Here is a 57,671-nt window from a genome sequence, read left to right on the forward strand (position 1 = left end):
CAGATTGTCTGATAATTTGTTAAAGAGCAGTGCAACATTCGCTGCCGTTTCCGGTCTTCTGCGTTGTTGCGAGGAGGCGTATATTACGTTATTCCTCTGAAGAGTCAAGAGTTTTTTCAAACTTTTTTCTTTTCTCTTCACCGTCCTGCGTGGCTAGTTGTTTGCTCATCGCCGGTCAGTGGATGCGCATTATAGGGAGATCTCGGATTAGCGCAAGTGTTTTTTTAAAATAATTTTCCGTTCGTTCAAAACACCAACAAGACGTATAAAAACCCAACAATAAAGGTGGAATATCACTCAATTTTGGCAAAATAAGAGGCAAATTCGCTTACTTTATTCCAATCCGTATATTCAATTTCTTTTGTAGGATCTGTTTCACCTTTAGTCATCTTCATAATTAGCTGGATCATGACTCTATCAATCCATTTATAACGAGGATAAAAAAGGGCACCAGCAAATACACCCGTTAATGTTGGCTTCCATGGGGTCTTATCTAGAAACTTACGCATATAAGCATTCGTTTCAGGTGTATTCTTTTCTTCTTTTCTTGCCGTAAGATTAACGCCAAAGAATGCGGACGGCATACTATTCAATTGTGCAAGATGGCGAGTGATAAATTTATCGAGAGCTTTATTAAAGTAACCATAACGAATAGAAGCACCCACTAAGACTTTATTATAAGCAGATAAATTTAAACTCTGCTGGACAGAGGTTAAATCTCTCACATCACATTCATAACCGTGTTGTCTTAATTCATTCGCGATTTGTATCATTATCTTTTTAGTTTGACCATCAGTACTACAATACAACAATAGCGCGCTCATACATCACTCCTTGTATTAGATTAATCACGCCAAAACGTTGGGGTAAATAAAACTAATAATGTGAAAACTTCTAGTCGTCCAAATAACATTGTTACGACGAGTATCCATTTTGCAGCCGGATTCATTGTCGTAAAGTTATCAGCGACAATACCTAGTCCAGGCCCAAGATTATTTAATGTTGTTGCAATAGCAGAAAATGCAGAGAACTCATCAACCCCCGTTGCGATCAACAACATTAAGCTAATAATAAATACCAAAGCATAAGCGGAGAAAAATCCCCATACGGCTTCAATAATGCGTTCAGGTAATGCTCGATGACCAAGTTTGATGGTATAAACTGCATTCGGGTGAACAAGACGTTTTAATTCACGATTCCCTTGTAAGAATAAAAGTAAAATACGGATCACTTTTAATCCACCACCTGTTGATCCCGCACACCCACCAATAAAAGCTGAGCATAATAATAGAAGAGGTAGAAATGCCGGCCATTGTGCAAAACTGTCTGTTGCAAAACCAGCAGTTGTCGCCATAGAGACAACTTGGAAAAAGGCCTGATTTATGGTTATCCATCCTGAATCATATACAGAATAAAGCCAAAGAATACCGCTACAGATAATGACTAATCCCAATTGAATTGAGATAAACATACGAAATTCAGGATCACGCCAATAAATATTAAGACTTCTTCCTGTTAATACAGCAAAGTGTAAGCCAAAGTTACACCCAGAAATTAAGAGGAATACACCAATAATGATATTAATAGTTGGGCTATTAAAATAACCAATACTAGCATCGTGAGTAGAAAACCCGCCAATTGCAATAGTTGAAAAGCTATGAGAAATAGCATCAAATACATCCATGCCTGCAATCCATAATGCTAAAGCACAAATGATGGTAAGCAAGACATAAATAAGCCACAGTGCTTTTGCTGTTTCTGCAATTCGAGGTCGCATTTTATTATCTTTCAATGGCCCCGGCATTTCTGCACGATAAAGCTGCATTCCCCCAACACCTAAAAGAGGAAGAATAGCGACTGCTAATACAATGATCCCCATCCCCCCTAACCATTGAAGCATTTGGCGATAAAACAAAATAGCTTTAGGTAAGGAATCTAGCCCTACTAAGGTTGTAGCTCCTGTCGTAGTAAGCCCAGAAAAAGATTCAAAAAATGCATCTGTTATAGAAAGGTGTGGTTGCTCAGAAAAAATAAACGGTAATGCCCCCACACTGCCCAATACAGTCCAAAATAAAACCACAATAAGAAAGCCCTCTTTAGGCTTCAGCTCACTTTTCTTATGTCGGTTGGGGATCCACAGCATTAACCCAATGATCAATGCGACAATAAATGTTTGGCTAAATGCTCGTCCGGCACCATCTCGGTATATTAACGCGACAATACCAGGAATGATCATCGTGACAGAAAATAAGATAACGAGTAGTCCGACAATACGGGTTATTGAACGAAAATGCATTTAGCGATTTCCTTGGTAGCAAAGATTATTCATTTTTATCTAATGGGATTAATTGCATACTGCCACGACTCATATCGCGTAGTTTAATTTCCACTTCACCACTATGTACAGCTGGCAATGAAAGGATAAATGTGACTTTATCAGTATATTCACTTGAGAGCACTTGCCCTTGATATTGTTCAACGACTTGTTCAAGTAATGAAACAAGTGAATATTCACACTCCACATTAAAGCGTAATTGTGGCACTTTTGTCTTTGTAGATAATATTTTTAATGCCTGCTGAACACCACTACCATAAGCACGAACCAACCCGCCTGTTCCTAATTTGATCCCGCCAAAATACCGAACAACCACTGCGGTTACTTCTCCCATTCCACTTCCTAAGAGGGGAGCTAGAATAGGTTTTCCCGCAGTACCTGTTGGTTCACCATCATCAGAAAATCCTAATTGTTGCGAATCATCTGGCCTACCAGCAACAAAAGCCCAACAATGATGTCGGGCATCAGGAAATTGCTCTTTGATAGACTGAATATAGGCTTTAGCTGCATCAATGCCCTCAGTGTGAGCAATAAATGTAATAAAACGGCTTTTCTTTATTTCTTCACTGAACTCTACAGTTTCAGCGGGGATCAAATACGCTTTCATCAGGCTAAATGTAAGTCTCTGGTCATATTTTCAATTTTGTTATCGTGGATAATAATATTATCTTCAATACGAATGCCACCAAAGGGTTTGAAGTGTTCAATTTGCTTCCAATTAAAATGAGTGCTGTATTTCCCATCTTTCCAAGGCTCTAATAAAGAATCGATGAAGTAAAATCCAGGTTCAATCGTTAATACCATGCCAGGTTCAATAATACGTGTACAACGTAAGAATGGATACATAGCAGGAGCAGCTAAATGAGTTCCTTTATCATCTTGCATAAACCCAGCAGCATCATGAACTTGCAGACCTAAAGCATGTCCTAAACCATGAGGCAAAAATGGTGTCGTTAAGCCAGCACTCACCATCTCTTCTTCACTAACACCTTTCACAATACCGTATTTATTGAGCAATCCAGCAATACGCTGATGCATTTGAACATGGTATTCTGTGTAACGCACACCCGCTTTCATCGTTGCGATCAGCGCTTGTTGAGCATCATTCATATCTTTAACTAAAGACGTAAATTCATGATTTTCTTTTGCGCTATAAGTACGAGTTATATCAGCAGCATAACCATTATATTCTGCGCCAGCATCAATAAGGAAACTACGATATTCATCTGGTGATTCATGATCTAATTTTGTGTAATGCAACACAGCCGCATGCTCATTTAATGCAACAATATTCCCATAAGGTACATCGGTATCACGATGACCTGTTGCCATTAAATACGCCATATTAATATCAAATTCACTTAATCCCGCTTGGAAAGCTTCGCGTGCAGCAATATGCCCATTCACTGCCATTTTCTGAGCTTCACGCATACAGGCTAATTCATAACCTGTCTTATAGGCACGATAGTAATGATAATAATTAAGAAGAGATTGATTATTAATATTATCAATACTCACACCTAATGATTCAGCACGTTGCGTATTTGGGCCAATATAAGCAGTATTCTTATTAATATAAGGAGCAAGTTCTTTTTGAATATCATCAACATTTTTGAGATGAATTAATTCAATTTCATGTGTCCAATAGCTACTTGGTAGTGCTTCAACACTATGCCAATAATCAACTGGAGAATAAAACCATAATTTTGGTTTATTAACACCATCAACTAATAACCAGCAATGAGGTACATCAGTCACAGGTACCCATGCTTTAAAATGTGCGTTAACTTTAAAAGGATAATCACTGTCATCAAGAAAAATACGAATAGGCTCACCAGAATGAATTAATACGGAATCAAGATGGTGTCTGGATAAAGCATCACGCGTACGATTTTGTAGAGTTTTGATATGTTCTTGGTACAGAGAGAGCAATTTTTCCATTATTAATTACCTTATCTTATTCATTGTTAATGATTCAGCTTAACACGCCAACTCTTTTAGTAGCTAATACCATAACAAAAATAGATTATTAGCGATTTATATCACTTACTTTTATCAAATAGAGCAACAATATAAAATTCAATAAGTTAAATAATTTCACTGTGATCCTCCTTGCAGTTTTTTAATCAATTATTTGCATTTATTTAACATTGTATTCACACTCTTATTATCTGGTCATACCAGTCTATACTTTTAGGGAGAATACAAATGCTCTATCAAAGCGAAAATATTCAAGTCGATTGGGTGAAACAAGGTATTGTTGAACTCGTTTTTAACGCCAAAGGCTCTATTAATAAATTAGATACCAAAACAGTTGCGATGCTAAGCGAAGCTTTAACTGTATTAGAGGCAACACAAGATCTAAAAGGTGTTATTTTACGTTCTGAAAAGCCTGCCTTTATTGTCGGAGCTGACATCACTGAGTTTTTATCCCTATTTGATGCCCCTGAAGAAGAATTGACTCAGTGGCTACACTTTTCTAATAAAATCTTTAGCCGACTCGAAGATCTCCCCGTTCCCACCATCTCTGCTATCAATGGCTATGCACTTGGTGGAGGCTGCGAATGTGTACTTGCTACCGATTTCCGAATTGCATCCCCTGATTTACGCATTGGTCTTCCAGAAACCAAACTTGGGATCATGCCCGGTTTTGGTGGGTCAGTACGTCTTCCCCGTTTAATTGGTGTCGATAATGCATTAGAAATTATTACTGCGGGTAAAGATATTGATGCTCAAACGGCTCTTCAAAATGGGTTGATCCAAGCTATTGTTCCACTGGAAAACTTAAAAGAGAGTGCAATTTCGCTAATAGAACAATCCATTGACGGTAAGATTGATTGGAAGGCCGCTCGTTATCCGAAAACAGCGCCATTAAGATTGACAGAACTTGAACATAAGATGTCTTTTGGTGTAGCTAAAGGCATGGTGATGAAAGTAGCTGGCTCTCATTATCCAGCGCCTATCACCGCAGTTAAAACCATAGAAAAAGCAGCATTTTTAAATAGAGATGAAGCACTTGCTCTTGAAACCGAAAGTTTTGTCAAACTCACGCGCACTGATGTTGCTAAAGCCTTAGTCGGTATTTTTCTCAATGATCAGTATGTCAAAAATATTACGAAAAAACGGCATGCAGAATTACCTAAACAAGCAGCTGTATTAGGTGCAGGTATTATGGGCGGTGGAATTTCCTACCAGTCAGCCTTAAAAGGTATTCCGGTTATTATGAAAGATATTAACCAAAAATCCCTTGAACTGGGTATGAATGAAGCACTAAGCCTATTACAAAAACGCCAAGAAAAAGGTCGTATGACCGCTGTTGATATGGCGAAAACACTCTCCTCTATTCAACCAACACTAAATTATGCCTCTGTCAGCGATGCAGATATTGTGGTTGAAGCTGTTGTTGAAAATCCAAAAGTAAAAGCAACTGTACTTGCAGAAACAGAAGCATTATTAGCAGATAACGCGATCCTTGCTTCCAATACCTCAACGATACCTATCTCATTGCTCGCAAAATCCTTAAAACGCCCAGAAAATTTCTGTGGTATGCATTTCTTTAATCCTGTCCATCGCATGCCTTTAGTGGAAATTATTAAAGGTGAAAAAACCAGTGAAGAGACCATTAATCGTATTGTTAGTTATGCAAGCAAAATGGGCAAAACACCGATTATTGTTAATGATTGCCCTGGCTTCTTTGTAAATCGAGTCCTCTTTCCTTATTTTGCAGGATTCTCTCTATTGCTAAGAGACGGTGCTGATTTTATTGCTGTTGATAAGGTGATGGAAAAAGTATTTGGTTGGCCAATGGGTCCAGCTTATTTACTTGATGTTGTGGGTATTGATACCGCTAATCATGCTCAAGCTGTTATGGCTCAAGGCTTCCCTGACAGAATGGGAACTATTGAACGCGATACTATTGCACTGTTATATGAACAACAGCGATACGGGCAAAAGAATAATCATGGTTTCTATAATTACACAGTTGATAAACGAGGTAAAAAACAGAAATCAGTTGATGGGCAAATTCAAACACTCATTCAACAAAATGTGGGTAAAGTACAAGAGTTTAGCCAAGACGAGATTATTGCTCGCATGATGATCCCAATGATCAATGAAGTTATTCGTTGTCTAGATGAAGGTATTATTGCTTCACCAGCCGAAGCTGATATCGCACTAGTATATGGCTTAGGCTTCCCTCCTTTCCGTGGTGGTGTATTCCGTTACCTCGATACTATTGGAACTGCAAAATTCGTTGCAGATGCACAGCAATATGCGTCATTAGGGGCACTTTATCAAATCCCTGAAAGCTTAAAACAGAAAGCACAACACAACGAAACCTATTATCCAAAACCCACAAAAGTAGATGTTAACATCAGAGAACTCGCTTAAGGAGAGATGAAATGGAAAAGGTTGTCATAATTGATGGTATTCGTACTCCTATGGGACGCTCTAAAGGTGGTGCTTTTCGCCATGTTAGAGCAGAAAATCTCTCTGCTCACCTGATGCAAGCACTACTAAAACGTAATCCTAATATTAATCCTAATGATATTGGCGATGTGATTTGGGGTTGTGTACAGCAAACCTTAGAACAAGGTTTCAACATTGCACGTAACGCTGCATTATTAGCCGAACTTCCTCATAAAGTGCCAGCTGCCACGGTTAATCGCTTATGCGGTTCATCAATGCAAGCATTACATGACGGCGCTCGCCAAATTATGCTTGGTGATAGCCAAGTGGCATTAATTGGTGGTGTTGAACATATGGGTCATGTGCCAATGACTTATAATGCGGATTTTAATCCATCTCTCAATCTTTCTGTTGCTAAGGCCTCATTTTCCATGGGTTTAACCGCAGAAATGTTAGCTAAATCATTTCAAATTTCACGTGAAGACCAAGATAAATTTGCTTATCGTTCTCACCATTTAGCAGCTCTTGCAACACAACAAGGCTATTTTGATAATGAGATAGTGGCTATCAATGGTCATGATGCAACGGGTAATTTCATCAATGTTAAAAATGACGAAGTTATTCGTTATAACCCAAGTCTTGATGATTTAGCGCAACTAAAACCTGTATTTGATCCCGTAACTGGCTCTGTAACAGCAGGAAATTCATCCGCAGTTTCGGATGGTGCATCAGCGATGTTTATCACCAGTGAACGTTATGCTAAAGAGCATAACTTAAAGCCTCGGGCTGTTATTCGTGCTATGGCTGTTACAGGGTGCGATCCCGCAATTATGGGTTATGGCCCTGTTCCTGCGACAGAAATTGCATTGAAGAAAGCAGGATTAACACTCAGTGATATTGATATTTTTGAACTCAATGAAGCTTTTGCAGCACAATCATTAGCCTGTATGAAGAAAATGAATTTGCTAGAAAGTCTAGATGACAAGATTAATTTAAACGGCGGTGCAATTGCCTTAGGACACCCTTTAGGTTGCTCCGGTTCACGTATAACAACCTCGTTACTCAATATTATGGAACGTAAAGATGCACAATTTGGCTTAGCCACAATGTGCATTGGATTAGGGCAAGGTATTGCAACGATTATAGAACGTGTTTAATGCGATATTCTGTATATCCACGTTCTTATCATTATGAAAGTCTTCTTTTCGATTGCATGGTTAGAAACCATTTTCCCGCCGTCAGGGGCGGGTTTTTTTATGGTTTTAAAAACAAAATCGATAATAACGTGGAAAAACGTTATCAAATAAATTCAAACGCATCGCTAAATAAGCGTGTTTTATCTGCATTACGTTCATTACAAAAGCGCTCTCTGGCTATTTTGGCCATTTCAAAACGCCCTGCAATGTAAATATCATATTCTGATAAATCACCAAAATCTTCGCTTATTGCAGTTAATACCGTACCTTTTCTGCCTCGCCAAGTTTCATCGGGTTGTTCAACTACGGGGACAACGGTTAAAGAAGGATGCAACTCTGATAATTCTTGTAATTCATTGAGATCATAGAGATGAATGCTTTCTCTTCCCCCCCAATAAATTGTAATAGGTCTCTGTGGGTTTTCAGCTAATGCTGCCAGTAAAATTGAATGGGTATAAGAAAAACCTGTGCCGCCAGCAATTAATAGTAGAGGACGCTGACTCTCTTTTTTAAACCATGCATTTCCATGAGGAATATCAATGGTGAGTTGCTGTTTTTCTAAAATCACATCAAGCACAGCCATCGCATAAAGATTGAGTTCAGACGCACCAATATGAAGTTCAATAAAGTCTTTATTTTCAGGTATAGATGCAATAGAAAAAGGACGTTTATCACGTTCATCCATAACAGCTAAAAGATATTGCCCAGCCTGAAAATCAAATTCGCCATCGGGTAATAGCCTTACCCGATAAACCGTATCTGTCATCGGCTCAACAAGTGAGACTTTACAATTCAGTATTGCCATGTTGTTCCTCTGTTATTATTTAAGAATATCGAGCTGTTCCCAAATAGTATCGACTCGTTGCTTAACTTCATCAGACATCACAATAGGTCTACCCCATTCTCTATCTGTCTCACCAGGCCATTTGTTGGTCGCATCAAGACCCATTTTTGATCCTAATCCTGAAACAGGTGAAGCGAAGTCAAGATAATCAATAGGCGTATTTTCCATCATAATGGTATCTCTCGCAGGATCCATTCTGGTTGTAATTGCCCAAATCACATCTTTCCAATCTCTTGCATTGACATCATCATCGCAAACAATCACAAATTTGGTGTACATAAATTGCCGTAAATAAGACCAAACTCCCATCATTACGCGTTTAGCATGACCCGCATACTGTTTTTTCATAGTCACAACGGCTAAACGATAAGAACATCCTTCAGGAGGTAGATAAAAGTCTACAATTTCAGGAAATTGTTTTTGTAATATAGGAACAAGCACTTCATTAAGTGCAACACCTAATACTGCGGGTTCATCAGGTGGTCGCCCTGTATAGGTGGAGTGATAAATTGCATCTTTACGGCGCGTTAAATGCGTAATGGTAAACACAGGGAAAGAATCAATTTCATTATAATATCCTGTGTGATCGCCATATGGTCCTTCTGGCGCAAGCTCTCCCGGTTCAATGTAACCTTCAAGGATAATTTCAGCACTTGCAGGCACTTCAAGATCATTCGAAAGACATTTTACAACTTCTGACTTATTTCCACGCAATAAGCCTGCGAAAGCGTATTCAGATAATGTATCAGGTACCGGTGTTACAGCACCTAAAATAGTAGCGGGATCTGCCCCTAATGCTACGGAAACAGGGAATCGTTCACCCGGATGTTTTTGACACCATTCTTGAAAATCTAAAGCACCACCACGATGCGATAACCAACGCATAATCACTTTGTTTTTACCCAGCACTTGCTGGCGATAAATACCCAGATTTTGGCGTTCTTTAAGTGGGCCACGAGTCACCGTTAATCCCCAAGTAATTAAAGGTGCTGCATCTTCAGGCCAACAATGCATAACAGGGATCTTTGTTAAATCAACATCATCACCCGTTAAAACAACTTCCTGGCAAGGTGCTTTGCTCAAGCGTTTTGTTGGCATATTTAAAACTTGCTTAAACTTGGGCAACTTATCAAAAAGATCACGAAAGCCTTTCGGTGGATCGGGTTCTTTTAGAAATGCTAATAGTTTGCCGACTTCATGCAAAGCTTTAACATCATCTTGCCCCATTCCCATAGCCACACGCTTTGGTGTGCCAAATAAGTTACAAAGCACTGGCATATCAAACCCCTTGGGATTTTCAAATAACAGCGCTGGCCCACCGGCACGTAAAGTTCTGTCCGCTATTTCGGTCATTTCAAGGTAGGGATCTATTTCGAAGGTGATACGTTTTAATTCACCTTTTTCTTCTAATAATGAAAGGAAATCTCTTAAATCGCGGTATTTCATCATAATCTTACGAGCCAGTGAGTGAAAGAAAAGAGGGCAATGCCCTCTTTGAGACGCTATAAGCTAAACGCATAACTCACTAAAATGCAATGCTTTTTATTTGATAGCGTTTACTATACTTATAAACAACGGAATGGAACCCACTCTGAAAGTAATTTAGTATCAAACTGTTCAGGAAATGTTTTTCCATGTTGGAAGATTTTAAAACCTTCATTTTTAGCGCTGTAATAATGTAATTCTTCACCATGAATATATAAGTAACTTCCTTCACGGATAGCCACAACAATCTCTTCAGGGTTAATAGCACAAAACTCAGCAATACGCTCATCACGTGTTTCACCCATATGACCACTAATAGAAGCATCAATGTAATGTGGGTTAATTTGAACAGGGAACAAGCCAAGTGATGGCATGATAACAGAGGAACGTACTGGCATGTCATTGGTTGTACGAATTGTTGGGGTTGCAACGTTACAACCTGCGCTCCAACCAATATAAGGAATATTACGTTCACGGACAGCACGTTGGATAGGAACAACTAATCCTTTTTCATGTAGCATTTGGTTTAATAACCAAGTATTACCACCGCTAACTAAAATACATTCCGCATTATTGATTGCGTCAACTTCTGAATCGAAATGCTCAATACAAGTCACTTCAATACCTAACACTTCTGATAAATCACGAGCACGTTGGTCATGATCAGAACGAATAACAGCATAGGCAATTAATACAGCAGAACGAATACCACGTTTTTTGATCATGTTATCGATATTATCTTTCGCATAACTTAACCATCGTGGATCCCCGGCAATTTTTCCGTTACTTAATAAAAAAACTTCCATTACAGAACCTCTTTATAATTATGAATAGAACTCTAAGATAATTATCTTGAAAGCTTTTTCTTGTTTTTACCATCACTTTTTTGTCAACTTGTTACCTCTATCTGAGATCCAATTGAAAGTAACAAAAACGACCTCTTTTATTGCGTATGAACACAGCTTTTCTATTTTTTTTCCAGTATAAAACCACGTTAGGCTATTTTTACTTAAACCCAATAGATGACTGTTACCATAATTATAAATTTGCTATTATCACTTAAATTAAAATTAACTAACTTATTGTCTCTATTATGAAAAAATGGCACTTGCTGTATTGTAAACGAGGACAAGTTCCTCGCGCTATCGAACACTTAGAACGTCAGCAAGTGGGCTGTTTCACACCAATGGTTACCATAGAAAAAATAGTAAGAGGAAAACGCACAGCAGTAACCGAGCCTCTTTTTCCTAATTACCTTTTTATCGAGTTTGATCCTGAAGTGATCCATACCACAACCATTAACTCAACACGTGGAGTGAGCTCGTTTGTCCGCTTTGGGCAATATCCTGTCACTGTTCCTCAAGATGTGATTGATACATTACAAATACCCCAACTTTCATCACTCACTTATAGTGAAGAAAATGTACCTCATAGTGGAGATAGTGTATTGATTACAGAGGGTATTTTTCAAGGAATTCAAGCTATATATCAAGAACCTGATGGTGAGGCTCGCTCAATTTTGCTTTTAAACATATTAAATAGCGAAGTGAAAAAATCAGTGAGTAATAAAGAATTTAAAAAAGAGTCCCCCTAGAAAAAGTTAACCCAGCTATTGCTGGGCTAATATCATATGATTCCAGGAACCTTGTTCCTAAAACTATTTTTGCTGTTCTGTTTCAGCTTCTTCCTCTGCTTCCTCAGCTTCTTCTTCAGGTGTTTTTCTTCGGCCGTTACCCACATAGAAACGCGATACCATGACACCGATTTCAAACAGTAAGTACATCGGTATTGCTAATAAGGTTTGAGAGAAAACATCTGGTGGCGTCAATACCATACCAACGACAAAGGCACCCACAAGAATATAAGGACGTTTTTTCTTTAATGCTTCTGGTGTTGTTACACCACTCCAGCACAGTAAGATAATCGCAATAGGTACTTCAAACGCCGCACCAAACGCCATAAAGAGCGTCATCACGAAGCTGAGATATTTACTGATATCTGGAATAAAGTTAACCCCTTCAGGGGTTGTATTAACAAAGAAACCAAATGCAAGAGGGAACACAACAAAATAAGCAAACGCCATGCCGAGATAGAATAATACCGTACTTGAAACAAGTAACGGCAACATCAGGCGACGTTCGTGTTTATACAATGCTGGTGCGATAAAAGCCCATACCTGATAAAGGATAACAGGTACAGAAGCAAAAACAGATACCATGATTGTCAATTTAATCGGAGTCAAAAAAGTAGAGGCAACATCTGTCGCACTCATATTTGACCCTTGTGGCAACTTATCGAGTAATGGAGCCGAGACTAATTGATAGATATCGTTAGAAAAATAAACCAGCCCTAAAAAAACCACTAAAACAGAAACCAAGCTATACATCAAACGCTTGCGTAGTTCTATTAAATGGCTGATCAGCGGTTGGGTATCATTTACTGCCATGTTTTAATGCTCACCATTGACCTGATCAGTTATTTTTTTCTCTATTGTTACTGTTTTAGTAACAGGAACTTCTGTCTTTGTAACACTTTCTGCCACAACAGGTTTATGGCTGTTAGCATCATCATTAACTTCATCAGCTTCAGCAAGCGCAGCAAGATCAGAAGGTGAAGGTTCCGTAGAGTCGGTTTTTACAGACTGCTCTGTTGTTGAGTCTGGCGTTGAAGGTGCTTGATAAGTCTGCTTTAAAGACTGTGCAGCCTCTTTTAACTCATCCATAGACGCTTTTAACTCTGGCGATAACGTTTGTAAATTTGCTTTCTCTTCAACTTTCTTCAAACTCTCTTGGAGTTCTTGAAGTTTGAGTTCTTGAGTTAGCTCATTTTGTACATTCGCAGCCAAAGAGCGTAGCGCCCTTACCCAGCCAGCAATTGTTTTTACTGCTACGGGCAAACGTTCTGGCCCCAGAAAAACAAGACCAATCACCATGACCAATAGCAGCTGACTAAAACCAATGTCAAACACGGTTTATACCTGCTCTTTGTTTTTGCTCTCAGTTGTAGACTTCTCTTCTGTTGAAGTCTTCTGCGCTAAATTTTTAGTATCAAAATCTGCGTCGTTATTTGTTTTTTCAGCGTTGTTGGTGTCTTTATCTGCAGCTTCGTCACCAATCGCTTTTTTAAAGCCTTTTACTGATGCACCTAAATCTGAGCCCAATGTGCGCAGTTTATTTGTACCAAATAATAAGACAACGATGACAGCGATGATAAGTAATTGCCAAATGCTAATACCGCCCATTTTATGTTCCTCAACTATTTTCGGGGTTATACTTAATAACAGTGCCCATTATATACAACGAATTCAATTTTCGGGAATCTCGAATTCATCTTTTAACTTGCTCAAAGACAAACTTTGATGTGTTTTTATTGTGCATTACCAGATCTAAACCAACCCAAAATCCATGCAAGAAGACCTAAACTGATAAAAACACTGAATAATGTTTTAAAACCAGAAACAAAAAACAGGCTACCGCATAAAAACAGTGTCGTACCTATACCCAATAAAAATAGAGACTGTCTCTGTTTGACTCTTTGCGAACTTATTTGTTCCGTCAATTTATCTAGTGTTAACTTCATATTTTTATGTTGTTTCAGACTATCATAAACCAGCTCTGGTATCTCTGGCATTTTTTCTATCCAGTAAGGCGCCTTACTCTTTATGCCATTCATTAATGCTGTAATACCAATTTGGCTATGCAACCAATCTTCTAAGAAAGGTTTTGCCGTTTTCCATAAATCTAATTGTGGATACAGTTGTCGCCCAAGACCTTCAACATAAAGCAGTGTTTTTTGAAGCAACACTAATTGAGGCTGTACTTCCATATTAAAACGCCGTGCGGTATTGAACAGATTAAGCAACACATGACCAAATGAGATCTCAGACAGAGGCTTTTCAAAAATTGGTTCGCACACAGTACGGATTGCAAATTCAAAATCTTCCACATTGGTATCTGCTGGCACCCAACCTGAATCAACATGTAACTCTGCAACTTTTCGATAATCACGATTAAAGAAAGCTAAGAAGTTCTCAGCTAAATAGCGTTTATCTTCTTTATTTAATGAACCAACGATACCGCAATCAATGCCGATATAATATGGATTTTCAGGGTGATCATAACTAATAAACACATTACCAGGATGCATATCCGCATGGAAGAAACTGTCTCTAAACACTTGAGTGAAAAAGACTTTTACACCGCGCTCTGCAAGAAGCTTCATATTCGTCTTTTGTGCATTCAACGCTTCGATATCAGAAACGGGAATACCGTAAATACGTTCCATCACCATCACATTTTCATGGCAATAATCTGAATACACTTCTGGGATATAAAGCATCGAGCTATTTTCAAAATTACGGCGAAGTTGAATAGCATTAGCGGCTTCACGCAGTAAATTTAGCTCATCGAGTAATGTTTTTTCGTATTCGCGGATCACTTCTTTAGGTCGTAAACGACGACCATCAGGTAAAAACGGTAATAAATTTGCCAAGCGATACATTAAACGGATATCTGCTTTGATCACAGGCTGGATATCAGGGCGAATAACTTTTAGCACAACTTCTTTGCCGTTTTCTTTTAATTTCGCTGTATGAACCTGAGCAATAGAAGCCGAAGCCAGAGGTGTTTCATCAAAATCATCAAACCATTGGTCGATAGGACCACCAAATGAATTTTCGATATATTGTCGTGCTTTTTTGCCATCAAAAGGGGCAACTTTATCTTGCAATAGCGCAAGTTGGTCAGCAATTTGAGGAGGAAAGAGATCACGTCGAGTTGATAACATTTGACCTAATTTAATCCAAACAGGCCCTAATGTTTGCAATGCGAGTCGTAAGCGTTCACCTAATGGTTTTTCTGGATGCTTATTTTTGATCCAAAAGAGTGCTCGGCATCCCAATCTTGCAGGTAAAGTAATTCGATGTTTAGGAATTAATTCATCAAGCCCATAAGATAAGAATACCTGAATAATATGATAGAGGCGCTTTAACTCACTAAGGAGCATTATTTTTTCTCCAATGTGCCTAACCGTTTTTCTAGTTCGGCTGTTTGCTGTGCAAGTTGTTCTATTTCATCATAAAAATGGACTGTTTCTAATGCACTAGGTGCGGTTTTCCACTCCTCAATTAACGCATCACGCAAATAACCTTTTTGGTGACTCAAGAGTGAAGAAAATAACTGAACGCCCTTTCCTGCAACAACAGTCAAACTTTGCGCTGCTATGTCGCCAATATACGGTGCTAAATATTGCGCGGGGTCCCACTGCGCCATATCTAGCAATGCAGACCAATTTTGAACAACCTGCATATCACCATCAATAGTGATATCGCCACGATTGATCAATTCTGACATTTTTTGGCGATCGCGAAGCTTAATCAGAGTAAGTAATTTTGTTTTTATCAAACAATCAGTTTCATCATCCCACTGGCTTAATACATCAACTTGTTGTTCGCTAAAGACTAAGTAGATGGAACGAGGAAACTCATTGATAGAAAGCGCCAACACTTTGCCCGCAAGGCGATTGCGGGCAGGTTTAAGCACATTTTCCTGATATAAAACGTGATTAAGAGCTGTCTCCATTGATGCTGTTAACAGCGGATACAGCACTTGAGTAGCAATATCATGAGAAAAAGTGGCTTTTTCCATCTCAGAATTTAAATCCTTTGTGTAGAGCAACTATACCGCCAGTCATGTTGGTATAGGTCACTTGGCCAAATCCCGCTTCTTCCATCATACCTTTTAAAGTTTCTTGGTCTGGATGCATACGAATTGACTCCGTTAAATAACGGTAACTTTCAGCATCATTTACAATCACTTGGCCAATTTTTGGTAGGATATGGAAAGAGTAAGCATCATAAATTTTGCTTAAAGGATCAAGAACCGGTTTAGAGAACTCCAGCACCAGCAATCGTCCACCTGGTTTCAATACACGAAACATAGAACGCAATGCTTTCGCTTTATCGGTCACATTACGTAAGCCAAAGGAGATAGTGATGCAATCAAAATGGTTATCAGGGAAAGGTAACTCTTCAGCATTCGCTTGTACGTAGTTAACATTACCCACAATACCGTGATCGCGTAGCTTTTCACGTCCCATTTTCAGCATTGAATCATTAATATCAGCTAAAACAACTTCCCCATTTTCACCTACTAAACGAGAGAATTTAGCTGTTAAATCACCAGTACCGCCCGCAAGATCAAGAACTCGTTGATTACGTCTTACACCACTTGCTTCAATAGTATAACGTTTCCAAATGCGGTGGACACCGAAAGACATCAAGTCATTCATTAAATCATATTTAGACGCGACAGAGTGAAAAACCCTTGCAACCATGGTTTGTTTATCATCTTTGTCAACGGTTTGGAAACCAAAATCTGTTGTTTCCTTAGTTTGTTGAGTCATATTATTTGCCCGCTAATTAATCAAAATTTAGTAAATTCAGTACTGGTCTTATTTCAGAAATCTTTATCTCTTTATTTTTCAAATCAATCAGACGTCGATTTTTCAATGAGATCATTATCAATCGTTTTTTTTATCTCAACCCCTAGGGATTTGAAGCCTTCCGCTTGACTGATAAGATTTCCACGACCTTCAGAGAGTTTTTTCATCGCCAATAAATAGCCAGACTGCGCTTTTTGAATACTGTTTCCTAGCCCTTGCATATCATCAACGAAAAGTCTTAATTTGTCATACATTTTAGCCGCTCTGTCCGCAATTTCTTGCGCATTTTGGCTTTGATATTCATATCGCCACAATGCCGCTATTGTACGCAAAGCAACAAGTAAAGTAGATGGCCCAACTAACATTATATTGTTTTTCAATGCTTCTTCTAACAAATCAGGAGAATGACCAATCGCAACAAGATAAGCTGGCTCTATGGGTATAAACATCAAAACATAGTCTAAAGACGTAACACCCGGTAGTTTATGATAATCTTTTACACTCAATCCTTTAATATGCGTTCTAATTGAGTTCACATGTGCATAAAGCGCCTGTTTACGTTCATTATCATCATGGCTACTAAAATACTTTTCATATGCCACCAGCGACATTTTAGCGTCGATAATGACATCCCTACCATGAGGTAAATGCACAATAACGTCAGGTTGATAGCGACCGCCATTTTCATGGCGAATACTCACCTGTGTTTCAAACTCATGGCCTTCGCGTAATCCTGAAGACTCTAATATACGCGCTAAAACCGTTTCCCCCCAATTACCTTGGACTTTATTGTCCCCTTTTAAGGCATTTGTTAGGTTAACCGCTTCTTGTGCCATCTTGACATTTAATTGTTGAAGCTGGCGAATTTCATGAACTAAGGTATGCCGCTCTCTGGCTTCTTGCCCAAAACCATCTTGAACTTGGCGTCGAAAACTTTCCAGTTGTTCACGAAAAGGTGACAGTAAATGCGTTAGTCCTTGTCGATTTAACTCTTCGGCTTTACGCCCACTTTGTTCAAAAATACGATTAGCCAGATTTTCAAACTGCGTCGCAAGCCGTTGCTCACTATTGACTAATAGCCGCTGTTTTTCTTCAGCAGATATTCGACTCTCTTCCCACCGCGTTGTCACTTCTCTTAATTCTGCTTCTTGAGAGGTAATAATTTCTCGTTGAGCACGCAATTCTTGCTCTAGTTGCTCTATATGCTGTTGTAAAGAGGGGATAATTGCTGATTTTTCTTGGGCAACGGCAAGCTGTGTGTAGTTTTCACGTAACATGGCTTCTTTATCAGCTAGACGTTGCTGGATAGACCACCAAACAAGCGCGCCACCGACCAGTACACCGCCTAATAAACCAATGATCCCATATAACAACTGAATATCCACTAAAGTGACCTTTTTACTTTCCAGCGGGCTACGTTAAAACGCATAGATAATATTGTCTAGCAACAATTTACATCATGACTTGATTTGCGATAAAGGACGCAATTATCCCACCCATTTCGCAAGCCATTGCAAACCAAAAGCACCGGGTGCCAAAATACCAAATGCCCAGATCATGGCTGATGTTAAATTAGCAATTTGAAAATAACGCTGTGGCATTGCACAAATGCCCGCAACTAAAGGCACGATGGCACGAAAAGGCCCAAAAAAACGCCCAATAAATACGCCCCAGATCCCCCAACGATTAAAAAATTGATGACCTCTAACAAGCGTTTGTGGTGATCGCGAAATTGGCCATAAGTTTCTCACGCCATCTTTATAGTGGAAACCTACCCAGTACGAGACCCAATCTCCAAAAAAAGCACCTAATGCAGCAGCAAGCCAAATCGGCCAGAAAAATAAGCCACTTTCACCAATTAAGGCCCCTAATCCCAATAAAATAACAGTTGCGGGGATCAACAAAGAAATAAAAGCGAGTGACTCGCCAAAAGCAAGAAAGAACACGATAGGAATAGCCCAGATTTCGTGCTCTTTTACAAAGAGAGTGATGGTATGAATGATATCTTGTACTGTCAAAATAGAGGCCTTAAATTCGGTTAACCTAAGTGAAATAAAACAGACTGATTAACCGAATATAAATCACTTCATTATTCGAGAAAATAACTTTGTAAGATATCTCGGCTTGCAATATCTAAACCAATATCTTTCTCTAACCACGTATCGACGTTGCCATAATGCTGATTAATACTGGCTAGTGCCGTTTGTAAAAACTCTTCTTGTACAGAATAAACATAGGCAAATTTATCGACGATATGTTCACTCATTGTTTTAGCATGCTCTTCTAAGAGGTAAGCACGATAAGGGGCTAATGTTTCATTCGTGAGTAGGTAGTCTTCCATCACCACATCTAAAGAAGCACCGAGTGCAAACAAGACTAATGCAGAACCCACGCCTGTTCTATCTTTACCTACTGCACAATGTTGCACTACCCCCCCTTTTTCAGGTTGCTTTAATAGTGTAGCCAGTTGCTTATATGCAGGATTATTAATAGGTAATAACTTATATAACTGAAACATAAATGCTTTAGCATCAAATTGCTCTAATATTTCAGGTGTCAATTTTTCAAGATTAGCGGAGACTTCTTTTGATAATGGATTTGCAGGTGCATGATAATATTGAGCCCCTTCCCAAACCCGGTCTGGTTTATCAATAATTTCACCGGCATCACGATAATCAATGATTTGAAAAAGATTTCTATCAACGAGAAGAGATTGATCTGTATAGGTTAATCTATCCAGTGATCCTGAACGAAAGAGCATTCCAGGTTTAATAACACCACCGTTACTTAATTTTTTTCCACCTAAATCACGAAAGTTGATCCCACCAACTAAAGGCAACACCGAAGGATGTGTTTGTAAGATATCAGTCATAACGCCTCTTCTCATTATTATGTTGTTAAGTTCTTAAAGACCTTAACAGAAATCATCTTCTGTTGTCATGTCATATTAACGTGATGAATTACCATACAAAAAAAGCCCTTAATACTTTTGTATTAAGGGCTTTAGAACTCAATTGAAAATGCTTATTTCATTAAAATACGAGCTGCTTCAATAACGATACCAAGTGCATTGTTTTCTGTTTTCTTCAGTAATTCTGCATCTGGAATTTCTTGCTGAGTACGGTTTACGATAACACCTGCAACCATACCAGCACGTAAACCTTGGCTTGCACACATTGTCAATAATGTTGCAGATTCCATCTCATAGTTCATTACGCCCATTTCTTGCCACTCTTTCATTGAGCCTTTGAAACGGCGAACAACACGGCCTGTATAAGTATCGTAACGTTCTTGTCCTGGATAGAATGTATCAGAAGACGCAGTTACACCTACGTGTACAGTTGAGCCATTGTCTTTAGCGGCTTTGTACAATGCATTCATACATTCAAAGTCAGAAACTGCTGGGAATTCCATTGGTGCAAAGTGTAAGCTCGCGCCATCTAAACGGACTGCGGCCGTAGTCACAAGAATATCACCTACGTTGATATGTTCTTGAATTGCACCTGTTGTACCAATGCGTAAGAAAGTACGAATACCTAATTGCGCTAATTCTTCAACTGCGATAGAAGTAGATGGACCACCGATACCCGTTGAGCAAACAATGACAGCTTTGCCATCAATTTCACCACGCCATGACGTGTATTCACGTAAAGAAGCCAGATGGACAGGGTTATCCATTAATTTTGCAATTTTTTCAACACGCTTAGGATCACCTGGAACAATTGCTAAAGTGGCACCCTGTAGGTCATTTTTGGTTAAACCTAAGTGAAATACATCAGACATATCGGACTCCTCAATGGGACAAAACCAATGTTCATTAAATTAAGACTTACTTTATCAGCTTTACAGACCTTTTTAGTGACCAATATCACCTACAAGGCGCCAAACAAAGTAACAATTTCATAAAATTGTGATTATCATCACGAAATATGGCGTTCGAAATACATTATCAGCAAATACATTATCAATATTTGCTGACTTCAATCATTCACTAAAATAAACATTTCATTTATCAGTATAGACGGCGCAAATACCTTGATGCACATATACTCTAAATAATTCAAGTTGTAGCCAAGTTGTAGCGAGGCGACAAATGAACGAGACGTTAGGAACATACATAAGTATGTGACTAGTACGAATACACATCCCTGCGAAGATATACTCTAAATAATTCAAGGTGCAGCTAGGCGACAAGTGAATGAGATGCTAGGAGCATACATAAGTATGTGACTAGTACGAATGAACGCCGTCAACAACGCTGCAACTTGAAGTATGACGAGTATAGCGCGTACACTACCCGCCTTTAAAATTAACATCTAATGTGTGGCACCTATTTTGTCACTGGAGTGATCATGAGTTTATTTAACCAAATTGCAAGCCTACTAGGTGGCGAAAAAATCAATCAATATAAAACTGTCCTCGACTGGGTTGAGTCTCAAGGTGGCATTGAAGGCTTAATAAAGCAATTTGATACAGCGGGTTTAAGTGAGCTAATCCAATCTTGGATAAGTACAAATACAAATTTACCTATCAGTGCTGAACAAATCGTAACTGTTTTCTCATCGCCTGTTATTAACGAACTTGCGTCAAAGATTAATTTAAGTGCAACTGAAGCTTCTGAAATGGCGGCACAATATCTACCTAAACTCATTGATAAAGTGACGCCTGATGGAGTGGTACCTAAAGATTTAGATTTAGTCAGTGCAGGGATGGATATTTTAAAAGCGAAGATTTTCGGTGGTTAAATAAACCAACTATTTTAATCGTGCCTATTTAATGCGTTTCCTCTTACATCCCATAAGAGAAAACGCATTATGTTCTTAATAATTAAAATTGATTACAGCAAACCTTCTTCAATTAACGCGTCATGGAAACGTTGTTTCTCTTCTGGCGTTGCTTGAATACGCTCTAAAGGCACATCTAAAGCATAAGGGATATTTTGTTGTGGTGAATAAACAGCTAAGACATAAGTATTTCCATTTTGCTCAATCACAATAGGAGGTGTTTTCTTATTTCCTGAATAAGCAATACGAATATCTTTACCATCTAAGTTAAGATGATAAGTTGCAATAAATTGCTTATTACTCACAACCATTTTTGCCGGGATTGCTATTAATTTTAGAGGCTGAGTGCCCACTGATAATAATGCTTTTCTCACCTTACTCGTCAGTATTTGACGATAAATAAAAAAGATCACACTAAAACCAAATAAGCCGATAAAAATAATCGTACTAATTAAGCGAAGCCAAATATTATCTATCGCCACATCAACGGTCATTTTACTGAGATCATTTGCATCAGCGACGGGTTCAACTAACACATCTTTAGGGCCTAAATCTAAAAAAGTAAAATTACGCGAGACTTCATTGCCTTTATAGCGTAAGTCAACACTACAATTAGTCAAAACAAAGAGTTGAGAGCGACAAGAGCCATTTACTGTAGCATCAACAGGTACTGCATTCTCACTGATTTTATAATCATAAAGAATATTGGGAATTTGATAAGCACTAAATACAGTCATTGCTAACATGAAAATAACTAAGAATAAGGTGCGAAATAATCCACCATCTCCTCTTAGTGGAACTAATTTCAAAGGTCGAGTTGGAAAAGCATCTAATACCTTATCCGAAAGTTTAATGCTAGTTTGCACAATAATTATATCCATAAAATTAAAGAGTTTTCGCAGTATAGCAACTCTAATGAATATCAATAATAAGATTTGTTCTGAGTTTTAATTAATACTCTTTTTTATTTATATAAAATTAGCCTGCTATTTTGATGATGTAACTCTTTATCAAAGTAATCATTCAAAAAATAGCAGGCTAATAAGTAATTATTTTATTATGCGTTTTGGCGTAAATATTTAGCCGCTTCCACCATATTTGCTAATGCTGCACGTGTTTCAGTCCAGCCTCGTGTTTTTAATCCGCAGTCTGGATTCACCCATAAACGCTCTGCTGGAATACGCGATTGCGCTTTTCTTAATAATCCCACAATCCATTCCACATTGGGCACGTTAGGTGAGTGAATATCATAAACACCTGGCCCAATTTCATTTGGGTAATCAAAGTGTTCAAAGGCTTCTAAAAGCTCCATATCTGAACGTGATGTTTCGATAGTAATCACATCAGCATCCAATGCAGCAATAGAATTCATGATGTCATTAAACTCGCAATAACACATATGAGTATGAATTTGGGTGTCATCATCAGCAACAGCGGCACTTAATTTAAAGGCATCAACGGCCCAATCAAGATAAGCTTGCCATTCATCACGACGCAGTGGTAATCCTTCTCGTAAGGCTGGTTCATCTATTTGGATTATACCAATACCCGCTTTTTGTAAATCGTCTACTTCATCACGTAGTGCTAACGCAATCTGTTTTGCAATTGTTTCACGCGTCACATCTTCACGAGGGAACGACCAACATAAAATTGTCACTGGCCCTGTTAGCATTCCTTTGACTGGCTTTTCAGTTAATGATTGTGCGTAAGTTGCCCAATCCACAGTAATGGCTTCCGGACGACTAATATCTCCAATAATCACTGGTGGTTTTACACAACGTGAGCCATAACTTTGTACCCAACCATTTTGTGTAAAGACATAGCCATCAAAATGCTCGCCAAAATATTCCACCATGTCATTACGTTCAGCTTCACCATGCACTAATACGTCGAGGCCTAGGTTTTCTTGCTCTGTTATCGCTTGCTTAATATGTTCACTGATATTTTTGCGATAAGCGACTGTATCAATATTTCCTTTTTTAAAATCAAGGCGCACAGTACGAATTTCAGTAGTTTGTGGAAATGAACCAATGGTCGTGGTTGGCCATAATGGCAGATTAAACCGAGCACGTTGAACTTCTGCGCGTTGGGTATAAGGTGAATTTCGTTCACTGTCTTGCGTTTTAATCGACTCTAAACGAGCGGCCACTTTGGCATTATGCACGCGAGTAGAATGTTGACGTTGACGAATTGGGGCACTGTATTGTGCTAATTGATCATCATACTCGCCTTCGGGTGCATTTAGTGCCCTAGTCAACAAAGCCACTTCTTCACATTTTTGAATAGCAAAAGCAAACCAACTTTTTACTTCATCATCAAGTTTAGTTTCTGCCTTTAAATCAATTGGGCTGTGCAGTAATGAACATGAAGTTCCGATCCATAATGGACGTTTATCTTTTAGCGCAACGACTTGCTGATAACGTGTACTCAAATCGGCTTTCCAAACATTACGGCCATTAATGACACCTAATGACAGCACCCAATCTTTAGGTAATGTTTGATGTAAGTGTTGCAAATCATCTTGGCCTGCTGAAACATCAACATGAAGCCCATTAATAGGTAAGTCCTTAATAATATCAAGATGATGAGAAACACTATCAAAATAAGTTGTCAGTAGTAATTTAACCTGCCCCGTTAATGCTTGATAAGCAGTTTGGTATGCGTTTTGCCATTCAATTGGTAAATCCAAGACCAATGCAGGCTCATCAATTTGTACCCACTCAATACCTTTTTCTTTTAATGCATTAAGAACTTGTTGATAGATAGGTAGAATTTCTTTTAAAAGCGTTAATCTATCAAAATCAGGTCCTTTTACTTTGCCTAACCAAAGATAAGTCACTGGACCCAGTAGCACCGGTTTTATTTTATGACCAAGAGCTAATGCTTCATCTACTTCATCTAATAACTCTTTCCATGCAAAGGTAAATGATTGACCTTGTTGGAATTCTGGCACGATATAGTGATAGTTAGTATTAAACCATTTCGTCATTTCAGATGCGGCAACAGGTTTACCCGTTGGCGCTCTACCACGCGCAACTCTAAATAATGTATCAAGATCTAATGAGCCATCTTCATTACGGTGACGAGGTGGCACGTTGCCTAACAATAGACTTGTTCCTAATACTTGGTCATACCAAGCAAAATCACCAACAGGTAATAATTCGACACCTGCATCTGCTTGTTGCTGCCAGTGACGAGCACGAAGTGTTTTACCCACTGCGATAAGTTCTTCTTGTGAAATCTTGCCTGCCCAATAATTTTCTTGTGCCTTTTTTAGCTCTCTATCTAAGCCAATACGAGGGAAACCCAGTGTGTGATTGCGAATTGTCATAATTAAAATCCTATTTTTAGCCGTCTAGATGTTTACACATCCATAATCTACAGGTAGTGTATAAATCACAAGCGCAAATTTTTCATCAACAACCTGAAGGTTTCTCATGATAGAAATAAAACACTTAAAAACGATATTGGCACTAAAGCACACTGGCTCTCTTGCTAACGCAGCAAATCAACTACATCAAACACAGTCGGCTCTTTCACATCAATTTAGTGAATTAGAACATCGTCTGGGTTATCGAATTTTTGTGCGTAAAAGCCAACCACTGCGTTTTACTCCACAAGGTGAAGTACTGGTCAAATTAGCTGAAGAAGTTCTGCCTATCGTACGCAGAGCGATTGAAGCGTGTAATGAGCCGGGGAGTTCAAATTTAAATATTGCGATTGAATGCCATAGTTGTATTCAATGGTTAACACCCGCATTACAGCAATATCGCCAAACATGGCCTGAAGTCAATGTTGATTTCCATTCGGGGGTTACGTTTGATCCACAACCAGCATTACTACAACGTGAATTAGATGTAGTACTAACTTCTGATATTTTAGATGATGCACGTTTACACTATACTCCGCTGTTTGACTATGAAGTTAAACTGGTTTTATCGCCCGACCACCCTCTCGCAAATCGCTTACATATTCAGCCACAAGATTTAATTGCAGAAACCTTATTTATTTATCCTGTGCAAAGAGAGCGTTTTGATGTGTGGCGCCATTTTTTACAACCCGCAGGAATAACACCACATTTTAAACATGTCGATAATACATTGTTGTTAATTCAAATGGTTGCGGCTGGCATGGGGATCGCTGCTCTACCTCATTGGGCAGTAGAGAATTTTGAAAAACAAGGATTAGTGGTGACAAAAACATTAGGCGAGGGATTATGGAGCCGGTTATATGCAGCCAATCGCAGTGGAGAGCAACATCAACCGGCAATTCGTGAATTTATTCGTTTATCAGGTCAGCACGCTGTTAACAATCTTCCTTTTGTAAAACAGGTCGGTGTATCCAGCGTCGATGGAACCAAAGTGATGCAACAATCAGGCTCGCGCCTATGATGAAACTTGGCCAATTTGGATGTTGTTGCCAAATAGAGAAATTCACTAATAACCCAGCTGGAACCATCATGTTATTCATAATAGCTAAGGTTCCAGCATCAACTTGTGTAGCACCATAGTTCCACATGAAATAGCCTATCCCAGAAGCCCCTATTCCTAACCAGAATAAAACCCCCCATTGTAGTGATGTTGTTGGCATTTTCTGCCAATCAGCAAAACACAATGCACCAACCAGTGAAACGGTAACTGCACCAAGATAAAACCAAGAAAACGCATGATGTTGTGGAATTGGATGTACTTCCATTAATCGCTTATAACCCACTTGGCCAATAGCAAAGAAAATATTAGCAAGTTGCACTAATAACAGCCCATACCAAAAATCATCACTTAAATGGTCATAACGAATAATAGCGGCGCCTAACACTGCTAATAAAGAGCTGAATGCATAACCCCAGCGTAATTTTTGACGTTCTAATAGATCATAAATTAACGTGACATAAAGCGGTGTTAATACGGTAAACAGTAAGAATTCTGCGACGGTCAAATAGTTATAAGCATGGAAGACAAACAGATACATGATACCAAGTTGGCAAGCTCCCACACTCATATAAAGCAAAATTACCTTAAAACGAATTCCCTTCCAACGTAAGAAAGGTAAAAAGACCAAAGCCGCTAAAGAAACACGGATCAAAACAGAGAGCCAACTATCAACCTGACCCGCGAGATATTCGCCAATCAGGCTAAAAGAGGCTGCCCATAACAGTGTTGTAATAATGAGCAACCACATAATTAACTATCTTTCTCAACTAACAGTGCTTCCATTAAATCCAATTCATGTAGCAATAATTGGAGTGTTTCATTACTGATTTTTCGCGTAGCCCTTAAATGGTAAAGCTCACCACGCTCAGCACGTAATGCAGTTAGGCGAAAACGTCTTTCAAGATCTTCTTCTAACATGTTATGAACCATTTCATCTTGAGTTGCAGTACGACGTCGTAAATAGCCCGTTACCCGAGAAGCAACTTCATTAATTTCTTCTGCATCGAGTTGCTCTTCTGTACTCGCAGCTAAACGCTCTTCCATTTTATTCAAGCTGACAATCGCCACTTCTGCCATGATTTTTCGCGCATAACGAACTTCATTTTTATCAGCTTCTTTATCGGTAGTTTTCACGCCTTTCAACAAGAAAGGAAGCGAAATAATACCGACAAGGATTGACAGTAAAATAACACCTGCTGCGATAAAGATGATTTGATAACGCCCAGGGAAAGTACTGCCATCGGTTAAAAAGAGTGGAATAGAAAGCGCACCAGCAAGAGTAATCGCACCACGAACACCAGCAAATGATGAAAGCCACAGTTCACGCGTTGTATAATTAGCGAAATCAAGTGGGTGTTTTTTCATAAAGATACGGCTAATTTTTTTCATCAGCCATAACCATGTAAAGCGTAAAATAAGTAATGCAAAATAGATGACGAATACGGCAGCAAACAACATCCATACTTCAACTTCTGGATCAAGATCCGCTTGAATAACAGAGCTTGTCCAAATAATCGGAAGTTGTAAGCCAAGCATAATAAAGACCAGGCCGTTAAAGACAAATTCAAGCATTGACCACACACTATCAGCACGTAAACGCATTGCGAGTGGTGCATTACGAATAACACCGGATTTACTGATAGTCATACCGGCAGCAACTGCAGCTAAAATTCCTGAAAAACCAATATGCTCTGCAATTAAGTAGGATGCAAAAGGTAGCAATAACATAAAGACGATTTGTGTAGCAGGATCATCACCACTCCAGCGACTCATTAATCGCAGAGATTTACTGTAAATCAAAGTGACACCAATACCGGCTAGTAGCCCGCCAACAGCGACTTTAAAGAACTCAAGTGTTGCGCCACCCACAGTAAACACCATGGTGCCCATTGCAACAGCAACCGCAAATTTCAAGGCAACCAGACCTGAAGCATCATTCATTAATGCTTCACCCTCTAAAATGCCCATTATCCGCTTAGGTATTCGCCCTTTACCGACAATAGAAGAAAGTGCTACCGCATCCGTTGGAGAAAGCACCGCCGCTAATGCGAATGCAGAAATCAGAGGGATACTTGGCATCATCCAATAAATTAAATAGCCAATACCAACAACAGTTACCATCACTAAAACAAGCACAAGAATAAAAATTTCACGCCCATTTTGAATAAATTCTCGTGTTGGCGTTTTCCAACCATCAACAAACAACAAAGGAGGGATCAATAGGACGAGGAATAATTCAGGATCAAAAGTGACATGTAAACCAAACTGAGGCCATGCCAATAAAGCCCCTATCACAATCTGTATTAATGGTAACGGAACACGAAAGGGAATTAGTTTTGTAATAACTCCCGAAACTGAAACCACCAGTATTAAAATCAAAATAGTAAAGAAAATTTCCATGTTACCCTTACATGCCTATTTTTATCCCAAAAACCTGTTATCTTTTCCTTAAAAAAGAAAACCCTACTGAATGATAAAAAAACACACCCTGCAAAAACTTATGCGCCATGCCTTTCTTTACCTTTCCTTATTTTAAACAGATCCCACACAGACTCATGCGCGATTATTTAAAATTAAGATTAATCGTATCTAACGTAACAAATTGCACACTTCTCATTACTCTCTATTTATTAACGGCATTAAACATAGAAAGCATACGTTTTTATTTCTCTTTTTCCGTCTAAACGATGTAATTACTCGTATACAAACGTAAAACATTAAGAAATTAAATAAAAATAACAAATAAAAGACAATATCGATTAATTTTTAGAGCCACATCGCTTATTTACATGATTATTCAATCGTTCTTAACATCGACATCATGACAACATCACAATACTTTCCGTCTCTAAATGCCGCTTTACGACGTATACCTTCAACTTCAAAGCCTAATTTTTTATATAAATGTAAGCCTTTTTCATTATCTGAATACACTTCCAACTCTAAACGTGTTGCGGCTAGCCAATTGAATGCATAATCGATTGCTGTATTGATAAGTAACTTACCGACACCTTTTCCGGAGTACTCGGCACCCACACCAATACCAAAACTTACAATGTGGCGACGACGAGGATGATTATCAATTATCAGTGCTAAATGTCCCGCAACTTGACCATCAATAGTTGCTACAAAATTAGGAATATTTTGTTCTGCAAATTCGAGTAATCTTTTTTTCCACATCGTCACAGAAGGGTAAGGAAATTGGCAAGTACAAATATATAAATCAGGATGAGTATATAACTGTTGAATTGCGGCTGCGTCGTCTGGTTCGCCATGGCGTATTTTTATTTCTTGCATATATTCTACCAATTATTTAACAACTAAGCTTAATTTCGACAATAACGAATTAAAGTAGATAAATAAATAGTAAAAAAGCGGAATATAGATATATTCCGCTTTTTGTCTTTAAAACCGATGATTCGAATTAAATCGCCCACTCACCCGCATAAAATGCCACTAAAGCAATTGTAATTAATACGGTACCAATATTGAGTTTACGCCATTCGCCGGCAAATACTCGACCAATCACTAAACAACCAAAACCTAGCATAATGCCAGTAACAATATTACACGTTAAAACAATAAAGACGGCACACACCATGCCTGACATTGCATCAACAAAATCACTGAAATCTAACTTAGTGACATTACCTAGCATCAATAAACCCACATACATTAATGCAGGTGCCGTTGCATAAGCTGGAACTAAATAAGAGAGAGGCGATAAGAAAAGGATCAGTAAAAATAAAATACCCACCACTGTTGCAGTTAATCCGGTTTTACCACCTGCAGCTGTTCCTGCAGCTGATTCAACATAAACGGCTGCAGGTGCAGCACCAATTACACCTGCAAAAATACTACTGACAGAGTCAGAAGTCAGTGCTTTTCCGCCATTAATAATTTGTCCACGTTTATCTAATAAATTGGCTTGACCGGCAACGGCACGAATAGTCCCGGTTGCATCAAAAATCGCAGTCATCACTAACGCAAGAACACTTGGTAGAACTAAAGGTTGTAATGCCCCTTTAATATCCATTGCGAATAATAAAGAAAGCCCTTCTTCACCTAATTGAGGCATTTTAAAAACACCTTGATATTTTACATTAGGATCGAAAATCAGCCCAATAATAGAAATGGCAACAATCACCAATAATACGCCACCTGGGACTTTGCGTTTTTCTAATCCGAAAATAGCAGCTAAACCTGCAAGTGACATCAGAACAGAAAATGAAGTAAATTTACCCATCGCCACAGGTAAACCATCTAATGGATTTTTAACAACAAGTCCAACGCTATTGGCGGCAATTAAAAGTAAAAATAAACCTATCCCTATTCCTGCGCCATGAGCAATACCTGTCGGAATATTTTTTAAGATCCAAGTACGAATGCCAGTTAATGAAAAGACAGTGAATAAACACCCCATTAAAAATACGGCGCCTAATGCAACAGGCACAGAGATATTTTGTCCCAAGACCAAGCTAAAAGCGGTAAATGCTGTTAATGAAATAGCACAACCAATCGCCATAGGAAGATTTGCCCACAATCCCATTAGAAGGGAGCCCAATCCCGCGACTAAACAGGTTGCAATAAAAACTGCAGTATGCGGAAAACCAGCTTGTCCTAGCATGCTAGGAACAACAATCACGGAATACACCATAGCCAAAAAAGTCGTCAAACCGGCGATCATTTCTTTGCGAACAGTTGTACCACGAGCTGTAAGTTTAAAATAGCTATCCAGTTTACCAGTAGTTGCTGATTGATTAGCAGACATTACATTCCTCTGACATAAAAGCGGTTCACTCTCCAAAAAACGAAAACGATTACGTATCAATTAAAATAACCTCTTACTGATAAGGATCTTAAGAGGGAGTCAAAAGCAAACGTTTGGTTTTTCGTGTGGATTGAGTGAGAGAATTTGACGCAAACGATTATCTTGTGCTTTTAGGGTAAGAATCAAGCGAAAAAACATATTTTTAATAAAAATGTCATAAAAAGATAATTTAAAGTGAGAGAAAAAGAAAAAGAGGAAAGCCACTACCGACTTTCCTCATCATTCTACTTTTGTGCGGCCATCCAATGTCATGCTTATTCCATAGTATAAAAAAGATTAACCAATTGGTTTAATTGAATTTATATTACATACCATGATAACTAGGTATATCTATCTATTATTAGTAACTTTAATAAGTTGCTTAGATAAATAATACCTTCCGTTCCCAATGTGTGGCGATTAATGATTTGCAGTATTCATGATTTTTATCTGAAGATAGTATTATCTTCTACTTCTAACGTTAGATGAATAAACGTCGTTTTAGCAAATTACTTCTGTTCAATATAAACATTTCTAGATTATTCTTAATAACTTTTAAAATAAGTACAATTACGAAAGATAATTATAATCATTTATAAAAAACAATAAGATAAAATTTGAATATTGAGAAATTAAGAAAAGGAAGACTTCCTCTATCGTATTCCTATCACCCTAAATGGAATACGATAAAGAAGAAATAATATTAAGATGAAATAATATTAAGGTGAACTGCTATTGAGTGCTTCAACACCCACATTCCAACGTTCCATCGTTGAAACTAAGAATAAACCTGTCATGGCGACCAATAGGAATGGTAGTGAAGATGAAGAGATTTCTGACAACGCCCCTGCCAGCAAAGGCCCAGATAAATTACCCACTCCCCATAACATGGCTGCTGATGCATTAGCGACCATCAGATCATTACCTGAGAAATATTGTCCTATTTGCACCAATGCAATGGTATATATCGCACCCGCTGTTGCGCCCAACACCAGTAATAAAGGCCAAATTAAAAATGAGTGAGACATAGTGATAGGTAATAATAAGCTTGCAAGTAGCGTTACCACACCACAAATTCGATATAATCGAGTCCTATTCATATGATCAGCAAGCCAGCCAAACGGCATTTGCATAATGGCATCACCTGCTAAAATCGCGCTTATCATCATTGCGGCAATAGCTTCAGTGTGTCCCATACTTAAACCATAAATAGGAAACATAGAAAGTACGGTACCATCAAAAAAAGCAAAGAAAACAATACCGCCACAGATTGCTGGTGCAACTTTAACAAAGCGAATAATAGAAAAATTAGGCTCTTGTGTATCTTTTGGTAATTTATCACCCGTTTTTTGATCCATCATTAAAAACAGGATAATTGAGATAATATGAATAAAGACGCTAATTAGAATCGGTGTTTTATCTGCAACGCCATAAAGTGCAATAATTGAAGGCCCTAATAACTGGCTAATAGTAAATACCGTGGTATATACCGCTAAAATCCGCCCACGTTTATTATCTGGTGAAAGCTCATTAATCCACGTTTCTCCTAAACAAATCATCACACCACTGGCAATACCAGTGATTAATCGCAAAGGAAATAACAACTCTAGAGGTAAACTTCCCATTAAGGGTAATAAGCTTATTGCAGAAACAATGGTAGCTAATAGCATGGCAAAGCGTTTACCAATCCATTGCACAATACGTCGAGCAAAGGGTGAAATAATTAACATCCCAATAGCTGGTGCGGCAGAAATAAGTCCGATGATAGATTCACTAATACCCGCTAAATTGAGGCGTAGTGCAACCATGGGAATAGTTAATCCGATAACAATCCCGATAACGCCAATACTTACCGTGATAGCTGTTATCGCAAAAACTTCAGATTGGCGATAATTTTGATATGACATGTTATTTTGTTTCTGTAAGTAACAGAAACCTCTGTAATAAAAGAAAGGTAGTTAAATAAAATATTGTTATATTATAGGGGATAAGAAATAGATAAACATGCTTAAAAAATAACATTAATTAGTGAAAGATCTCCATTTGGCGCACGAAGATCTTTACCTTTCACAACATTCTCACTCCATCGTAAATTACCCTAAGGATCTTAAGAGAAATAACGGTAAATAAGCACAGCACCAGATATCAATACAATGGTATAAATCACACTCATAAATCGTGCTTTCGACATACGTAATGTTAAATTTCGTCCTAACCAAACACCTGCAAACATGGCTGGTAAGAAAATAACAGCTAACTTAAGAATATCTAATTGCCAATAAATTCCTGCAAATAAAAAAATCACAACTCGAGTTAATGTACTGAAACCAATCAACGTCGTTTGTGTAATACGGAATTTATTTTTATCTGCAATTCGTCCTGACAAGTAAATGGCATATAAAAAGCCACCACTGCCAAATAACGCACTAAATACGCCACCAATTAATCCAAAAGGATAAACTAAACGTTGAGAAAATCGGCTTTCTTGTTTTTTCCAAAATAGTGCATAAAGTGCATAACAAGCAGCAAAAATACCGAGAAGAAGAGAGAGTAAGTCCGGGCGGGTTGTTAATAGAATACTCGCACCGATAAGACTACCAATAATAATCAGCGGAATAAGATAGCGTATCTCTTTGAAATCAGCTTGTTTTCCATCTCTTAATACATTAACCACAGCGGCACTTAAATCAATTAATGCCAATAATGGCACTATCATTGAAAGTGGTAAATAAATTGCCAATACAGGACCTGCAATTAATGCTGAGCCAAATCCTGCCATACCAAAAATAACATAAGCAAAAAATAAGGTCAGTAGGCATACAAAAATATCAGCCCAACTCAGTAATTCCATCACAATAAGCCTTAAATAGTTATCATTTTCAAAAATGATATTAGCTTAATTATTAAAAATCGAACAGCTATCATAAGGCTATTCACAAAATACAGCAGAAATAGGATCTCATTTTCCGAAGACGGTTAATTAGTGTTATCATCTAATAAGAATGGCACTTTTAAACTAACGATATTTTGAATTGGCAATGAACCCACAACCTCCTAAAAAAACGAATGAGTACCTTGGTAATAAAGTCAAACAACTAAGACAATCTCGAAACTTGTCACTTAATGAGTTATCAAGAAAATCGGGAATATCCAAGGCTGCATTGTCAAAATTAGAATCTGGTGATTCTAATCCGAGGATCGATACCTTAGAGGCTATCGCAATAGCGCTTGGCTTTCCTTTGGGAGATTTATTTAGTTTTACACGCGAAGAATACCCTCGTTTAGAACGACATAAACCTATCGTTGGTGATTATGCCCAAGAGTTTAAATTCCGTATTGGTATCGGCAATATTACTGAGATTTGGCATATTGAGATGAAGCATGGCGCGATTATTAATAGCCCTGCTCACGCTGATGGTACTCAAGAACACATCATGGTCTATTCCGGTAAATTAATGATGCGTTTTGATAACGACGAAACCGTCTTATTAGAAACTGGGGATTTTTACGCTTTTCATGGCAATGCCCCCCACTCTTATATCTGTGTGGAAGGACACCTACGCGCATCCGTGATTATGTCTAGCCCAAATCAACAGCATTATCATCACCGCCCTTAAGCACGATATTGGCTCGCTCTTAATGATAAAGAGAGAGCCAATCTGCATTAATTTAAATAACTTTCCATTTGCTCAAAAACTCGTAAATCGTCGCTAAATCTCACTTCTTTTACATCTTCAAGCTTTTCTACCTGACTGACCATCTGCATTAGGCGATCATCTTTTTGCACTAATAGCCAAATACGACTTTTATCACTATTTTTCATTGGTAAACACAAAATGCCATCGACGTTAAATGCGCGACGAGCAAAGAGACCACAAATATGGGTCATAACACCGGGATGGTTGCGAACAATCAATTCCAGCGCGATAGGTTGTGATTGGTTTGACATAAATTAAGCTCCTATCATCTCAATATTTGCAGCCCCTGGTGGAACCATCGGAAACACTTTTTCATGGATATCAATCATAACGTGAATTAAGCAAGGCCCTGGTTTTTCAATAGCAGCTTGCAATGCACCAGCGGGATCTGCTTCCTGGTTTAAGTCACAGGTATCTAAACCAAAACCTTGTGCAATACGGATAAAGTCTGTTTGATAAGGGTAAGCCGCGGCATAAATACGCTCTTCAAAAAATAGCGTTTGTTGTTGGTGAACTAATCCTAATGCCTGATTATTAATCAAAATAATTTTGATATCTAATTGGTGTTCAGCCGCAGTGGCAAGCTCTTGAATATTCATCATAATACTGCCATCCCCCGAAAAGCAGAGGATTTTCTTATCTGGCTCAGCTAACGCCGCACCAATTGCAGCAGGTAAACCAAAACCCATCGTGCCTAATCCACCTGAAGTTAGCCATTGTCGAGGTCGATTTAACGGATACGCTTGTGCTACCCACATCTGATGTTGTCCTACGTCAGTCGTAATAATCGCATCATCATCTACGCAATTTGCGGCCGCCAATACAATACCGTAACCACTCAGAATATTTTCAGAGTTTTTCATCTCTAATGGATATTCTTGTTTCAGTGTCGTAACACGTTCTATCCATTCATTACGTTTATTGGTATTAATCAATGGTAATAACAGTGATAACACTGATTTTGCATCAGCATGGATCGCGATATCAGGGCGTTTGATCTTGCTAATTTCAGCGCGATCGATATCAACATGAATAATTTTAGCATTAGGGCAAAACTTCTCTGCTTTACCGATGGCACGATCGTCAAATCGAGCCCCTAATACAATCAACAGATCCGCTTCTTCTAAAATAAAGTTAGTACTACGAGTCGCATGCATACCCAACATCCCCAAATACAAAGGATGTGAAGGTGGCATTAAGCCTAACCCCATTAAGGTCATGGTTGTTGGCAGATTATTTTTCTCTGCCAATTCAATTGCCTCTTTACATGCCTCAGAGCTAATAATTCCCCCACCTAAATATAAAACGGGATTTTTAGCTTGATTAATCATTTGTGCCGCTTGTATCACTAAATCAGTATTAAAGGTGGGAACAGGATCCTTTTGTGGAATAGGTGGTAACGCTTCTAATGTAATTGTGGCTTGCTGAATATCTTTAGGCACATCAACCCAAACTGGTCCCGGTCTCCCTGACATTGCTAAACGGAATGCATCACAAATAATGCCAGGTAAGTCCGCAATATCGCGTACTAAATAGTTATGTTTAGTAATGGGAATAGACATGCCATAGGTATCAACTTCTTGGAAAGCATCGGTTCCGATCATGGCTGAAGAGACTTGGCCTGTAATACAAACCAAAGGAATAGAATCCAGTTTAGCATCAGCAATAGCTGTCACTAAATTCGTAGCACCTGGACCACTTGAGGCAATACACACAGCAGGTTTACCATTTGCTCTTGCAATACCTTGTGCAATAAAACCCGCACCTTGCTCATGGCGAGTTAAAATATGTCGAATAGAGTTACTTTGGCTCAATGCATCATACAAAGGAAGTGCAGCTCCACCTGGAATACCCGCAACTGTCGTAATGCCTTGTCGTTCCAGTAAATAAACGATTAATTGTGCGCCAGTAAACGTTCTACTTGTTGTGGCGTTTTCTTGTTGATCACCCATTTTTATCTGTCCTTTGTTCTAAGCCGGACTTGATGGGCAGGTAGAAATGAAAAACCCCGCCCGGTTAGTGCGCCGGCGGGGTTTCGAAACTGTGTTGATTCGGACCCGTTACGGCGCTTTGCCGACGACCACCACCACACGCACGACAACCACAGCCGCAATGTGCGCTGTTAGTCGTAGGCTTTGTAGTAGAGTAGTGATGATCATGGGTTACCTATCAATTAATTTAATGATGTGTTTACGTGTTATCTGTATTTAAAAAAACATAACTTCTACAAATTAACAACCTTTTTTTTCGGTTTATTTTTTATCACCACTAAAAACGAGAGCTAGATCACTTCTAATGAAAATCAAAAAATAATGACGATAACAGCACAAAAAACCAGATTAATTTCACATTACAGAATAACCAAAAATCCTTTTATCTGCGTAAACACACCAACTCAATTTTATAAAAACGCAACTTGCACTAAGAGTAATGTTGCCGAAAGTACAAACATAAATACCACCATTGGCATAATAAATTTGAGCCATTTGTTATAGGAGATATCTAACATTTGCAAGGTTGCTAACACCAGTCCAGTAGGAGCTAAGAACAACATAATATATTGCCCCCAATTATATGCTGACACTACCATATAACGAGGAACACCGACTGCGTCTGCTAATGGTGCCATAATTGGCATCGCTAAAACCGCAAGGCCAGAAGAGGAAGGAACAATAAAACCTAAACAAATAAAAACAACGAGCTGTGCTAATAAGAATAGGCTTGGTGGCATTCCTGCAACCATATGAGACATAAACTCAAGGATAGTATCGGCAATTTTACCTTGTTCCATCACAAGGTTAACACCTCGCGCTAAACCAATAATTAATGAAACGCCTACTAATTCAGATGCCCCGTGAATAAATCCATCAATGGCCGTTTTTTCTTTTAATCCAGAAAGGAAAATAATGACGATGGCAATGGCTAAAAAGAGAGCAGCCATTTGTGGAAACCACCAGCCCATATCCATGACACCCCAAACCATAATAGGGAAAGCGGCAACAAATAAGCAGAGGATCACTTTACGACGCCATGAAAATTCTAATATTTCGCTTGGATCGTAATTACTTAAAAAGCGCTGTTTAAAACTTTCGGCATTTTCATAGTTATAAGAAAAAGCAGGATCTTTTTTGATTTTTTTACAATACCAATATAAATAAACCAAAACGCCAATTGTACCTATAACTAACCCAATCGTACGAAAGCCAATCCCTTCAATAAAACTTATTCCTGATGCATTTGAGGCAATGACCACAGAGAATGGATTAACGGTTGAAAATCCAGCCCCCATTGAAGACGCAAGAAAAATAGCCCCCACACACACAATAGCGTCATAACCCAATATTAAGAATATCGGTACTAATATGGGATAGAAAGCTACGGCTTCTTCTTCAATCCCACAACTTGTCCCGCCTATGGATAATATAATCGTGACACCAAATACCACTAAAAACTCTTTACCTTTGGTTCGATTTGCCAGTGCTGTTAAACCTGCATTGAATGCACCGGTTTTATTAACAACCCCAATAAGCCCCCCCAAAACAAGAATGAAAACAATAACATCAGCTCCCTCTATCGTCCCTTTCACCATACTTTCGGTAATATCCATTATCCCTTTGGGTTGCTGTGCTACACGTTCATAGGTTCCAGGTATCGCTATTGGTTTTTTAATTGTTCCATCAGTAAATTTATTAATTTCAATAGAGACATTTAAATCGTTTAATGTCGCTTGAGTTGCAGGTAATACTTCATGAGAACCATCTATTTTCGCAACCACTAATGATGGTTCTGCTGAGTTATAACTTAATCGTTGATATTCGCCTGCCGGAATAATCCACGTTAAACCAACCACAATTACTGTAATTGCAAATAAAATAGTAAATGCGGTCGGAAACGCAAACTTTTTAAGTTTCATAGCGTCCTCGACTTAAATAAGAGGTAACGACTGCCAGTAGAAATAATATCTAACTGGCAGTGTTTATTTTTAAAATTAGTTTTAGAATAATAAAAACAATATTAATTAGAGATAATTATTGTGCCTGTTTTTCCTTCTAAAGCAGATAATGCATTATCTAAAGAAGTAATAATTGCTTGTGCATCCTTGTGACTTTCTTTTATAAAATTAAGACAAGCTTCAACTTTAGGTAACATACTTCCTTTAGCAAATTGCCCTTGAGAAATATATTCTTCAGCTTGAGAGAGTGTTATTCTATCTAAGTTGACTTGCTCTGGTTTATTAAAATTAATTGCCACTTTATCAACAGCCGTTAATATCAGTAAAATATCCGTTTTTAATTCGACAGCTAATTTAGCACTGGAGTTATCTTTATCAATAACGGCATCAATGCCCTCTAATAAATCATCTTTCCTAATAACAGGAATACCACCGCCACCAACCGTGATCACGACGATATTGTGTTCCACTAACTGTTTAATAATCGGTGATTCTACAATTTCTAACGGCTTTGGTGATGGAATAACGCGACGATATCCACGCCCTGCATCTTCCATAAAATGAAAACCATGCTCTTTTTGAATCGCCTCAGCTTGCTGTTGAGTATAAAACGCACCAATTGGTTTTGTAGGTGATAAAAAAGCAGGATCATTTTTATCAACAACCACTTGGGTCACTATTGTTGCACATCCATGATTTTTATTTAGATGTCGTGCACACAATTCATCATTAATAGCTTGTTGTAAGTGATAACCGATATAACCTTGGCTCATCGCACCACATTCAGCAAATGGCATATAAGGCGTGCCAATATTTTGTTGTGATGCATAATCCATAGCTAAATTTATCATCCCAACTTGTGGGCCATTACCATGACCAATAATGACTTGGTAACCTTTCTCAACCAAATCTACGATAGGCTTAGCGGTTTTTCGTACTATCTGCTTTTGCTCTAGTGGCGTATTTCCTAATGCATTTCCCCCTAAAGCAATAAATACCTTTTTAGGCATTGTTAACTCCTTGCTTTAGCTTAAAGTGGCGAACATAACTGCTTTAATGGTATGCATACGGTTTTCAGCTTGATCAAAAACTTTTGATTGGCGAGATTCAAAAACATCATCAGCCACTTCCATTTCACTCAAACCAAATTTCTGATAAATATCTTCACCAATAATAGTTAAACGATCGTGAAATGAAGGTAAACAGTGTAAGAAAATCGCATGAGGATTTGCCATTTTCATCATAGAACTATTCACTTGATAGGCTTTTAATAAGCGAATGCGCTCATCCCATACACTATCTGGCTCACCCATTGAAACCCAAATATCGGTATAGAGAACATCCGCGTCTTTTGCCCCTTTTTCAATATCCTCGGTTAACGTGATAGAGCCTTCATTTTCTGCCGCGATTGCACGACACTCTTTCACCAGTTGCTCTTCAGGCATTAAAGATGCTGGGCCACACGCTGTAAAATGTAAGCCTAATTTCGCACAAACCACCATTAAAGAGTTAGCAACATTATTGCGAGCATCACCAAAGAAAGTCAGCTTAAGCCCTTTTAAATGACCAAAGTTTTCTTCAACAGTCAGCATATCCGCCAACATCTGAGTTGGATGGAATTTATCAGTAAGACCATTCCATACTGGTACTCCTGATTTCGCCGCCAGCTCTTCAACTAATGACTGATCGAAACCACGATATTCAATACCATCATAGAAACGCCCTAACACACGTGCAGTATCTTCAATAGACTCTTTTTTCCCCATTTGTGATGAGCCAGGATCAAGATAAGTCACCCCCATTCCTAAATCATAGCCCGCAACTTCAAAAGCGCAGCGTGTCCGTGTTGAGGTTTTTTCAAATAATAAAACAATGTTTTTACCTTCCAAAGAACGATGAGGAATACCGGTCATTTTTAATGATTTAAAATGTTTAGATAACTTTAATAAATATTGAATTTCAGCAGATGAAAAATCGAGTAATTTTAAAAAACTTCTACCTTTAATATTAATAGACATAATAATCCTATCTCCTAATTATTCTGATAATAATAGAGTTAAAAATGATTTTTTATTTATAAAAATAGAGACTCCCCCAATAACACACGTTATTAGGAAATATGCTTTATATTTTTAGCGTGAGGAAAGAGAGCTTAGCCGTTAAAAACGGAGAAATGAAAGCATTGACGTTGTTTATACATCATAATGTGGGCAATACGTCTAATATGAGGCGTTTTCCTATTATTATTTTCCATAATACTAGTACCTTCATCTATAGGTATTAAATGAGGGTTACAGTGAAACATATAGGAATTAACATTAATGTGATTATCATCTCAATTATCTATTTATGACTAAAATCATATCCCATTAAAAACAAATAATAAATAAAACATCCCATTAACACACATATATTATAAGGAAAATTTAATTTATATTATTAAACTATCTCAATTAAATTAATAAGATAATACAAAATAAACCAATAAAAATAATCAGACTTTATTTGGTTATTATTTATGAGATTTTATAAATGTTAATACCAATGATATATTTTAACATTAAAATAATTTAGCCAGCATCATTACAGCACTACAAATAATTAAAACTAAAGTCGCATACTGAAACACCCTATCAGGCATCCTTATTAGCAACCATTTAGACAGTGGAATCGAGATCAACGAGCCTAAAAATAACAAAAGCGCCAAATGAATATCCGTATGCCCGTCTTGCATATAAGCCAGTGCCGAAGATCCCGATAACAATGTTGTGGTAAATATAGAAGTACCAATGGCCTGCTTAATAGAGAGGTTTGCATAACGTAGTAATAACGGTAATACAACTACACCGCCCCCCACACCGGTTGCACCTAAAATAACCCCTGCCATAACCGCAGGAAGTAAAAGTGCTTTAATATTTAAAGGTCCTAGTTTTATATTTTCAATCACAACCGGAGGTGATGAGAAAAACATTCTCTGCACAAAGAGAAAAAGAGAAAAAACAATCGCCCCCACGACAAGCGCATTAATTCCCCACTCTACTTGTTGCTGATACTGCTCTAATGAACCCAAATAGTTAACCAAAACGCTGGCCAAAAAGGTACTTGGTAGCATTATTCCTAATACAATCATTGCTCTTTTAAAAGGAATATTGCCAAGGCGAAAATGCATATAAGACGAGGTGACCTTCATCAACATCGATAATAAATTTGCAGTCGCCACAGCCATTAATGCATTCATACCAAAAAAATACGTCAATACAGGTAAAACAATAACACCGCCACCCACGCCCGTTGTGCTAATAATTAAACCAATAGCAGCACCCACCGCTAATGTGGTAATAAGTAACATTATTGATTTCCTTGCATGACAGCTTCTCGCCCTTTTAATAAGGCTTTTTCTGCTGACTCACTCGCCAGTGTCATATATTTAAAAAACAACACATCAAAGGCGACCATTTGTAAAACTTGTGGCGTGATCACCCCTAATTGAGAATGCTGTTCGTCATAAAAATAGGGCAATGTATAATCGGATAATCGAGTTGCTTCATCTTGTCCAAAACGCGTTAATGCCACCGTTAAACAGCCTTCATTCTTTGCTGATTTCAGCATCCGATTAATATCCGCCGTATTTCCTCTAGCCGTGACAGCAATAGCAATATCATCAGAAGATAAATTAGCGGAATAAGCCAGTTGAGCATGAAGATCCGAACTAAATAAGGCGTTTTTATTCACACGAATAAGCTTATGAAAAATATCACTTGCTACAACTGCTGATGCTCCAATACCAAACAGGACAATACGTTTAGCTGAGACCATTTTTTCAGCCAGCAGATCAATACACTTGGGATCTAACAAAGCCAATGAATCCTGAATAGCGCTAGTAAATAGATGACCTGTTTTTGAAATAATTAATTCTGTCGGATCTGTTTTCGCTAAATTACCATAAAGAATATCGCCACTGCTTTTTTGTTGCTTTTCTTCTGAAAGATAATCAATTTTAAATTCAGGATAACCACGATATCCCATTTGACGAGAGAAACGGATAACAGAAGCACTACTTACACCGGCTTTAAGTGCCAGATCAGCCGCATTCATACTGGCAATATTCTCACTATTCTCCAATAAATAATGAGCAATACGTTGTTCTGTACCTTTGCCTTGTGTTAGCAAACTTTCAAGCTTTTTTGTCAGCGTTGACATTCTGTTATCCTTTTTATCACTGGCTTATTTTTCTGGATCAGTAAAACCCATTAGCATACTGGCAATAAAACCGACAATCCATGCACCTAATACCGCGATCAGGAACTTAATAATTTGCCCATCACCAACTAACGGAATTAATGATAACCCAGCAGTACCAAATGGAATAATGATCCCCACTTGGAAATATGCCATTAATGCACCACCAGCAGCACCACCAATACATCCCGCTATAAAAGGTTTTCCTAATGGAAGAGAAACACCAAATAATAGCGGCTCACCGACACCAAAAATACCCACAGGTAATGCGCCCATTAATGTTTTCTTTAAACGTTGATTTTTAGTACGTAGATAAACCCAAAAACAAGAGCCTACTTGCCCCATTCCGCCCATAGCTAAAATAGGGAACAGGTAATTTAAACCAAAAGTATTTAAGATTTCAGTATGAATAGGAATTAATCCTTGATGTAATCCTGTTAAGAGTAAAAATAAGAAACTCCCCCCTAACGCAGCACCAGTTACAACCGCACCACCACCTTGATTTAATAGTGATAATGATACGCCTTGCGCTAATAACTGATTAAGGTAATGACCGATAGGTTGGAATATCATAATTGCCACAAGTGAAGAGACTAAAATCGTCACAAAGGGCGTAAGAATAAGATCGAGACTCTCTTTAACGATGCTACGAAACCACAGTTCTAATTTTGAAGAGAATACCACCACCATTAAGACGGCAAAAATCCCACCACTGTTTGGCTGTAATTTCTCACCAAATAACGTGATATCAGCAAGCCCTGGCATGGCTAATAATCCAGCCATTACCGCGCCAATCGAAGTTGATGCCCCCAACTCTTTCGCTGTATTTATCCCAATCATAATGGAGAGATAAGCAAAAACGGTACTGCCGATTAATTTGAATAATTTAAATAACTCAGGGAACTGATCTACTAAACCGGGAGCCATTAAACGAATAATATTAATGAGCCCCATAATCAAGCCACAGCCAATTAATGCGGGGATCGTAGGAACAAAAATAGCTGCTAACGTATTAAGCATACGGCGAATAGAAAACCCTTTTTTCACAGGTGTTGACGCAGGCTCATCTTCACTACTTGCTGAACTTTTTTGCATACGCTTATTCATGATGGAATAAACTTTTGCAGCTGTTCCCATTCCGACAATCACTTGATGTTGCTCACCATTAAATACAACACCTTTAACGCCTTCGACTTGTTTTAAAGCATCAGCATTAAACAGCGCACTATCCTTTAAAACCAATCGAATGCGAGTCATACAATGTGTTAAGGTTGCCACATTTTGAAACCCACCAGCATGTTTTTCTATTTCTATTGCTAACGTGTCGAGGTGTTCTATTTTATTAGCCATATGTATGCCTGCTAAAGTTCAGAGTATTTACTCATATTGTTATTAATTAAATAGGGCAAGTTGCTGTTGTAGCGAACGATAAGGATATTGCTGTGTGATTTGCTCAACTTTCTCCACACTTAGATGAAGCTCATACATTAAAATGGCTTTTCTAGGATGATAATTAACCATTTGTAATAGTGTTCTGGCTCTTTCATTGGAAATTCCACACACTTCGCTAACAATACCTTCAGCACGACGTTGTAATTTCTCATTACTCGCAATCACATCTACCATCAGGTTTTTATGCACTTTACCGAGCTTAGTCATTACACTGGTGCTTAACATACCCAAAATCATTTTTTGAGCTGTACCACTTTTCATTCTTGTAGAGCCAGTTAATACCTCTGCGCCTACGTCTGGTGCAATAGATAAATCAGCAATCTCACTCATCTCACTTTTTCCACGCGTGGTAATAGATATTGTTAACGCTTTTAATTCCTTGCCATATTGCAACGCGGCAACCGTAAAAGGAGTTCGGCCGCTTGCAGCAATACCAATAACGACATCTTTATCACTAACATGGCGACGTTGAAGCTCTTCAATTGCCGCCTCTTGGTTATCTTCAATATTTTCAACTGCTTTTAGCATTGCATCATGACCGCCTGCAATAATTGCCTGCACTAATGTAGAAGGTACACCAAAAGTTGGCGGACATTCGGCACTGTCTAATACCGCTAATCGTCCACTCGTTCCTGCACCAACATAAAAAATACGCCCACCTTTTTGCAAACGTTCAGTAATTTTTTCTACCGCATAGGCAATAGCTGGTAATTCTTTTTTGACTGCATTTGCAACCGTCATATCTGCACTATTGATTAATGTGACCAATTCCAATGCACTTAACTCTGAAAATTGGGTTGTTTCTTGGTTACTTTCATTTTTAAGACATTGGCTCAATGCATCTTCTTTCATCACAACAACCTTATGAAACTAAATTTCAATTAAAAATACATTTAATGAAATTATATTTCAATCCTATTTGTCCTGATGGTGTGAAATAAATCACATAATACGAGATCTTTTTCTGTAGAGAAAAATTTAATAGTCATCATCAATATAATTTAATTAATTGATTTCAATGGAGTTCTCTCAATTATCTTATGAGCTAGATAACTGAGAGAATAGAAAGGAGTGGTTATGAAAAAGGATATTACTTTGCTTGTGACAAAAACTGCCCAAACTCTTCAATACTCGGATAAGAAGATTGTGTGCCTTTTCCGGCGACACTTAAGCCTGAAAACATCACCGCTTTATTTAATGCTTCTTCAATATTATTAGTGTGAACATAATAATGGGAAAAACAACCAATAAAGGCATCGCCTGCTCCACTGGTATCTATTGCATCAACTTCAATAGCAGGAATGTATTTTTCAATTTCACCATTCATCCATAATGCGCCCTTCTCACCTAATGTGACGATGACATTCTTAAAGCCTTTTTGTAGTAAAGAACAAGCGGCTTCGCGAATTTCATCCATTGTGGTGATTGGCATACCTGTCAAAATTTCAAGCTCTGTTTCATTCGGAACAAAAAAGTCACAACGGGCAGCAATATCAAGATCTAATGCTTTTGAAGCAGGTGCAGGGTTAAATAACACAGGAATATGGTGTTTGTTACCAAACTCAATAGCGTGATAGACCGTTTCAAGCGGGATTTCTAATTGCAGTACAATTATTTTGCATTTTTTCAGGCTATCTGTCGCTCTATCAATATCTTCTGGTGACAAATGTTGATTAGCACCCTTAACAATTAAAATACTATTTGATGATTGAGAAGTCACAAAAATAGGTGCAACACCGCTTGTTGTACCCGGCACTTTTTCAACATAGCGTGTGTTAATGCCATAAGATCCTAAATTCATGATGGTGTTATCCGCAAAAATATCATCGCCAACTTTTGTTAACATCATCACTTTTGAATTTAATTTAGCAGCAGCAACCGCTTGATTTGCTCCTTTACCACCACAACCAATTTTAAATGCCGGCGCCTCAAGGGTTTCACCCTCTTTTGGCATCCTATCTATATAGGTGATCAAATCCACCATATTTGAACCAATCACTGCGATATCCATAGCGCCTCTTACTCTTATGTAAAATTTATAAATGTGAAAATAGTGACATTCCGATAGATGTATAACAGTATAATGTTATTTAAATATCATTTGTGGTTGTTATCTCGTTAAAACGGCACTAATATGTTGCCAAAGTAACATGAGTGATAAATAACAATCTTCTTATTAAGGAATATACAATGCGTCCATTAGCTAATTATATCGATCATACCCTTCTTGCTGCAGATACAACTGAAGCACAAATCAAGAAATTGTGTGCTGAAGCAGCTGAACACGGTTTCTTCTCTGTTTGTATTAACACTTCTTACATCCCTTTAGCAAGAACTTGCCTTGAAGGAAGTGATGTAAAAGTATGTTGTGTTATCGACTTCCCATTTGGTGCTGGTTTAACTGCAACAAAAGCATTCGAAGCCGCTGAAGCTATCCGCCAAGGCGCACAAGAAGTCGATATGGTTATTAACATTGGCATGTTAAAAAGCGGTCGTTTAGACTTCGTAAAACAAGATATCGAGGCCGTAAAAGCGGCTTGTGGTAACACAACACTGAAAGTTATTTTAGAAACTTGCTTATTAACTGACGACGAAGTACGTTTAGTGTGTGAAATGTGTCGTGAGATCCGCGTTGATTTTGTGAAAACATCAACAGGATACAGTACAATGGGCGCTACAGAACATCATGTTGCATTAATGCGTAAAACAGTGGGTGACGAAGTGGGCGTAAAAGCGTCTGGTGGTGTTCGCGATCGCCAAACAGCATTAAACATGATCAAAGCAGGTGCAACTCGTATTGGTGCTAGCGCAAGTGTCGCTATCGCAACAGATTCAGATGCACCTGAATCAAACTACTAAATAGTTTAGCGTATATTTTCTTGGAGTACGCTATTCAATAACACAAGGATCCTTCGGTGATAGAGACCAAACAGCACGAACGTTTGCGCCGCCTCAGTGAATGTATAAAACGCTCAGGTCGCATACATCTTAAAGACGCCGCGAGGATCCTTGAAGTTTCTGAAATGACGATTAGACGCGATCTTAGTTCTGACGCTGAAAATCCATTTCCAATGTCATTATTGGGTGGCTATATTGTTGCATTAGCCCAACCTCATTCTGGATTAATTTCAACATCATCCGATATTATTACACCAGATCAAACGGAAGAACTTCATATCCCTAATCTTGCTGCCGGTATGGTCTCTGAGGGTGATGTCCTTTTTTTCGATAATGGGCAATTTATTCCTACACTGATTGAACTTATACCTGATAATCTGCACTTCACGGGGATCTGTTATTCTCATCGTGTATTTTTAGCATTAAGCCAGAAAAAAAATGCCACCGTCTTACTTTGTGGTGGTGAATATCGTTCTAAAAGTGATTCATTCTACAACCCTACCCAACCTTCTTATCTTGATAGCATTAATCCTAAAAAAGCCTTTATTGCAGCTGAAGGTGTCCATCTCGATTTTGGTGTTACCTGTTATAACATCGACGATCTTTATATGAAGAAAAAAGCGATGGATAAATCTATTCGTAAGATCTTACTTACCAAATACCACTATTTTGATGAAACAGCGACAGGCAATATGGGCGATTTAGCTCAGTTTGATGTTGTTATCACAGATAGAAAATTAACGGATGATTACGAAGATTATTGCCGAAAAAGCTCAGTAAAAGTGATTTATTAATTAAAAATAGAGTGCTAACTAAAATAGATAATAAAGAAAAGTTAGCCTTAAATTAAATAAATTATATTTATTCTCTTTTATAAAAATAAAGAAAACTCACGCCACTTTTTGATTGCCAAGGCAAAAAAAAGTGGTTACTATGCCCGCGATTTATTATTTCTCACCCATTTTAATTAACGCAAGGAGGTATCCCATGACAACTAAAAATATGAATACTCTTTGCGGACAATCTCAGAAGTAATCCTTTTTTCCTTCTTTTTGCTGTCCGCCAATCAATTTATTTTTTTATCCTTTACATTATATGGATTGGTATATGGACAAGTGTGTTCATTATTTATCTGATAGCGTTTGTTATATCGCATCAGATAATACTTGGATTGAAAGCAAAGCAATCCAACAATTAGAAACAACGGCTCAACTTCCTGATATGACTTATGTCGCAGGTATGCCAGATCTACATCCTGGTCGTGGTTATCCTATTGGTGCAGCCTTTTTTTCTGTTAATCGTTTTTATCCTGCCTTAGTCGGAAATGATATCGGCTGTGGTATGACACTCTTTCAAACTGAATTTAAAAACAACAAACTCAACTTAGATAAAGCAGAAAAACAGTTGAGTGAAATGAGTGATATCGCACCTTCAGAATGGTTAGAAACTCATCTATCGACTGAAATGCAAAACCACTCTTTTGCTGGCTCTTTAGGCTCTATTGGTGGTGGTAATCACTTTGCTGAATTCCAGCAAATTGACCAAGTGATTAATGAAACGCTTTTCGCTGAAAGTGGTATCAATAAAAAACAGTTATTGCTCTTAGTCCACAGTGGATCACGAGGTTTAGGACAATCTATCTTACGCTCTCACACAGAACAATTTGGTCATAAAGGGCTGGTTGCAAACACTGATGATGCAAATGAATATTTGCAAGCTCACAATAAAACACTTGATTATGCAAAACTAAATCGTCGCCTTATTGGTGAAAGAATGATGCGCCAAATTCATACTCAAGGTGAAGTCATTTCTGATGTTAATCATAATCTTGTAGAGCCTTGTGAATTACATGGTCAACAAGGTTGGTTACATCGTAAAGGTGCAACACCAGCACATCACGATATGGTCGTTATTCCGGGTTCACGCGGTGACTACAGTTATATTGTTAAGCCCATTGTGTCTGAATTAAGCCTTCATTCATTACCGCATGGTGCAGGCAGAAAATGGATGCGTACCGAGTGTAAAGGCCGTTTATCACACCGTTTTACACCCTTACAACTTTCACGAACTGCATTAGGTAGCCGTATTATTTGTGCCAATAAACAACTGATTTATGAAGAAGCACCACAATCTTATAAATCAATTGAAACTGTGATTGAAAGTATGGTGAGCATTGGGTTAATCGAAGTTATTGCACGTTTAAAACCTGTGATCACCTATAAAACAAGTGGGGAGATGGCGTAATGTTATTACAATTCACCTCCGCACAAGGCCCTGAAGAGTGCTGTTTAGCCGTTGAAAAAGCCTTAAATTACTTTTTGAAATCGACATTAAAACAACAAGTTAACGTAACCATACTTGAAAAAGAGCCTTCACGTTATGGCTTAAAATCTGCATTAGTGTCTCTTGAAGGCAATGATGCACAAACTATCGCCCAACAGTGGGCGGGTTCAGTACAATGGCAATGTGCAAGCATGTTACGACCACGGCATAAGCGTAAAAACTGGTTTATTGGTGTTGCTTGTTTTGAACAACCTGATGAAATTAATGACAAAGAAATTGTCTTTGAAACCATGCGTTCCAATGGCCCCGGTGGTCAGCATGTTAACAAAACAGAGTCTGCGGTCAGAGCAACACATATTGCCACCGGCATTAGTGTAAAAGTGCAATCAGAGCGTAGTCAGCACGCCAATAAAAAGCTCGCTAAGCAACTTATTGCATGGCATTTAGAGACTTATATGATGAAGCAACACGCCTCATTAAATAGCCAACGCCATATTGCTCATCATAGAGTTATCAGAGGTGATGCCACACTCTGTTTTAGTGGTAATGACTTTGTTCTTATAAGCAAATAATGTTATTAATCTAACAAAAGCAAAGCCACGATTTTTAATCGTGGCTTTTTTTAAGACAAAAATACCCTACAATAAGATTTTTTAAATTAAAAAATCAATAAAGCGTATAGTGAGTTTTAATAAATAAATCTTACAGTTAATACATTTATTTTATTTAATTAATCTTATTTCTTTTAATAACATCACATTTATTTAAATATAAATATTATGAATACTGATTAATTAAATTTCTGCGGGTGTATTTCGCATTTTAACAGTGAACGTCACAACAGCAGAGGCAACCAATGCAATTATCATAAACATAAATGCACTGTCATAACTGCCACCACTTGCTTTAATTAAGAAGCCCATAACCGGTGCGGAAACAACACCCGCCATTTGACCACCAAAGTTAACAATTCCCGAAGCACGGCCCATGATTTTATTTGGGATAGTATCCATCAAAATACCCCAGAACATTGCCATTGCGAAGAACATAAATAATGCTGAAATACACTGATAAACTACTGCCATATCAGCACTTTCAACGGTGTAGGTCATATATAAAAAGCCTGCTGCAATTACTGCGGTAACCATATACAACCATTTACGTTGTGATTTACATTTATCAGAAACATAACCGCCTAATAATGTCCCACCAGCACCAAATAAGAATGGAATAGCCGCCATTACCCCTGTTTTCGCCAAAGAGAATTCACGAACAGTAATTAAATAGCTTGGCAACCAAGTTGAAAATCCCCAAAAGGTGATATCAAACAGAAACCAAATAGCAGCCATTTGCCATAACACTGGCATTTTTAACACATCTTTAAAAGGGACGGCTTCAACAGGTTTATCCGTTAATGTACCATCTGCCGCTAATTCATCGAGATCTTGCTGAGTAATACTTGGGTGATCTTTTGGATTATCGCGAGTAAAGAAGTAGATACCTGCGGCAATTAATAAGCCCGGAATACCTAAAACAATAAATACCATATGCCAGCCAAAAGCACCGATAATACTGGCTGCAACAATTACGGCTAATGCAGGCCCTAAAGTATTTACGGTTGATTGAATGGCAGTAGCACGACCACGCTCTTTAGATGGGAAATAAGTTGAGATCATTTTCCAAGAAGCGGATGGAAAACAGCCTTCACCAATACCAAATAAGAATCGTACCGCTAACATTAACGGTAATGTAAACACCATCCCCGTTAAACTGGTAAATACTGACCACCAAGCGATCCCTATTGCCATAATTTTACGTGCACCAAAGCGGTCAGCTAAGAAACCTCCCGGTATTTGGAATGCGGCATAACCGACAAAGAAGGCACTAATGATTAAGCCTTGTTGAGTGGTATCAAGATTAAGATCACGCCCAATAAAAGGTAACGAAACACTCATCACCATTCTATCTAAGAATGAAAGTAACCATGCTAACCAAATCAAAGATAAAACGGTGTAACGAGCTTTCCATGTCTTCTTCTGTTGAAGGTCTGGAATAATATTTGAACTCATTTTCCTGTTCCTCAGGTAAGGGGAAACCATCACGGTTGAAGAACAACCGTGATAAACAGAGATAAGATTTAACGTTTAAGAGCGCTATTGTGTTGTTATGCTCTTAAAACATGACCGCTACAGGCGTAACTTTCGACTCCATTAATTAAAGCGATACGCCCATTGACCATCACCAAATCAATTCCTTCTGGATATTGGTTTGGTTCAACAAACGTGCCTTTATCAATAATGGTCTCAGGATCAAGCATCACAATATCTGCTGCATACCCTTCTTTAATCAAACCTCTGTCGGTTAATCTAAGGACTTCAGCAGGTTTACCTGTCATTTTGCGGATAGCTTGTTCCCAAGTGAGGCATTTTTCTTCTCTAACGTATTTACCTAAAACACGAGGGAATGCACCAAATACACGAGGATGAGGTTTTCCTGCGCCCATTAATCCATCAGTACAGACGTTTTGCTCAGGACGACATAAAAATTTGATAACGTGCTCTTCTGTACCATAAAAATCCACCATACCTACCGCATTTTCTTCTTCATATAGCAGGTCAAAGGTTGCGTTATAGGGATCTTTACCTCTCAATTTACCTAGCTCGACAAGACTAAGCCCAACAGCATCTTGGTTTTTTTCTGTTTTAGAACTAGTGACATAAATATTTTCTAATCCTGCGAAATCAATAAAGTTATCCCAACCTGGGATACCTTTTTCGATATCTTCAATCATCTTTTTACGCAGTTCAGGAGAGGCTAAACGTTCTAATAGTTTCTCTGTACCCCCTGCATGAACCCAAGGTGGTAAAATTACCCCAAGCATGGTACTGCCTGCCACATACGGATATTGGTCAAAAGAGATACGAATACCCTCTTTTTGGGCTTGCTCTAACATACCGAGCATTTCATCGATTAATCCCCAGTTTTTCTTACCGCATACTTTCATATGAGAAATATGCAACCAAACACCGGATGCTTTAGCGATATCAATAAGCTCTTGAGTAGACTGAATAATATCGTCAGCTTCACTACGTTGGTGAACAACAAAAATACCATTATGCTTCGCGGTAACCTTACAAAGCTCGATCATTTCGGCGGTATCGCCAAAGGCACAAGGCATATAAATCAATCCTGTTGATAAACCAAATGCCCCTGCTTTTAATTCACGCTCTAAGATCTCACACATTTTGGCGACATCTTCACGAGTAGAGGGATTACCTTCTAATCCCATTGCTTCCATTCTGATATTTCCATGAGGTACAAGGTAAGCGAGATTGGTTGCAGAGCCTCTGGCTTCCAACATCCCTAAGTAACCTTCGGTATTTTTAAAATGCCAATCAATACTGTCAGAATCTCCATCTAACCCCGCAATATTCTTACGCCATGCAGAAATATACTGCTCTGGCAATGGTGCTAACGCGACACCATCTTGCCCTAATAATTCCGTGGTGATCCCTTGACGGATCTTTGCCGATAATGCGGGATTAAGTAGAGCAGAAAGATCGGAGTGAGTATGCGTATCAATAAAGCCAGGACAGACTATCTTCCCTGTAGCATCAATTATTTGATCATTTGTTTTTGTCTCAAACTGACCGATTTTTATTATTTTTCCTTCATTAACCACGACATCAGCTTGAAATGCACTTGCCCCTGTTCCATCAATAACAGTGGCGTTTTTAAATATTGTTTTCATTCTGTTATTTCTCCAAAGAGCATCTGGCTATTTCGCCAGATACTCTTCTAGTAAGGATTTATTTGAGTAAGAATTAAAGGTGATAAAGGCTGTTCATAATGCTGTAATAACCGCGAGCAGCGCCTTTGAGTTGCTCAATCTCGATATATTCATCAATGGTATGTGCTAAATTTTCGCGAGATGGACCAAAACCAATCGTTTTAATACCCGCTTCACCCGCATAATGGCTACCGTTGGTACAGAAAGAGTATTGTGTGACCGTTGGTTTGAAACCAAATTCATGTAACCCTTTTAAAACACTTTGCACATAAGGGTCACTCTCTTCTAATACCCAACCAGGGAAGAAACGCTCACCTTCAATAGTCGCACCGGTGTAACATTTTTCAGTACCATAGGCATAAGAGACTTTGGCTTTAAAATCCGCATCTTGAGAAGCGAGTTCATCAATGGCTTTTTGCAGTGGTGCAAGCACGCCTTCTTTTGTTTCACCGACTAATAAACGGCGATCGTAAGTGGCTCGACAATACTCAGGTACAACAGAAGCTCCCGGATAAGGCGCTGATTTAATATCCGTCAGCTCTAAGATCCCTTTTCCTAATATCGGATGAACAGGTGGCGTTAATGCTCTGATCTTCTCGATCAGTTTTGCCATTTTATACACTGAGTTGATCCCAGCATCTGGGTTGGCGGAGTGCGCTGGCTTACCAAAGGTTTCAACAACAATTTCGGCACGGCCACGTTGCCCTATTTTCAGGTTTAATTCAGATGCTTCACCAATCACCACATAATCGGGTTTATATCGCTCTGAAACCAGTCTTGCCGCCACACCTTCAAAGCATTCTTCATGTACAATACAAGAGACATAAATACGGCCAGCAAAATTACGCTGATTATCTTGACCATAAAAACCAATTGCCGAAATCATCGCAGCCACAGCACCTTTCATATCACTAGTACCACGACCATAAATCTTGCCATCTTTTATTTCTGCACCATAAGGTTTTTCTTTCCAGTCTTGCTCACTCACTGGAACAGTATCGATATGACCATCAAAAATAAGGGTTTTCCCTGGGTGTTGGCCTATAATTCCACCAATAATATTGCCGTATTTATCAATATGAATATCGTCAAAATCATAGCTTTTCATCATCTCTTCTATGACTTTAACAACGTTACCTTCTTCACCCGAATAGCTTTTTTGTTGGATTAATAATTGGCAATTCTTAATAACTTCATCAAATCGGTTTGCTGATAACATACTTTTTCACTCCAAAAGACTTATTTGTTTTTTAAAATTGTTTGAAGCTAGGCAACTCACCATCCCACACGATATCGCGATAACGCTCAGGATCTGTGTCACCTTCAGTGCTTATCACAAGCACTCTTGCATTTTCATCTAATCCCAGCTCTTCTTTCACACTTTGATAAACCGGTGATTGCATTAAAATAGAGAGCAATCCTGTTGTCACAGCGCCAGATTCACCAGAAATGATGTGCGGATCACCGGGTAAAGGGTTCCCTAAAATCCGCATTCCCCTAGTCGCGACGGCATCAGGGCAAGAGAAAAATGCCGCTGAATAATCGCGTAACAAATTCCAACCAATACTATTCGCTTCACCACAAGCAAGCCCCGCCATAACGGTTTGTAAATCTCCGCCAACAGGAATGGCATCCGCTTTCCCTGATACGGCAGATTGATATAAACAGTCGGCAATACGTGCTTCTGCCACAATCACTTTAGGGGCTTGTTTGCCATAAGCTGCGGTTACCATGCCTTGCACCATACCCGCAAAAGAGCCCACGCCGGCTTGTACAAAAATATGCGTCGGTGGTACTTCATGTAATTGCGAAAGAGATTCCAGCATTAAAGTGCCATAGCCTTGCATGATCCATAAAGGGATCTCTTCATAGCCATCCCATGCAGTGTCTTGAACCACGATCCAGCCATATTTTTCAGCCATTTCCGCTGTCATTCTCACTGCATCGTCATAGTTCATATCAACGATTTCAGCGACTGCGCCTTCTCGTAAAATGGCATCTAAACGTTCTTGTGATGATCCTTTTGGCATATAGACCACCGCTTTTTGCTTTAACTGTCTTGCCATCCAAGCAACGCCACGTCCATGATTCCCGTCAGTGGTTGTCGCAAAAGTTACGCCATTTAACTTTTTCCTGATCTCATCACTGATCATTACCTCATAAGGTAATTCACTTATGTCCATTTCAAGAAAATCAGCGATATGGCGCGCCATCGCATAAGCACCACCTAACGCTTTAAACGCTTTTAAACCAAAACGGAAAGATTCATCTTTGAGATATAACTCACCAACCCCTAAAGTTTTAGCTAACTGGGGTAAATGAAATAACGGTGTAGGTGCGTATCCTGGAATAGTTCTGTGAAAATCTAACGCTTTGGCTAACTCGTCATAATGAAAAGGGGCAAGCTCAGCGGTTGGTTTTCGCGTAAATGAACTTTGGTTAATCAGGTACTGCAATTGCTCCTGCATGGAATTACCTCTTAATCACACTTTAAAATTCGCGATAACCCAATATCGCGATTAATCGGAATACATAGGGTTATCCCCTATATCGCAATATGTATGCCAACTCACTCAAAAAGCATCTAATAAAAATATAATTGATTGATTTTAAATATATTTATTGTTTTAGTGATTAAGGGGTAAAATTTCTGATACAGAAAAGCTGTGATCTAGACGGTTTTATTTAGTTGATAAATTATCAATAATAAGAAACTGTGTGAGCTTTATACAAAATAAAACTAACTAATTAATAAATAAGAATTAAATAAAACATCAAAAATAGATGATGATAATTTATTATCAATAATGATAATTTTAAGGTGAGAATGTGATGCACTCATTACTTAGTACACTGCAAGATGAAATCAGCAAATATACCGATGCCATTGCTGGGATCACTGGCACTGATGTTGAAATTATTGATAACAATTTAATTCGTATCGCAGGTACAGGACGTTACCGCTATATGCTCAATCAAGATGTCTCCAATAATGGGCATATTTATCGCCATGTGTTGCAAGTACAAAAGACTATTTTGATTGAAGATCCGAAAGAAAATAGCCTCTGCCAACTTTGTCAAAATCGCTTAACCTGCACTGAAGAGCTTGATCTTAATGCCCCTATTTTTCTGAATAACCAAGTTATTGGTGTAATTGGAATTATCTGTTCTAACCGAGAACAAAAGATGTTTTTGATGAAGCAAAAACAAGCTTTTATCACCTTTATCGAACAATTTTCAGAAATGATCTCAAGCCGTATTTTTGAATGCCTTGAAAGGCTTCGTGAACAAGAGCGATTTGGCACTTTTCGAAATTTAATTGATGTGATGGATAGAGGCGTAATTGCTATTGATAGCCAAGGTAAGATTTGGCATGCCAATCTTTCTGCTTTGCGTTTTTTTGATTGTGAGCTTATTGGTCAGTCTCTTGATATCGATATGACTGGCGATATCCTTTATGGCGATGAAGAAGCGTGGCTGATATTAAACCAGCAACGCTATCATGTTCTGTGTAAAAAAATCACCTTTTCATCAGTTGATAACGACCAACTTACCATGGTTATCTTTCATGATGCCCGTGATTATATGACGCAGGTAAATGCCCTTTCCGTTGATGAAAATCCCCACTCTCCTTTAATTGGTAATTCACAAAATATGCTTCACCTAAAAAGCATGCTAAGTAAAGTTGCCGTAAGCCATGCCAGTGTGCTTATCACAGGAGAAAGTGGCTCAGGTAAAGAAGTGGTTGCTTATACTATTCATCAACAAAGCCTACGCACAAAGCAGCCTTTTATTACTATTAACTGTGCTGCTATTCCTGAACAACTCTTAGAAAGCGAGCTTTTTGGTTATGTGCGTGGCGCTTTTAGTGGTGCTGATCCTAAAGGCCGTATTGGTAAATTTGAATTAGCTCATGGTGGTAGCCTATTTCTTGATGAAATTGGTGATATGCCTTTGCATTTACAAGCCAAACTTTTACGTGTACTCCAAGAAAAAAGTATTACCCGTGTTGGCTCTAATAATCTAATTAATATTGATGTGCGTATTATTGCCGCCACAAACAAAGATCTGCGTGAAATGGTAAATAAAGGGCAATTTCGTGAAGATTTATTTTATCGTCTCAATGTTGTTCCGATCCATACACCAGCATTACGTGATCACAGAGAAGATATTGCAGAGCTTGCACAATTCTTTGCTGATAATCTGGCTTTAACCTATCAAAGGCCTTCCACGAAGATCCCCAACGTTGTTATTAACTACTTATATTCCTATGATTGGCCCGGTAATATTCGCGAGTTACGCAATGTGATTGAATATATGTATGTTATGCAAGGGGATACCGTCGATTTAAATCTCAGCCACCTTCCGCCTTATCTGTTAGAGGCTTCTCATGGTGATATATTAGAAAAAGAAAATCTTAGTCGTATCTATACCAAAACTAACGCATCCCATGAACATCAAACTCAATCCTTAAACACACAAGAACTTCTCAAAACTAAAAGCTTAACATCAGAGTATCAAACCATTATGGGCATATTAGAAAAAACAGGAACAACATTGGAAGGAAAGAAGAAAGCAGCAAAGATCTTAGGAATAAGCATTGCCACTTTATATAGAAAAATGAAAA

The 57,671-nt window shown here is 38.4% G+C and carries 52 protein-coding genes (1 of these 52 running past the window's edge); 12 read left to right on the forward strand and 40 right to left on the reverse strand.

The window, feature by feature from the left end:
- Positions 1 to 293 precede the first annotated feature (293 nt).
- The 4 genes from hemG to pepQ are packed head-to-tail and all read right to left on the reverse strand — an operon-like array spanning position 294 to position 4,276.
- Positions 294 to 824 (reverse strand): menaquinone-dependent protoporphyrinogen IX dehydrogenase, encoded by a 531-nt coding sequence (hemG, locus tag ABN217_RS10900; protein ID WP_072069481.1) that lies wholly within the window; start codon positions 822 to 824, stop codon positions 294 to 296.
- Between the two features lie 20 nt (positions 825 to 844).
- The gene (gene trkH, locus ABN217_RS10905) at positions 845 to 2,296 is read right to left on the reverse strand and encodes a Trk system potassium transporter TrkH (protein WP_072064491.1); all 1,452 of its coding nucleotides are present in this window, start codon (positions 2,294 to 2,296) and stop codon (positions 845 to 847) included.
- 25 nt (positions 2,297 to 2,321) lie between these two features.
- Positions 2,322 to 2,942 carry an IMPACT family protein gene (locus tag ABN217_RS10910; RefSeq protein ID WP_196554339.1) on the reverse strand — a complete coding sequence of 207 codons (621 nt, stop codon included), beginning with the start codon at positions 2,940 to 2,942 and terminating at the stop codon, positions 2,322 to 2,324.
- Complete coding sequence (pepQ, locus tag ABN217_RS10915) at positions 2,942 to 4,276, reverse strand: Xaa-Pro dipeptidase (protein WP_196554338.1); 1,335 nt, start codon at positions 4,274 to 4,276, stop codon at positions 2,942 to 2,944. Before pepQ ends, ABN217_RS10910 begins: the two co-directional genes overlap by 1 nt.
- A 267-nt stretch (positions 4,277 to 4,543) precedes the next feature.
- On the opposite strand from pepQ, the gene fadB reads away from it, so the two are divergent.
- Together fadB and fadA are read left to right on the forward strand one after the other, a co-directional pair.
- Positions 4,544 to 6,724 carry a fatty acid oxidation complex subunit alpha FadB gene (gene fadB / locus ABN217_RS10920; RefSeq protein WP_349459398.1) on the forward strand — a complete coding sequence of 727 codons (2,181 nt, stop codon included), beginning with the start codon at positions 4,544 to 4,546 and terminating at the stop codon, positions 6,722 to 6,724.
- Positions 6,725 to 6,735: 11 nt separating this feature from the next.
- Entirely contained in the window at positions 6,736 to 7,899 is a 1,164-nt protein-coding gene (gene fadA / locus ABN217_RS10925; RefSeq protein ID WP_196554336.1) for an acetyl-CoA C-acyltransferase FadA, read from the forward strand.
- A 142-nt stretch (positions 7,900 to 8,041) separates the two neighbouring features.
- Here fadA and fre read toward each other — a convergent pair whose 3' ends face one another.
- The 3 genes from fre to pepE form a co-directional block, all read right to left on the reverse strand.
- A complete protein-coding gene (gene fre, locus ABN217_RS10930; protein ID WP_072069486.1) occupies positions 8,042 to 8,743 on the reverse strand; it encodes an NAD(P)H-flavin reductase in 702 nt (233 codons plus the stop codon).
- Between the two features lie 15 nt (positions 8,744 to 8,758).
- Positions 8,759 to 10,228 (reverse strand): 4-hydroxy-3-polyprenylbenzoate decarboxylase, encoded by a 1,470-nt coding sequence (gene ubiD, locus ABN217_RS10935; protein ID WP_072069487.1) that lies wholly within the window; start codon positions 10,226 to 10,228, stop codon positions 8,759 to 8,761.
- A 119-nt stretch (positions 10,229 to 10,347) separates the two neighbouring features.
- On the reverse strand, positions 10,348 to 11,073 hold the full coding sequence (gene pepE, locus ABN217_RS10940) for a dipeptidase PepE (RefSeq protein ID WP_072069488.1): 726 nt from the start codon (positions 11,071 to 11,073) through the stop codon (positions 10,348 to 10,350).
- 287 nt (positions 11,074 to 11,360) lie between these two features.
- Here pepE and rfaH point away from each other — a divergent pair, with 287 nt between their 5' ends.
- Complete coding sequence (gene rfaH, locus ABN217_RS10945; RefSeq protein ID WP_197269600.1) at positions 11,361 to 11,861, forward strand: transcription/translation regulatory transformer protein RfaH; 501 nt, start codon at positions 11,361 to 11,363, stop codon at positions 11,859 to 11,861.
- A 63-nt stretch (positions 11,862 to 11,924) separates the two neighbouring features.
- On the opposite strand, the gene tatC is transcribed toward rfaH, so the two are convergent.
- The 10 genes from tatC to udp all read right to left on the reverse strand — a co-directional run bounded on the left by tatC (position 11,925) and on the right by udp (position 20,491).
- Positions 11,925 to 12,713 (reverse strand): Sec-independent protein translocase subunit TatC, encoded by a 789-nt coding sequence (gene tatC / locus ABN217_RS10950; protein WP_072069490.1) that lies wholly within the window; start codon positions 12,711 to 12,713, stop codon positions 11,925 to 11,927.
- 3 nt (positions 12,714 to 12,716) lie between these two features.
- The gene (gene tatB, locus ABN217_RS10955) at positions 12,717 to 13,235 is read right to left on the reverse strand and encodes a Sec-independent protein translocase protein TatB (protein WP_166539237.1); all 519 of its coding nucleotides are present in this window, start codon (positions 13,233 to 13,235) and stop codon (positions 12,717 to 12,719) included.
- 3 nt (positions 13,236 to 13,238) lie between these two features.
- Entirely contained in the window at positions 13,239 to 13,508 is a 270-nt protein-coding gene (gene tatA / locus ABN217_RS10960; protein WP_006535549.1) for a twin-arginine translocase TatA/TatE family subunit, read from the reverse strand.
- 125 nt (positions 13,509 to 13,633) lie between these two features.
- Positions 13,634 to 15,271 (reverse strand): ubiquinone biosynthesis regulatory protein kinase UbiB, encoded by a 1,638-nt coding sequence (gene ubiB / locus ABN217_RS10965; RefSeq protein ID WP_072069492.1) that lies wholly within the window; start codon positions 15,269 to 15,271, stop codon positions 13,634 to 13,636.
- The gene (locus ABN217_RS10970) at positions 15,271 to 15,912 is read right to left on the reverse strand and encodes a ubiquinone biosynthesis accessory factor UbiJ (RefSeq protein ID WP_072069493.1); all 642 of its coding nucleotides are present in this window, start codon (positions 15,910 to 15,912) and stop codon (positions 15,271 to 15,273) included. The genes ubiB and ABN217_RS10970 overlap by 1 nt, the downstream gene beginning before the upstream one ends.
- A 1-nt stretch (position 15,913) precedes the next feature.
- Positions 15,914 to 16,669: a bifunctional demethylmenaquinone methyltransferase/2-methoxy-6-polyprenyl-1,4-benzoquinol methylase UbiE gene (gene ubiE, locus ABN217_RS10975; protein ID WP_072069494.1), complete on the reverse strand. Its 756-nt coding sequence runs from the start codon at positions 16,667 to 16,669 to the stop codon at positions 15,914 to 15,916.
- An 83-nt stretch (positions 16,670 to 16,752) separates the two neighbouring features.
- Entirely contained in the window at positions 16,753 to 18,093 is a 1,341-nt protein-coding gene (gene rmuC, locus ABN217_RS10980) for a DNA recombination protein RmuC (RefSeq protein WP_072069495.1), read from the reverse strand.
- A 102-nt stretch (positions 18,094 to 18,195) separates the two neighbouring features.
- Positions 18,196 to 18,726, reverse strand: a complete 531-nt coding sequence (locus ABN217_RS10985) for a DedA family protein (RefSeq protein ID WP_164525886.1) — start codon at positions 18,724 to 18,726, stop codon at positions 18,196 to 18,198.
- A 71-nt stretch (positions 18,727 to 18,797) separates the two neighbouring features.
- Entirely contained in the window at positions 18,798 to 19,580 is a 783-nt protein-coding gene (locus ABN217_RS10990; RefSeq protein WP_349459400.1) for a tyrosine-protein phosphatase, read from the reverse strand.
- A gap of 152 nt (positions 19,581 to 19,732) precedes the next feature.
- Positions 19,733 to 20,491 (reverse strand): uridine phosphorylase, encoded by a 759-nt coding sequence (gene udp, locus ABN217_RS10995; RefSeq protein ID WP_023583501.1) that lies wholly within the window; start codon positions 20,489 to 20,491, stop codon positions 19,733 to 19,735.
- A 569-nt stretch (positions 20,492 to 21,060) separates the two neighbouring features.
- On the opposite strand from udp, the gene ABN217_RS11000 reads away from it, so the two are divergent.
- Positions 21,061 to 21,453: a YidB family protein gene (locus ABN217_RS11000; RefSeq protein ID WP_072069498.1), complete on the forward strand. Its 393-nt coding sequence runs from the start codon at positions 21,061 to 21,063 to the stop codon at positions 21,451 to 21,453.
- Between the two features lie 92 nt (positions 21,454 to 21,545).
- On the opposite strand, the gene ABN217_RS11005 is transcribed toward ABN217_RS11000, so the two are convergent.
- Positions 21,546 to 22,373, reverse strand: coding sequence for a hypothetical protein (locus tag ABN217_RS11005; RefSeq protein ID WP_072069499.1), 828 nt, complete (start codon positions 22,371 to 22,373; stop codon positions 21,546 to 21,548).
- 176 nt (positions 22,374 to 22,549) lie between these two features.
- Positions 22,550 to 24,823: a 5-methyltetrahydropteroyltriglutamate--homocysteine S-methyltransferase gene (gene metE, locus ABN217_RS11010; RefSeq protein ID WP_164525885.1), complete on the reverse strand. Its 2,274-nt coding sequence runs from the start codon at positions 24,821 to 24,823 to the stop codon at positions 22,550 to 22,552.
- A 106-nt stretch (positions 24,824 to 24,929) separates the two neighbouring features.
- Here metE and metR point away from each other — a divergent pair, with 106 nt between their 5' ends.
- Complete coding sequence (metR, locus tag ABN217_RS11015; protein WP_115351170.1) at positions 24,930 to 25,883, forward strand: HTH-type transcriptional regulator MetR; 954 nt, start codon at positions 24,930 to 24,932, stop codon at positions 25,881 to 25,883.
- Here metR and ABN217_RS11020 read toward each other — a convergent pair.
- The 6 genes from ABN217_RS11020 to ABN217_RS11045 all read right to left on the reverse strand — a co-directional run bounded on the left by ABN217_RS11020 (position 25,798) and on the right by ABN217_RS11045 (position 33,586).
- Entirely contained in the window at positions 25,798 to 26,670 is an 873-nt protein-coding gene (locus tag ABN217_RS11020; RefSeq protein WP_196554330.1) for a carboxylate/amino acid/amine transporter, read from the reverse strand. The genes metR and ABN217_RS11020 overlap by 86 nt on opposite strands.
- 2 nt (positions 26,671 to 26,672) lie before the next feature.
- Positions 26,673 to 28,322 carry a Na+/H+ antiporter gene (locus tag ABN217_RS11025; protein ID WP_072069503.1) on the reverse strand — a complete coding sequence of 550 codons (1,650 nt, stop codon included), beginning with the start codon at positions 28,320 to 28,322 and terminating at the stop codon, positions 26,673 to 26,675.
- A 393-nt stretch (positions 28,323 to 28,715) separates the two neighbouring features.
- The gene (locus ABN217_RS11030; RefSeq protein WP_072069504.1) at positions 28,716 to 29,219 is read right to left on the reverse strand and encodes a GNAT family N-acetyltransferase; all 504 of its coding nucleotides are present in this window, start codon (positions 29,217 to 29,219) and stop codon (positions 28,716 to 28,718) included.
- A 127-nt stretch (positions 29,220 to 29,346) separates the two neighbouring features.
- Positions 29,347 to 30,693, reverse strand: a complete 1,347-nt coding sequence (locus ABN217_RS11035; protein ID WP_164525884.1) for an NCS2 family permease — start codon at positions 30,691 to 30,693, stop codon at positions 29,347 to 29,349.
- Positions 30,694 to 31,451: 758 nt separating this feature from the next.
- Complete coding sequence (locus ABN217_RS11040; RefSeq protein ID WP_349459402.1) at positions 31,452 to 32,639, reverse strand: MFS transporter; 1,188 nt, start codon at positions 32,637 to 32,639, stop codon at positions 31,452 to 31,454.
- Between the two features lie 200 nt (positions 32,640 to 32,839).
- On the reverse strand, positions 32,840 to 33,586 hold the full coding sequence (locus tag ABN217_RS11045) for a sulfite exporter TauE/SafE family protein (RefSeq protein ID WP_502929698.1): 747 nt from the start codon (positions 33,584 to 33,586) through the stop codon (positions 32,840 to 32,842).
- Positions 33,587 to 33,770: 184 nt separating this feature from the next.
- Between ABN217_RS11045 and ABN217_RS11050 the strand changes: the two genes are divergently transcribed.
- Positions 33,771 to 34,349 (forward strand): helix-turn-helix domain-containing protein, encoded by a 579-nt coding sequence (locus ABN217_RS11050; protein ID WP_069368071.1) that lies wholly within the window; start codon positions 33,771 to 33,773, stop codon positions 34,347 to 34,349.
- A 47-nt stretch (positions 34,350 to 34,396) separates the two neighbouring features.
- On the opposite strand, the gene ilvN is transcribed toward ABN217_RS11050, so the two are convergent.
- Both ilvN and ilvB read right to left on the reverse strand, forming a co-directional pair.
- On the reverse strand, positions 34,397 to 34,681 hold the full coding sequence (gene ilvN, locus ABN217_RS11055) for an acetolactate synthase small subunit (protein ID WP_006535577.1): 285 nt from the start codon (positions 34,679 to 34,681) through the stop codon (positions 34,397 to 34,399).
- 3 nt (positions 34,682 to 34,684) lie between these two features.
- Positions 34,685 to 36,382, reverse strand: coding sequence for an acetolactate synthase large subunit (gene ilvB, locus ABN217_RS11060; protein ID WP_072069508.1), 1,698 nt, complete (start codon positions 36,380 to 36,382; stop codon positions 34,685 to 34,687).
- A 91-nt stretch (positions 36,383 to 36,473) separates the two neighbouring features.
- Between ilvB and ABN217_RS20665 the strand changes: the two genes are divergently transcribed.
- The gene (locus tag ABN217_RS20665; protein WP_420902346.1) at positions 36,474 to 36,641 is read left to right on the forward strand and encodes a hypothetical protein; all 168 of its coding nucleotides are present in this window, start codon (positions 36,474 to 36,476) and stop codon (positions 36,639 to 36,641) included.
- A gap of 190 nt (positions 36,642 to 36,831) precedes the next feature.
- On the opposite strand, the gene ABN217_RS11070 is transcribed toward ABN217_RS20665, so the two are convergent.
- From ABN217_RS11070 to rbsK, 9 genes are all read right to left on the reverse strand, one after another.
- Positions 36,832 to 38,343, reverse strand: coding sequence for a YfcC family protein (locus ABN217_RS11070; RefSeq protein ID WP_197269609.1), 1,512 nt, complete (start codon positions 38,341 to 38,343; stop codon positions 36,832 to 36,834).
- A 101-nt stretch (positions 38,344 to 38,444) separates the two neighbouring features.
- Positions 38,445 to 39,392, reverse strand: coding sequence for a carbamate kinase (gene arcC, locus ABN217_RS11075; protein ID WP_196554325.1), 948 nt, complete (start codon positions 39,390 to 39,392; stop codon positions 38,445 to 38,447).
- A gap of 15 nt (positions 39,393 to 39,407) precedes the next feature.
- Positions 39,408 to 40,400: an ornithine carbamoyltransferase gene (gene argF / locus ABN217_RS11080; RefSeq protein WP_196554324.1), complete on the reverse strand. Its 993-nt coding sequence runs from the start codon at positions 40,398 to 40,400 to the stop codon at positions 39,408 to 39,410.
- A gap of 134 nt (positions 40,401 to 40,534) precedes the next feature.
- Positions 40,535 to 40,636 carry a leader peptide SpeFL gene (gene speFL / locus ABN217_RS11085; protein ID WP_109372621.1) on the reverse strand — a complete coding sequence of 34 codons (102 nt, stop codon included), beginning with the start codon at positions 40,634 to 40,636 and terminating at the stop codon, positions 40,535 to 40,537.
- A gap of 306 nt (positions 40,637 to 40,942) precedes the next feature.
- The gene (locus ABN217_RS11090) at positions 40,943 to 41,731 is read right to left on the reverse strand and encodes a sulfite exporter TauE/SafE family protein (protein ID WP_197269611.1); all 789 of its coding nucleotides are present in this window, start codon (positions 41,729 to 41,731) and stop codon (positions 40,943 to 40,945) included.
- Positions 41,731 to 42,582 (reverse strand): MurR/RpiR family transcriptional regulator, encoded by an 852-nt coding sequence (locus ABN217_RS11095; RefSeq protein WP_197269612.1) that lies wholly within the window; start codon positions 42,580 to 42,582, stop codon positions 41,731 to 41,733. The genes ABN217_RS11090 and ABN217_RS11095 overlap by 1 nt, the downstream gene beginning before the upstream one ends.
- A gap of 24 nt (positions 42,583 to 42,606) precedes the next feature.
- Entirely contained in the window at positions 42,607 to 43,971 is a 1,365-nt protein-coding gene (locus ABN217_RS11100; protein ID WP_197269613.1) for a PTS transporter subunit EIIC, read from the reverse strand.
- 42 nt (positions 43,972 to 44,013) lie between these two features.
- Complete coding sequence (gene murQ, locus ABN217_RS11105; protein WP_349459403.1) at positions 44,014 to 44,925, reverse strand: N-acetylmuramic acid 6-phosphate etherase; 912 nt, start codon at positions 44,923 to 44,925, stop codon at positions 44,014 to 44,016.
- Positions 44,926 to 45,163: 238 nt separating this feature from the next.
- On the reverse strand, positions 45,164 to 46,084 hold the full coding sequence (gene rbsK, locus ABN217_RS11110) for a ribokinase (RefSeq protein WP_196554318.1): 921 nt from the start codon (positions 46,082 to 46,084) through the stop codon (positions 45,164 to 45,166).
- A gap of 179 nt (positions 46,085 to 46,263) precedes the next feature.
- Between rbsK and deoC the strand changes: the two genes are divergently transcribed.
- The 4 genes from deoC (at position 46,264) to prfH (ending at position 49,826) form a co-directional block, all read left to right on the forward strand.
- Positions 46,264 to 46,932, forward strand: coding sequence for a deoxyribose-phosphate aldolase (deoC, locus tag ABN217_RS11115; protein WP_072069516.1), 669 nt, complete (start codon positions 46,264 to 46,266; stop codon positions 46,930 to 46,932).
- A gap of 56 nt (positions 46,933 to 46,988) precedes the next feature.
- Positions 46,989 to 47,765, forward strand: a complete 777-nt coding sequence (locus tag ABN217_RS11120; RefSeq protein ID WP_115351181.1) for a DeoR family transcriptional regulator — start codon at positions 46,989 to 46,991, stop codon at positions 47,763 to 47,765.
- A gap of 313 nt (positions 47,766 to 48,078) precedes the next feature.
- Positions 48,079 to 49,215, forward strand: coding sequence for an RNA ligase RtcB family protein (locus tag ABN217_RS11125; RefSeq protein WP_349459404.1), 1,137 nt, complete (start codon positions 48,079 to 48,081; stop codon positions 49,213 to 49,215).
- Entirely contained in the window at positions 49,215 to 49,826 is a 612-nt protein-coding gene (prfH, locus tag ABN217_RS11130; protein ID WP_349459405.1) for a peptide chain release factor H, read from the forward strand. The genes ABN217_RS11125 and prfH overlap by 1 nt, the downstream gene beginning before the upstream one ends.
- Before the next feature lie 222 nt (positions 49,827 to 50,048).
- Here prfH and ABN217_RS11135 read toward each other — a convergent pair whose 3' ends face one another.
- The 4 genes from ABN217_RS11135 to dpaL all read right to left on the reverse strand — a co-directional run bounded on the left by ABN217_RS11135 (position 50,049) and on the right by dpaL (position 55,512).
- Positions 50,049 to 51,323: an MFS transporter gene (locus ABN217_RS11135; RefSeq protein ID WP_166540349.1), complete on the reverse strand. Its 1,275-nt coding sequence runs from the start codon at positions 51,321 to 51,323 to the stop codon at positions 50,049 to 50,051.
- Positions 51,324 to 51,418: 95 nt separating this feature from the next.
- Positions 51,419 to 53,005: an N-acyl-D-amino-acid deacylase family protein gene (locus ABN217_RS11140; protein WP_072069521.1), complete on the reverse strand. Its 1,587-nt coding sequence runs from the start codon at positions 53,003 to 53,005 to the stop codon at positions 51,419 to 51,421.
- A gap of 73 nt (positions 53,006 to 53,078) precedes the next feature.
- The gene (locus ABN217_RS11145) at positions 53,079 to 54,263 is read right to left on the reverse strand and encodes a YgeY family selenium metabolism-linked hydrolase (RefSeq protein WP_196554315.1); all 1,185 of its coding nucleotides are present in this window, start codon (positions 54,261 to 54,263) and stop codon (positions 53,079 to 53,081) included.
- Positions 54,264 to 54,294: 31 nt separating this feature from the next.
- Positions 54,295 to 55,512 carry a diaminopropionate ammonia-lyase gene (gene dpaL / locus ABN217_RS11150; RefSeq protein ID WP_115351184.1) on the reverse strand — a complete coding sequence of 406 codons (1,218 nt, stop codon included), beginning with the start codon at positions 55,510 to 55,512 and terminating at the stop codon, positions 54,295 to 54,297.
- A 364-nt stretch (positions 55,513 to 55,876) separates the two neighbouring features.
- Here dpaL and ABN217_RS11155 point away from each other — a divergent pair, with 364 nt between their 5' ends.
- Positions 55,877 to 57,671 carry the 5' portion of a sigma-54 interaction domain-containing protein gene (locus ABN217_RS11155; RefSeq protein WP_197269617.1) on the forward strand. Its footprint extends 8 nt past the window's final position, so only the first 1,795 of its 1,803 coding nucleotides appear in the window; the start codon lies at positions 55,877 to 55,879; its stop codon lies beyond the right edge, outside the window.

Source organism: Proteus sp. fly-1067 (genome assembly GCF_040139345.1).
Classification (GTDB): domain Bacteria; phylum Pseudomonadota; class Gammaproteobacteria; order Enterobacterales; family Enterobacteriaceae; genus Proteus; species Proteus vulgaris_B.

Excerpts from the sequence above, each read along its gene's own strand:
- hemG (WP_072069481.1), bottom strand. The coding sequence starts at position 824 with ATGAGCGCGCTATTGTTGTATTGTAGTACTGATGGTCAAACTAAAAAG.
- trkH (WP_072064491.1), bottom strand. The coding sequence starts at position 2,296 with ATGCATTTTCGTTCAATAACCCGTATTGTCGGACTACTCGTTATCTTA.
- ABN217_RS10910 (WP_196554339.1), bottom strand. The coding sequence starts at position 2,942 with ATGAAAGCGTATTTGATCCCCGCTGAAACTGTAGAGTTCAGTGAAGAA.
- pepQ (WP_196554338.1), bottom strand. The coding sequence starts at position 4,276 with ATGGAAAAATTGCTCTCTCTGTACCAAGAACATATCAAAACTCTACAA.
- fadB (WP_349459398.1), top strand. The coding sequence starts at position 4,544 with ATGCTCTATCAAAGCGAAAATATTCAAGTCGATTGGGTGAAACAAGGT.
- fadA (WP_196554336.1), top strand. The coding sequence starts at position 6,736 with ATGGAAAAGGTTGTCATAATTGATGGTATTCGTACTCCTATGGGACGC.
- fre (WP_072069486.1), bottom strand. The coding sequence starts at position 8,743 with ATGGCAATACTGAATTGTAAAGTCTCACTTGTTGAGCCGATGACAGAT.
- ubiD (WP_072069487.1), bottom strand. The coding sequence starts at position 10,228 with ATGAAATACCGCGATTTAAGAGATTTCCTTTCATTATTAGAAGAAAAA.
- pepE (WP_072069488.1), bottom strand. The coding sequence starts at position 11,073 with ATGGAAGTTTTTTTATTAAGTAACGGAAAAATTGCCGGGGATCCACGA.
- rfaH (WP_197269600.1), top strand. The coding sequence starts at position 11,361 with ATGAAAAAATGGCACTTGCTGTATTGTAAACGAGGACAAGTTCCTCGC.
- tatC (WP_072069490.1), bottom strand. The coding sequence starts at position 12,713 with ATGGCAGTAAATGATACCCAACCGCTGATCAGCCATTTAATAGAACTA.
- tatA (WP_006535549.1), bottom strand. The coding sequence starts at position 13,508 with ATGGGCGGTATTAGCATTTGGCAATTACTTATCATCGCTGTCATCGTT.
- ubiB (WP_072069492.1), bottom strand. The coding sequence starts at position 15,271 with ATGCTCCTTAGTGAGTTAAAGCGCCTCTATCATATTATTCAGGTATTC.
- ABN217_RS10970 (WP_072069493.1), bottom strand. The coding sequence starts at position 15,912 with ATGGAAAAAGCCACTTTTTCTCATGATATTGCTACTCAAGTGCTGTAT.
- ubiE (WP_072069494.1), bottom strand. The coding sequence starts at position 16,669 with ATGACTCAACAAACTAAGGAAACAACAGATTTTGGTTTCCAAACCGTT.
- ABN217_RS10990 (WP_349459400.1), bottom strand. The coding sequence starts at position 19,580 with ATGACTGATATCTTACAAACACATCCTTCGGTGTTGCCTTTAGTTGGT.
- udp (WP_023583501.1), bottom strand. The coding sequence starts at position 20,491 with ATGTCTGATGTATTTCACTTAGGTTTAACCAAAAATGACCTACAGGGT.
- ABN217_RS11000 (WP_072069498.1), top strand. The coding sequence starts at position 21,061 with ATGAGTTTATTTAACCAAATTGCAAGCCTACTAGGTGGCGAAAAAATC.
- ABN217_RS11005 (WP_072069499.1), bottom strand. The coding sequence starts at position 22,373 with ATGGATATAATTATTGTGCAAACTAGCATTAAACTTTCGGATAAGGTA.
- metE (WP_164525885.1), bottom strand. The coding sequence starts at position 24,823 with ATGACAATTCGCAATCACACACTGGGTTTCCCTCGTATTGGCTTAGAT.
- metR (WP_115351170.1), top strand. The coding sequence starts at position 24,930 with ATGATAGAAATAAAACACTTAAAAACGATATTGGCACTAAAGCACACT.
- ABN217_RS11020 (WP_196554330.1), bottom strand. The coding sequence starts at position 26,670 with ATGTGGTTGCTCATTATTACAACACTGTTATGGGCAGCCTCTTTTAGC.
- ABN217_RS11025 (WP_072069503.1), bottom strand. The coding sequence starts at position 28,322 with ATGGAAATTTTCTTTACTATTTTGATTTTAATACTGGTGGTTTCAGTT.
- ABN217_RS11030 (WP_072069504.1), bottom strand. The coding sequence starts at position 29,219 with ATGCAAGAAATAAAAATACGCCATGGCGAACCAGACGACGCAGCCGCA.
- ABN217_RS11035 (WP_164525884.1), bottom strand. The coding sequence starts at position 30,693 with ATGTCTGCTAATCAATCAGCAACTACTGGTAAACTGGATAGCTATTTT.
- ABN217_RS11040 (WP_349459402.1), bottom strand. The coding sequence starts at position 32,639 with ATGTCATATCAAAATTATCGCCAATCTGAAGTTTTTGCGATAACAGCT.
- ABN217_RS11050 (WP_069368071.1), top strand. The coding sequence starts at position 33,771 with ATGAACCCACAACCTCCTAAAAAAACGAATGAGTACCTTGGTAATAAA.
- ilvN (WP_006535577.1), bottom strand. The coding sequence starts at position 34,681 with ATGTCAAACCAATCACAACCTATCGCGCTGGAATTGATTGTTCGCAAC.
- ilvB (WP_072069508.1), bottom strand. The coding sequence starts at position 36,382 with ATGGGTGATCAACAAGAAAACGCCACAACAAGTAGAACGTTTACTGGC.
- ABN217_RS11070 (WP_197269609.1), bottom strand. The coding sequence starts at position 38,343 with ATGAAACTTAAAAAGTTTGCGTTTCCGACCGCATTTACTATTTTATTT.
- arcC (WP_196554325.1), bottom strand. The coding sequence starts at position 39,392 with ATGCCTAAAAAGGTATTTATTGCTTTAGGGGGAAATGCATTAGGAAAT.
- argF (WP_196554324.1), bottom strand. The coding sequence starts at position 40,400 with ATGTCTATTAATATTAAAGGTAGAAGTTTTTTAAAATTACTCGATTTT.
- speFL (WP_109372621.1), bottom strand. The coding sequence starts at position 40,636 with ATGGAAAATAATAATAGGAAAACGCCTCATATTAGACGTATTGCCCAC.
- ABN217_RS11090 (WP_197269611.1), bottom strand. The coding sequence starts at position 41,731 with ATGTTACTTATTACCACATTAGCGGTGGGTGCTGCTATTGGTTTAATT.
- ABN217_RS11095 (WP_197269612.1), bottom strand. The coding sequence starts at position 42,582 with ATGTCAACGCTGACAAAAAAGCTTGAAAGTTTGCTAACACAAGGCAAA.
- ABN217_RS11100 (WP_197269613.1), bottom strand. The coding sequence starts at position 43,971 with ATGGCTAATAAAATAGAACACCTCGACACGTTAGCAATAGAAATAGAA.
- murQ (WP_349459403.1), bottom strand. The coding sequence starts at position 44,925 with ATGAAAGAAGATGCATTGAGCCAATGTCTTAAAAATGAAAGTAACCAA.
- rbsK (WP_196554318.1), bottom strand. The coding sequence starts at position 46,084 with ATGGATATCGCAGTGATTGGTTCAAATATGGTGGATTTGATCACCTAT.
- deoC (WP_072069516.1), top strand. The coding sequence starts at position 46,264 with ATGCGTCCATTAGCTAATTATATCGATCATACCCTTCTTGCTGCAGAT.
- ABN217_RS11125 (WP_349459404.1), top strand. The coding sequence starts at position 48,079 with ATGGACAAGTGTGTTCATTATTTATCTGATAGCGTTTGTTATATCGCA.
- prfH (WP_349459405.1), top strand. The coding sequence starts at position 49,215 with ATGTTATTACAATTCACCTCCGCACAAGGCCCTGAAGAGTGCTGTTTA.
- ABN217_RS11135 (WP_166540349.1), bottom strand. The coding sequence starts at position 51,323 with ATGAGTTCAAATATTATTCCAGACCTTCAACAGAAGAAGACATGGAAA.
- ABN217_RS11140 (WP_072069521.1), bottom strand. The coding sequence starts at position 53,005 with ATGAAAACAATATTTAAAAACGCCACTGTTATTGATGGAACAGGGGCA.
- ABN217_RS11145 (WP_196554315.1), bottom strand. The coding sequence starts at position 54,263 with ATGTTATCAGCAAACCGATTTGATGAAGTTATTAAGAATTGCCAATTA.
- dpaL (WP_115351184.1), bottom strand. The coding sequence starts at position 55,512 with ATGCAGGAGCAATTGCAGTACCTGATTAACCAAAGTTCATTTACGCGA.